This window comes from Pseudomonas sp. VMV1 (assembly GCF_056790235.1).
The window spans coordinates 1070350-1122521 of sequence record NZ_JBXGSE010000001.1 but is presented as its reverse complement, the minus strand read 5'-3'; the positions used below and the strand labels follow the sequence as shown (position 1 = coordinate 1122521).

General features: G+C 62.1%; 69 protein-coding genes, 1 tRNA gene and 2 pseudogenes (2 of these 72 only partly in view). 21 read left to right on the top strand and 51 right to left on the bottom strand.

Translation table 11 applies throughout. The features are described from left to right. From ACUCV0_RS05435 to ACUCV0_RS05425, 3 genes are all read left to right on the top strand, one after another. Positions 1 to 127, top strand: partial view of a hypothetical protein gene (locus ACUCV0_RS05435; RefSeq protein WP_059314722.1) — the 3' portion only. Its footprint begins 137 nt before the window's first position; the window shows 127 of its 264 coding nt (coding positions 138–264); its start codon lies beyond the left edge, outside the window; its stop codon occupies positions 125 to 127. A gap of 2044 nt (positions 128 to 2171) precedes the next feature. After that, positions 2172 to 2459, top strand: a complete 288-nt coding sequence (locus ACUCV0_RS05430) for a hypothetical protein (RefSeq protein ID WP_482212232.1) — start codon at positions 2172 to 2174, stop codon at positions 2457 to 2459. Positions 2460 to 3264: 805 nt separating this feature from the next. Then, positions 3265 to 4953 carry a methyl-accepting chemotaxis protein gene (locus ACUCV0_RS05425; RefSeq protein WP_482212231.1) on the top strand — a complete coding sequence of 563 codons (1689 nt, stop codon included), beginning with the start codon at positions 3265 to 3267 and terminating at the stop codon, positions 4951 to 4953. A gap of 173 nt (positions 4954 to 5126) precedes the next feature. On the opposite strand, the gene ACUCV0_RS05420 is transcribed toward ACUCV0_RS05425, so the two are convergent. The 35 genes and pseudogenes from ACUCV0_RS05420 to ACUCV0_RS05250 all read right to left on the bottom strand — a co-directional run bounded on the left by ACUCV0_RS05420 (position 5127) and on the right by ACUCV0_RS05250 (position 33996). Next, on the bottom strand, positions 5127 to 5666 hold the full coding sequence (locus ACUCV0_RS05420) for a lysis protein (protein ID WP_482212254.1): 540 nt from the start codon (positions 5664 to 5666) through the stop codon (positions 5127 to 5129). Then, complete coding sequence (locus ACUCV0_RS05415; protein WP_482212230.1) at positions 5666 to 6970, bottom strand: SGNH/GDSL hydrolase family protein; 1305 nt, start codon at positions 6968 to 6970, stop codon at positions 5666 to 5668. Before ACUCV0_RS05415 ends, ACUCV0_RS05420 begins: the two co-directional genes overlap by 1 nt. Positions 6971 to 7013: 43 nt before the next feature. Continuing rightward, positions 7014 to 7532 (bottom strand): lysozyme, encoded by a 519-nt coding sequence (locus ACUCV0_RS05410; RefSeq protein WP_482212229.1) that lies wholly within the window; start codon positions 7530 to 7532, stop codon positions 7014 to 7016. A gap of 131 nt (positions 7533 to 7663) precedes the next feature. Then, positions 7664 to 7888: a hypothetical protein gene (locus ACUCV0_RS05405; RefSeq protein WP_273807289.1), complete on the bottom strand. Its 225-nt coding sequence runs from the start codon at positions 7886 to 7888 to the stop codon at positions 7664 to 7666. Between the two features lie 60 nt (positions 7889 to 7948). Next, positions 7949 to 8635, bottom strand: a complete 687-nt coding sequence (locus ACUCV0_RS05400) for a hypothetical protein (RefSeq protein ID WP_482212228.1) — start codon at positions 8633 to 8635, stop codon at positions 7949 to 7951. Further along, a complete protein-coding gene (locus ACUCV0_RS05395) occupies positions 8635 to 8913 on the bottom strand; it encodes a hypothetical protein (protein ID WP_144958495.1) in 279 nt (92 codons plus the stop codon). The genes ACUCV0_RS05400 and ACUCV0_RS05395 overlap by 1 nt, the downstream gene beginning before the upstream one ends. Next, positions 8913 to 9380, bottom strand: a pseudogene (locus tag ACUCV0_RS05390) (phage tail tip fiber protein); the annotation flags it as partial. The gene ACUCV0_RS05395 and the pseudogene ACUCV0_RS05390, both read right to left, overlap by 1 nt. Before the next feature lie 3071 nt (positions 9381 to 12451). Then, positions 12452 to 14963, bottom strand: a pseudogene (locus tag ACUCV0_RS05385) (TipJ family phage tail tip protein); the annotation flags it as partial. Positions 14964 to 15023: 60 nt separating this feature from the next. Continuing rightward, positions 15024 to 15623 (bottom strand): tail assembly protein, encoded by a 600-nt coding sequence (locus ACUCV0_RS05380; protein WP_133861841.1) that lies wholly within the window; start codon positions 15621 to 15623, stop codon positions 15024 to 15026. A gap of 57 nt (positions 15624 to 15680) precedes the next feature. Continuing rightward, on the bottom strand, positions 15681 to 16100 hold the full coding sequence (locus ACUCV0_RS05375) for a hypothetical protein (RefSeq protein ID WP_482212227.1): 420 nt from the start codon (positions 16098 to 16100) through the stop codon (positions 15681 to 15683). 25 nt (positions 16101 to 16125) lie between these two features. Then, complete coding sequence (locus tag ACUCV0_RS05370) at positions 16126 to 16890, bottom strand: C40 family peptidase (RefSeq protein ID WP_482212226.1); 765 nt, start codon at positions 16888 to 16890, stop codon at positions 16126 to 16128. A 2-nt stretch (positions 16891 to 16892) separates the two neighbouring features. Then, positions 16893 to 17642 carry a phage minor tail protein L gene (locus ACUCV0_RS05365; RefSeq protein ID WP_482212225.1) on the bottom strand — a complete coding sequence of 250 codons (750 nt, stop codon included), beginning with the start codon at positions 17640 to 17642 and terminating at the stop codon, positions 16893 to 16895. Next, entirely contained in the window at positions 17639 to 17977 is a 339-nt protein-coding gene (locus ACUCV0_RS05360; RefSeq protein WP_058790168.1) for a phage tail protein, read from the bottom strand. The genes ACUCV0_RS05365 and ACUCV0_RS05360 overlap by 4 nt, the downstream gene beginning before the upstream one ends. Next, complete coding sequence (locus ACUCV0_RS05355; protein WP_482212224.1) at positions 17967 to 20831, bottom strand: phage tail tape measure protein; 2865 nt, start codon at positions 20829 to 20831, stop codon at positions 17967 to 17969. Before ACUCV0_RS05355 ends, ACUCV0_RS05360 begins: the two co-directional genes overlap by 11 nt. Positions 20832 to 20868: 37 nt before the next feature. Then, positions 20869 to 21162, bottom strand: a complete 294-nt coding sequence (locus ACUCV0_RS05350) for a phage tail assembly protein T (protein WP_482212223.1) — start codon at positions 21160 to 21162, stop codon at positions 20869 to 20871. Between the two features lie 14 nt (positions 21163 to 21176). Then, a complete protein-coding gene (locus tag ACUCV0_RS05345) occupies positions 21177 to 21551 on the bottom strand; it encodes a phage tail assembly chaperone family protein, TAC (protein ID WP_482212222.1) in 375 nt (124 codons plus the stop codon). A 3-nt stretch (positions 21552 to 21554) separates the two neighbouring features. Next, positions 21555 to 22070: a phage tail tube protein gene (locus ACUCV0_RS05340; protein ID WP_482212221.1), complete on the bottom strand. Its 516-nt coding sequence runs from the start codon at positions 22068 to 22070 to the stop codon at positions 21555 to 21557. Positions 22071 to 22132: 62 nt separating this feature from the next. Continuing rightward, complete coding sequence (locus ACUCV0_RS05335; RefSeq protein WP_482212220.1) at positions 22133 to 22498, bottom strand: DUF3168 domain-containing protein; 366 nt, start codon at positions 22496 to 22498, stop codon at positions 22133 to 22135. Continuing rightward, positions 22498 to 22932 carry an HK97-gp10 family putative phage morphogenesis protein gene (locus tag ACUCV0_RS05330; RefSeq protein ID WP_482212219.1) on the bottom strand — a complete coding sequence of 145 codons (435 nt, stop codon included), beginning with the start codon at positions 22930 to 22932 and terminating at the stop codon, positions 22498 to 22500. Before ACUCV0_RS05330 ends, ACUCV0_RS05335 begins: the two co-directional genes overlap by 1 nt. 2 nt (positions 22933 to 22934) lie before the next feature. Beyond that, entirely contained in the window at positions 22935 to 23273 is a 339-nt protein-coding gene (locus ACUCV0_RS05325) for a phage head closure protein (protein WP_482212218.1), read from the bottom strand. Further along, the gene (locus ACUCV0_RS05320; protein WP_482212217.1) at positions 23273 to 23749 is read right to left on the bottom strand and encodes a head-tail connector protein; all 477 of its coding nucleotides are present in this window, start codon (positions 23747 to 23749) and stop codon (positions 23273 to 23275) included. The genes ACUCV0_RS05325 and ACUCV0_RS05320 overlap by 1 nt, the downstream gene beginning before the upstream one ends. A 3-nt stretch (positions 23750 to 23752) precedes the next feature. Then, on the bottom strand, positions 23753 to 24250 hold the full coding sequence (locus ACUCV0_RS05315; protein ID WP_482212216.1) for a hypothetical protein: 498 nt from the start codon (positions 24248 to 24250) through the stop codon (positions 23753 to 23755). 42 nt (positions 24251 to 24292) lie between these two features. Continuing rightward, positions 24293 to 25495, bottom strand: a complete 1203-nt coding sequence (locus ACUCV0_RS05310) for a phage major capsid protein (RefSeq protein WP_482212253.1) — start codon at positions 25493 to 25495, stop codon at positions 24293 to 24295. 188 nt (positions 25496 to 25683) lie between these two features. After that, entirely contained in the window at positions 25684 to 26526 is an 843-nt protein-coding gene (locus ACUCV0_RS05305; RefSeq protein WP_482212215.1) for a head maturation protease, ClpP-related, read from the bottom strand. A gap of 3 nt (positions 26527 to 26529) precedes the next feature. Further along, complete coding sequence (locus ACUCV0_RS05300; protein WP_482212214.1) at positions 26530 to 27840, bottom strand: phage portal protein; 1311 nt, start codon at positions 27838 to 27840, stop codon at positions 26530 to 26532. Then, on the bottom strand, positions 27833 to 27997 hold the full coding sequence (locus ACUCV0_RS05295; RefSeq protein ID WP_166655923.1) for a hypothetical protein: 165 nt from the start codon (positions 27995 to 27997) through the stop codon (positions 27833 to 27835). Before ACUCV0_RS05295 ends, ACUCV0_RS05300 begins: the two co-directional genes overlap by 8 nt. Beyond that, a complete protein-coding gene (locus ACUCV0_RS05290; protein WP_482212213.1) occupies positions 27994 to 29727 on the bottom strand; it encodes a terminase large subunit in 1734 nt (577 codons plus the stop codon). Before ACUCV0_RS05290 ends, ACUCV0_RS05295 begins: the two co-directional genes overlap by 4 nt. Next, positions 29727 to 30212: a phage terminase small subunit P27 family gene (locus ACUCV0_RS05285; protein ID WP_482212212.1), complete on the bottom strand. Its 486-nt coding sequence runs from the start codon at positions 30210 to 30212 to the stop codon at positions 29727 to 29729. The genes ACUCV0_RS05290 and ACUCV0_RS05285 overlap by 1 nt, the downstream gene beginning before the upstream one ends. Positions 30213 to 30394: 182 nt before the next feature. Beyond that, a complete protein-coding gene (locus ACUCV0_RS05280) occupies positions 30395 to 30760 on the bottom strand; it encodes an HNH endonuclease (protein ID WP_482212211.1) in 366 nt (121 codons plus the stop codon). Then, positions 30760 to 30999: a hypothetical protein gene (locus ACUCV0_RS05275; RefSeq protein WP_482212210.1), complete on the bottom strand. Its 240-nt coding sequence runs from the start codon at positions 30997 to 30999 to the stop codon at positions 30760 to 30762. The genes ACUCV0_RS05280 and ACUCV0_RS05275 overlap by 1 nt, the downstream gene beginning before the upstream one ends. Positions 31000 to 31008: 9 nt before the next feature. Next, positions 31009 to 32619: a cellulase family glycosylhydrolase gene (locus ACUCV0_RS05270; protein WP_482212209.1), complete on the bottom strand. Its 1611-nt coding sequence runs from the start codon at positions 32617 to 32619 to the stop codon at positions 31009 to 31011. Between the two features lie 279 nt (positions 32620 to 32898). Continuing rightward, positions 32899 to 33129 (bottom strand): hypothetical protein, encoded by a 231-nt coding sequence (locus ACUCV0_RS05265; RefSeq protein WP_208690969.1) that lies wholly within the window; start codon positions 33127 to 33129, stop codon positions 32899 to 32901. Further along, a complete protein-coding gene (locus ACUCV0_RS05260) occupies positions 33126 to 33377 on the bottom strand; it encodes a hypothetical protein (RefSeq protein ID WP_133861859.1) in 252 nt (83 codons plus the stop codon). The genes ACUCV0_RS05265 and ACUCV0_RS05260 overlap by 4 nt, the downstream gene beginning before the upstream one ends. Beyond that, entirely contained in the window at positions 33374 to 33700 is a 327-nt protein-coding gene (locus ACUCV0_RS05255) for a hypothetical protein (RefSeq protein ID WP_482212208.1), read from the bottom strand. Before ACUCV0_RS05255 ends, ACUCV0_RS05260 begins: the two co-directional genes overlap by 4 nt. Beyond that, positions 33700 to 33996, bottom strand: coding sequence for a hypothetical protein (locus ACUCV0_RS05250; protein ID WP_208690967.1), 297 nt, complete (start codon positions 33994 to 33996; stop codon positions 33700 to 33702). The genes ACUCV0_RS05255 and ACUCV0_RS05250 overlap by 1 nt, the downstream gene beginning before the upstream one ends. A 95-nt stretch (positions 33997 to 34091) precedes the next feature. Here ACUCV0_RS05250 and ACUCV0_RS05245 point away from each other — a divergent pair, with 95 nt between their 5' ends. The 4 genes from ACUCV0_RS05245 to ACUCV0_RS05230 all read left to right on the top strand — a co-directional run bounded on the left by ACUCV0_RS05245 (position 34092) and on the right by ACUCV0_RS05230 (position 35320). Then, positions 34092 to 34277 (top strand): type II toxin-antitoxin system HicA family toxin, encoded by a 186-nt coding sequence (locus tag ACUCV0_RS05245; RefSeq protein WP_482212207.1) that lies wholly within the window; start codon positions 34092 to 34094, stop codon positions 34275 to 34277. A gap of 50 nt (positions 34278 to 34327) precedes the next feature. Beyond that, a complete protein-coding gene (locus ACUCV0_RS05240) occupies positions 34328 to 34747 on the top strand; it encodes a type II toxin-antitoxin system HicB family antitoxin (RefSeq protein WP_482212206.1) in 420 nt (139 codons plus the stop codon). After that, a complete protein-coding gene (locus ACUCV0_RS05235; protein ID WP_482212205.1) occupies positions 34744 to 34968 on the top strand; it encodes a helix-turn-helix domain-containing protein in 225 nt (74 codons plus the stop codon). The genes ACUCV0_RS05240 and ACUCV0_RS05235 overlap by 4 nt, the downstream gene beginning before the upstream one ends. A 67-nt stretch (positions 34969 to 35035) precedes the next feature. Further along, positions 35036 to 35320 (top strand): hypothetical protein, encoded by a 285-nt coding sequence (locus tag ACUCV0_RS05230; RefSeq protein ID WP_482212204.1) that lies wholly within the window; start codon positions 35036 to 35038, stop codon positions 35318 to 35320. Positions 35321 to 35546: 226 nt separating this feature from the next. Here ACUCV0_RS05230 and ACUCV0_RS05225 read toward each other — a convergent pair. The 15 genes from ACUCV0_RS05225 to ACUCV0_RS05155 form a co-directional block, all read right to left on the bottom strand. Beyond that, positions 35547 to 35622: transfer RNA gene (locus ACUCV0_RS05225), tRNA-Asn, on the bottom strand. Positions 35623 to 35669: 47 nt separating this feature from the next. Further along, positions 35670 to 36395 carry a polysaccharide lyase family 7 protein gene (locus ACUCV0_RS05220; protein ID WP_482212203.1) on the bottom strand — a complete coding sequence of 242 codons (726 nt, stop codon included), beginning with the start codon at positions 36393 to 36395 and terminating at the stop codon, positions 35670 to 35672. A 6-nt stretch (positions 36396 to 36401) separates the two neighbouring features. Then, a complete protein-coding gene (locus tag ACUCV0_RS05215) occupies positions 36402 to 36593 on the bottom strand; it encodes a Com family DNA-binding transcriptional regulator (RefSeq protein ID WP_145012452.1) in 192 nt (63 codons plus the stop codon). A 291-nt stretch (positions 36594 to 36884) separates the two neighbouring features. Further along, on the bottom strand, positions 36885 to 37448 hold the full coding sequence (locus tag ACUCV0_RS05210; RefSeq protein WP_482212202.1) for a hypothetical protein: 564 nt from the start codon (positions 37446 to 37448) through the stop codon (positions 36885 to 36887). 2 nt (positions 37449 to 37450) lie between these two features. Next, positions 37451 to 37753 (bottom strand): hypothetical protein, encoded by a 303-nt coding sequence (locus tag ACUCV0_RS05205; RefSeq protein ID WP_482212201.1) that lies wholly within the window; start codon positions 37751 to 37753, stop codon positions 37451 to 37453. Then, on the bottom strand, positions 37731 to 38162 hold the full coding sequence (locus ACUCV0_RS05200; RefSeq protein WP_482212200.1) for a hypothetical protein: 432 nt from the start codon (positions 38160 to 38162) through the stop codon (positions 37731 to 37733). Before ACUCV0_RS05200 ends, ACUCV0_RS05205 begins: the two co-directional genes overlap by 23 nt. Continuing rightward, positions 38159 to 38509: a RusA family crossover junction endodeoxyribonuclease gene (locus ACUCV0_RS05195; RefSeq protein ID WP_482212199.1), complete on the bottom strand. Its 351-nt coding sequence runs from the start codon at positions 38507 to 38509 to the stop codon at positions 38159 to 38161. The genes ACUCV0_RS05200 and ACUCV0_RS05195 overlap by 4 nt, the downstream gene beginning before the upstream one ends. Next, complete coding sequence (locus ACUCV0_RS05190; protein ID WP_482212198.1) at positions 38506 to 38808, bottom strand: Ref family recombination enhancement nuclease; 303 nt, start codon at positions 38806 to 38808, stop codon at positions 38506 to 38508. The genes ACUCV0_RS05195 and ACUCV0_RS05190 overlap by 4 nt, the downstream gene beginning before the upstream one ends. Next, positions 38805 to 39002, bottom strand: a complete 198-nt coding sequence (locus tag ACUCV0_RS05185; RefSeq protein WP_482212197.1) for a hypothetical protein — start codon at positions 39000 to 39002, stop codon at positions 38805 to 38807. The genes ACUCV0_RS05190 and ACUCV0_RS05185 overlap by 4 nt, the downstream gene beginning before the upstream one ends. Beyond that, entirely contained in the window at positions 38999 to 39319 is a 321-nt protein-coding gene (locus tag ACUCV0_RS05180; protein ID WP_158891916.1) for a hypothetical protein, read from the bottom strand. The genes ACUCV0_RS05185 and ACUCV0_RS05180 overlap by 4 nt, the downstream gene beginning before the upstream one ends. Next, positions 39316 to 39525, bottom strand: coding sequence for a hypothetical protein (locus ACUCV0_RS05175; RefSeq protein WP_288477117.1), 210 nt, complete (start codon positions 39523 to 39525; stop codon positions 39316 to 39318). Before ACUCV0_RS05175 ends, ACUCV0_RS05180 begins: the two co-directional genes overlap by 4 nt. Beyond that, positions 39522 to 40316, bottom strand: a complete 795-nt coding sequence (locus ACUCV0_RS05170) for a hypothetical protein (RefSeq protein ID WP_482212196.1) — start codon at positions 40314 to 40316, stop codon at positions 39522 to 39524. Before ACUCV0_RS05170 ends, ACUCV0_RS05175 begins: the two co-directional genes overlap by 4 nt. Beyond that, complete coding sequence (locus ACUCV0_RS05165) at positions 40303 to 41274, bottom strand: helix-turn-helix domain-containing protein (protein WP_482212195.1); 972 nt, start codon at positions 41272 to 41274, stop codon at positions 40303 to 40305. The genes ACUCV0_RS05170 and ACUCV0_RS05165 overlap by 14 nt, the downstream gene beginning before the upstream one ends. Next, on the bottom strand, positions 41271 to 42092 hold the full coding sequence (locus ACUCV0_RS05160; protein ID WP_482212194.1) for a phage antirepressor KilAC domain-containing protein: 822 nt from the start codon (positions 42090 to 42092) through the stop codon (positions 41271 to 41273). The genes ACUCV0_RS05165 and ACUCV0_RS05160 overlap by 4 nt, the downstream gene beginning before the upstream one ends. Before the next feature lie 148 nt (positions 42093 to 42240). After that, on the bottom strand, positions 42241 to 42456 hold the full coding sequence (locus ACUCV0_RS05155; RefSeq protein WP_482212193.1) for a YdaS family helix-turn-helix protein: 216 nt from the start codon (positions 42454 to 42456) through the stop codon (positions 42241 to 42243). A gap of 87 nt (positions 42457 to 42543) precedes the next feature. Here ACUCV0_RS05155 and ACUCV0_RS05150 point away from each other — a divergent pair, with 87 nt between their 5' ends. From ACUCV0_RS05150 to ACUCV0_RS05125, 6 genes are all read left to right on the top strand, one after another. After that, a complete protein-coding gene (locus tag ACUCV0_RS05150) occupies positions 42544 to 43371 on the top strand; it encodes an XRE family transcriptional regulator (protein WP_482212192.1) in 828 nt (275 codons plus the stop codon). Between the two features lie 667 nt (positions 43372 to 44038). Further along, entirely contained in the window at positions 44039 to 44368 is a 330-nt protein-coding gene (locus tag ACUCV0_RS05145) for a hypothetical protein (protein ID WP_482212191.1), read from the top strand. A gap of 87 nt (positions 44369 to 44455) precedes the next feature. Further along, positions 44456 to 45523 (top strand): hypothetical protein, encoded by a 1068-nt coding sequence (locus ACUCV0_RS05140; RefSeq protein ID WP_482212190.1) that lies wholly within the window; start codon positions 44456 to 44458, stop codon positions 45521 to 45523. Positions 45524 to 45920: 397 nt separating this feature from the next. Next, positions 45921 to 46553, top strand: a complete 633-nt coding sequence (locus ACUCV0_RS05135) for a hypothetical protein (protein WP_482212189.1) — start codon at positions 45921 to 45923, stop codon at positions 46551 to 46553. 827 nt (positions 46554 to 47380) lie between these two features. Further along, positions 47381 to 47602, top strand: coding sequence for a hypothetical protein (locus tag ACUCV0_RS05130; protein ID WP_482212188.1), 222 nt, complete (start codon positions 47381 to 47383; stop codon positions 47600 to 47602). A 171-nt stretch (positions 47603 to 47773) separates the two neighbouring features. After that, positions 47774 to 47995, top strand: coding sequence for a hypothetical protein (locus ACUCV0_RS05125; protein WP_482212187.1), 222 nt, complete (start codon positions 47774 to 47776; stop codon positions 47993 to 47995). Positions 47996 to 48057: 62 nt separating this feature from the next. Here ACUCV0_RS05125 and ACUCV0_RS05120 read toward each other — a convergent pair whose 3' ends face one another. Beyond that, the gene (locus tag ACUCV0_RS05120) at positions 48058 to 48381 is read right to left on the bottom strand and encodes a DUF1654 domain-containing protein (protein WP_482212186.1); all 324 of its coding nucleotides are present in this window, start codon (positions 48379 to 48381) and stop codon (positions 48058 to 48060) included. A 402-nt stretch (positions 48382 to 48783) separates the two neighbouring features. Here ACUCV0_RS05120 and ACUCV0_RS05115 point away from each other — a divergent pair, with 402 nt between their 5' ends. The 8 genes from ACUCV0_RS05115 to ACUCV0_RS05080 form a co-directional block, all read left to right on the top strand. Then, on the top strand, positions 48784 to 49008 hold the full coding sequence (locus ACUCV0_RS05115) for a LexA family protein (RefSeq protein WP_482212185.1): 225 nt from the start codon (positions 48784 to 48786) through the stop codon (positions 49006 to 49008). Further along, positions 49005 to 49226 (top strand): hypothetical protein, encoded by a 222-nt coding sequence (locus ACUCV0_RS05110; protein ID WP_482212184.1) that lies wholly within the window; start codon positions 49005 to 49007, stop codon positions 49224 to 49226. Before ACUCV0_RS05115 ends, ACUCV0_RS05110 begins: the two co-directional genes overlap by 4 nt. A gap of 47 nt (positions 49227 to 49273) precedes the next feature. Next, on the top strand, positions 49274 to 49612 hold the full coding sequence (locus ACUCV0_RS05105; protein ID WP_482212183.1) for a response regulator transcription factor: 339 nt from the start codon (positions 49274 to 49276) through the stop codon (positions 49610 to 49612). A gap of 80 nt (positions 49613 to 49692) precedes the next feature. Next, the gene (locus ACUCV0_RS05100; RefSeq protein ID WP_133861879.1) at positions 49693 to 50136 is read left to right on the top strand and encodes a TerB family tellurite resistance protein; all 444 of its coding nucleotides are present in this window, start codon (positions 49693 to 49695) and stop codon (positions 50134 to 50136) included. Between the two features lie 4 nt (positions 50137 to 50140). Continuing rightward, on the top strand, positions 50141 to 50320 hold the full coding sequence (locus ACUCV0_RS05095) for a DUF3927 family protein (RefSeq protein ID WP_482212182.1): 180 nt from the start codon (positions 50141 to 50143) through the stop codon (positions 50318 to 50320). 571 nt (positions 50321 to 50891) lie between these two features. Next, a complete protein-coding gene (locus tag ACUCV0_RS05090; protein WP_482212181.1) occupies positions 50892 to 51095 on the top strand; it encodes a hypothetical protein in 204 nt (67 codons plus the stop codon). Continuing rightward, positions 51092 to 51736 carry a hypothetical protein gene (locus ACUCV0_RS05085; protein ID WP_482212180.1) on the top strand — a complete coding sequence of 215 codons (645 nt, stop codon included), beginning with the start codon at positions 51092 to 51094 and terminating at the stop codon, positions 51734 to 51736. The genes ACUCV0_RS05090 and ACUCV0_RS05085 overlap by 4 nt, the downstream gene beginning before the upstream one ends. Continuing rightward, positions 51733 to 52172: the 5' portion of a 3'-5' exonuclease gene (locus ACUCV0_RS05080; RefSeq protein WP_482212179.1), read on the top strand. 112 nt of this gene lie beyond the right edge of the window; only the first 440 of its 552 coding nucleotides appear in the window; it begins with the start codon at positions 51733 to 51735; its stop codon lies beyond the right edge, outside the window. The genes ACUCV0_RS05085 and ACUCV0_RS05080 overlap by 4 nt, the downstream gene beginning before the upstream one ends.

The window sequence follows — 52172 nt, the reverse complement described above, 5'->3', positions numbered from 1 at the left end:
CGCCAGGGAGGTCGACAAAGGTGCTGCCCACACCGCCGACGAAGCAGATCGTACCGATAACCACCTCGACAAGGAGCGGCATCGCGAGGACAAGAAGGCGGACAAGGAATACAAGAAAACCCTGTAGTCCGCACAGGCCAGGACAAGGCCCGGGACGTCTACCGTCCCCAAGCGCTGCCCACCTACCTCGGCCGAATCCAGAGATCGATAAGCTGCCCTGGCTTCCAGTACCGCAAAACGTAGCTTCGAGTCTTTTCCCGGCAGCCACCCAGGCTACGTCCCGGTCGCCGCCCGCGCCCTCGTCATCCCGCTGAAAGACGACGCCTTTCCTATGATGCTCGGTGATAAAGGCTGCTGTTGGTTACCAAGGATCAACGGCTATCTGCACTTCTGCCATATCCAGTTGTCAGACCACCTCAATCGACGTCGACACCGTGCTAGGCAACCACCCATGAATGCGCCTGTGAAAGAACAGAAGGTGATCGACGCGATTGCCATAGGAACCTGCGTATCAGCAATTGTCTTGCTGTTGAGCTTTGCTGACGCCACAATCGCCGCTAATAGCTGGCTCCCACCGGCCAGCACCCAGACTGAAAAGGATATTTCAGTTGCGCTATCAGTTAACAAGGACAGTGACGCTCTTCGAGCCCAGGCCCCACTATCGGATAAGTAGCACCCCGTTGAGGTCCGCAGCTCTTCGCCGAGGACCGCTATCCAGCGATGAGGGCCTGCTGGCAGTCACTTTGAGCGCGATGTGCGTTGGCCTGGCTACCATCTTCGTGATCGCCATGGTCGCTTCGTGATAGGCGCTAAATGCTTCCACTTGCGGCGTCTGCTAGTGGCCGGTCAGTCGTCGACGCCTTGCAGTCGAGGCCTGTTGCCCTGACTGCTCATCCCAAGAAGCAGGCACCTTCGAGCCTTGGACAACCATGCCACTTGGCTCGCCTATCCAGCGCAGCGCCTGCGCTTCAGACTGACCACGGGACCCTGCAGGCCATGGCTGCCGGGATGATCGGAGTCAGGGGCTCTCTTCCACCCATGACAGGGCGTTGAAGTGGTTCCGCGATATTTTCGGAACACCTTCCTTTCTACCTGCCCGACGGCCCTTGAAATCCGCCTCCTCAGACAGCAAAAAGCCCCGTAGGAACGGGGCTTCGAAGATGGCGGAAGCGCAGAGATTCGAACTCTGGGACCCTTGCGAGTCGGCGGTTTTCAAGTCTGCCGGGAAATCCAGCAAAGGCGCTGCCTGCATAGCTTTTTCATTTCCGTAAGTCATACCTACCGAATACTGCTCCAGCCCAGTAACAGCGCGGCATGCCAATCTTGATACGGAAACGATTTTCTCCCCTTTCCCGGCGTTCTGCCGACCCCAAATCCCTCGCCAATCTCCCGTCATCGCTCTCACCTGATAATGTCCGCTACTGCGCTCCCCGGCTCATTTCGATTTCTGCCGAAGCATAGATTCGTGAGCGACTCCTAGCCGGCCTATACACGTCGATGAGCTATAATCACCCTTTGGTTCGAGTGCCTTTGGGGTGGTGAGCCAAGGCCCGACCAGGATCGCGGGCCTTTTCTTTTCTACCTCTATAGCGGAAGTGCCAGCCACCCTTATAGATGTCCAGCGCCGTCAGCACGCCGGCTTAGCAAGCGGCACGGTGGCACGGTGGCACTTAGCATCTTCCCTCAGGTCTATCGAGCCCCATCATGGCTAAGCAGCCGACATTGCGGAGGCCGCAGTGGCCGTTGACGATGAAGAAGTAGAAAGCCATATCATGCTCTTGAATCAGCTGAACTTGAGCATGGTAGTGGCTCACGCCAAGACCGACCCACGATTTCTAGCCCAACTCATCCACCGACTGGAAGAGCGAGGCGTAGACGACCGAACGGACGAGGAAAACTTATTACTCGAATGGGCTCGATTCACCCAGCGCACGTACGGCAAAAATGACTGACGAAGAGCTCAAACTCGCCATTTTTGTCCTGTTGGCCGCAATGGCAATAACAGCCATGGTGCTGCTCTCTGCCGTGCTAGATTTCTGGTAGCTCCACCCCTCACGGTTTCTGGCCCGTTAAACCAAATCGATAGCCAGGCTTGGGCCAAGCCCGCTTCACACTGGGCTCTTTTTGCACTCTCGCCAGCGACGGCACCTTCACCATCAGCATGTAGATCAATGCGCAAGTCCCCTCTCGCCCAAGCCCTACTCGACGCCCATCTGCGTATGACGCTGGCCGACCTCCCTTCAGACGAGCGCGATAATCAGTGCGACCTGATCGCTGATCTTATGGGCCGGGACATCGTCATCAGCAACACAGTCGAACAGCAGGACTGGCTACTGGCAAAGGCCTGGGCATCGGCCGTTGGGAGAACGAAGCGGACCCTACGCCACTCGGGGCCGCGCCGGACGGTAAACATGGAGCAGATTCGCGCCATCCTCGCGGAGGTGCCGAAAGGGGCATAGATGGGATCTTCCCGCCATGTAATTCCTCGGCTATGAGGGGTTACTGGCATGCCTCTACTGCTGCCCTCTCCCCGTGCAACCCGCTGGCTCGCCGGACGCGACACACCGAGGCCAGCGTGCATATCTGCAGCCTCATTCGCGGAATTGTCTGACGATTAATGTCAAAATGACATCTAATCCTTATTGCGCGAAGGAGGTAGGCGTGCAAAGAAAAAAGCAATTGAAGTGATCGCGATTGCGACGTGTGGCGCCTCATTCGCCTTGCTATCCGCATTCGTTATCGCAATACTCAGCGCAAATGGTTTGACCATAGAGTTCAAGCCAGAGACCGGAAAGGAGCGTTCGGTTGCGCTATCAGTTGGCAAGGACAGTGACCCTATTCAACCCTGGTGTCCACTATCAGGCGAGCAGGCCTCCGCCTCTCTCAGGGCCGTTAGAGGAGGACAGTAGCGGCAGCGAGCAACTGTTCCTTCTCTTTACGCTCAGCGTAATGTGCGTAGGACTGGGCACGGTTTTGCTCGCTGCGTTACAGGCTAGTTGACGGCCTTAGAACATCGTCACTGGCAGCTTACAGCTGCAGCTTCCAGCACTCGCTCGTAACCGACTCGCTGCCGACGCTCTGCTAGCAGCGCCCTACTTTCACCTCCTAGGCATCTTTCTTTCGCAGCTCTTCAGGTGCCCAGGACGGCTCGCTGGTGTCTCCATATTGATACAGCGCTAGACCGGCATCTAGGCGCGATTCCGAACAGTTTAGTAAGCGTCATCAGACCTGTCGGAAGGACATGCTCGAAAAGCTTGGGCAAAAATGTACTTCAGAAACGAAACGACGAGCCGAAAGCTTGAAATCCCCTTCAGCAGAGCCACGCCCATGTCGCTTCGATCCTTGTCTATAGCCAAACGATTAATGCTCGGTTACGGCGTCCTCGCTTTGCTTGTAACCAGCCTCGGAATGTTCGGTCTGCTGCAGCTTTCAGAGCTTCGAGCTCAGGGCGTCATGATTGAAACCAATGCCGTCGCTGGCATCGTTGAATCCAATAACCTCGCTTTGCAGGTGGCACGTACTCGCACCGAGGTAGTGCGTCTGCTTACTACATCCGACGCGCAAGCCTTGGCGCCAATCGAGAAAAAAATACGAGAGCTCATCGTGTCTGCGCAGGAAGGATTCGGCCGCTACGAAAAACTGGTTGATTCGGACCGCGAACGACGCGCCTTTGATAGCCTAAAACGATTACATCAGGATTATGTGAGCGATATTGATCGGGTGATCGGCTTCCTGGCTAATGGCAAGCTCAGCGAAGCACAGGCGCTAGTCCAAGCCACCATGGCCAGCATTGGGGCCAGAATGGGTGACGAAACTGAGGCCCTACTCAAGATCAACAATGAAGACATGCAGGCCACCTCGCAGGATTCTGATGCCACATACAGCGATGCACGATCTATCACTTGGACGATCATTGGCCTTGCTCTGTGTCTGACCGTGCTGCTGGCCTGGCGCCTGACGCTGAGCATGACCCGGCCCATCGCCGAGGCCGTGGCCGCCGCCCGGACCATCGCCAGCGGCGATCTGACCCAGACCTTGGATACCCGCGGTCATGACGAAGCCGCCCAGCTGCTGCAGGCCATGCAGCAGATGCAGACCAATCTGCGCGACACCCTGGGGCACCTGGGCCATTCCGCTACCCAGCTGGCCTCCGCCGCCGAGGAAATGACCGCGGTCATGCAGGAGAGCGCCCACGGCCTGCAACAGCAGAACAGCGAGATCGAGATGGCGGCCACCGCTGTCACCGAGATGAGCCAGGCGGTGGACGAAGTGGCCGGCAATGCCGCCTCCACCTCGTCCGAATCGCGCCAGGCCGCCGATACCGCGCGCCAGGGCCAGCAGCAGCTGGGCGATACCCTGGGCGCCATTGAGGTGCTGACCGAGAACGTGCTGGGTGCCAGCGAACAGGCTCGCCAGTTGGCCGAGCAGACCCGCAATATTAGCCAGGTGCTGGACGTGATCCGCTCGGTCGCCGAACAGACCAACCTGCTGGCGCTCAACGCCGCCATCGAAGCCGCGCGTGCCGGTGATGCCGGTCGCGGCTTCGCCGTGGTCGCCGACGAGGTCCGCGCCCTGGCCCATCGCACCGGCGAATCCACCCGCGAGATCGAAGGCATGATCGGCAGCATCCAGCAGGGCACCGGCCAGACCGTCGATGCGCTGCTGACCAGTGCCGACCAGGCGCGCCAGACCCGAGAGCAGGCGCAGTCGGCCAACGCCGCCCTGGCCGCTATTGCCCAGTCAGTGTCGGGCATCGACGAGCGTAACCTTGTGATCGCCAGCGCCGCCGAAGAGCAAGCCCAGGTGGCTCGCGAGGTGGACCGCAACTTGGTACGTATCCGCGATTTGTCGATGCAGACCGCTGCCGGCGCACAGCAAACCCGTAGCGCCAGTCAGCAGCTCGCCGAGCTGGCGGTGGAACTAAATAGCCAAGTGAAACGCTTTCGCCTTTAGCTTACAGCCATAGCCAAGAGGCGTGTTGCAACGGAAGGAAGCGCCAGATCGCACAGGTTGTTAGGCGTGCTGGCGCTTTAATATATCCGACGTCAGCCACATGATCTGACTAGGCGCACTTTTCGAATGTATAGCTGCAGTCTTGCTACTCAACCTAGGCTGCGCAAATCCACCTATCGCACCAGGCAGACCTCCCGGACGTATTGCTGCAACGCCCTTAAGGCTGCCTGGTCGGCGATGATGCCGGATCGGACGTCGAGAACGTTGCGTCCAGCTTCTGGAGAGAGTTCGACGGTTCCTGCATGGTCCACGCTGGCGGTGCCGGCGGCTTCGGGCAGACTGACGGGATTGGCTGGACAGTTGGCTGCGACACGCACCCCGCCGCCGCGCTCAAGCTTGCCGCGCAGCACATCATTCTCAGCTTGTGCATCCCTCAACTCCTTCGTGTGCTTGCGATCCAGCTCGGCAACCGCCTGCTGGGCTTCCTGCTGCTTAGCCAGCGCCTGCCGCACCTGCTGGGCGGCGGCGTTCGAGATCGCCGCCAGATCCGCCTGGTGGGCCGTGCGCTCCTTCGCGGTCTCGGTCTTCGCTTCCGCGATCTGCCCAGATAGGTGCCAGCCGTTCAGGGACCAGCCAATGCCGATCCCGACGGCGAGCAGGACGACAACGGCGCCAGCGATGAACCACGCCCTGTACTGCTCGACAACGCCCATCACGCCACCCTATCCAGCAACAGCTGGAAGTAAGGCTTCACCGTGTCCTTGAGCAGGTCGTGGCCGAAGTCGTTGGGGTGGACGTTGTCCCCGGTCGCGCCATCCCGGATTTGGTCCTGGCCAGCAGCGTCCCGGCCGCCGGTGATGGCAGCGGCGAAGCCTTTGATGACGATCCCGCCCGACACCCGGGGCAACCAGTTCGCGTTGTAGTCGCGGCGGGCCTGGTCGTTGGCGCCCACCGCCTTGTAGCTGGTGTTAACAGGGGTCGCCTCAGGCAGCAGAACCACAGGGCGCTGGCCCGCGGCCTGGAGCGTGGCGAACACACGACCCAGGGATCCACGCAGCCGGCGCAGAGCCGCGGCGCTGATGCCGGTACCGGCGGTGACGTCGTTCCCCGACCAGGGCGAATAGGTGACGATGGTCGGCCGCACGGCGTTGATGTGGTCGGCCAGCATCCGGCTGTAGAGGTCCGGGGCCTGGGCGTGCAGCGCAGCGTTGAAGTATTCCAGCGGGCGCTCTGGGGTCGACAGCTCGTAGACCGCTCGCTGCATGCCGCCATAGTCCCGCACGTTTCCACCCAGGCCTTCCTGGATGCTGTCCCCTAGGATCATCACCTGGTGGCCACGCGCGAGGGTCTGGTACTGGATGGCTGGCACCACCGCCTTCTCGTCGCCACCGCTCGTGTAAACGCCGTTCTGGGTGAACGCTGGCTTATTGGTGACCCCGGCCACCTCCTGGTTTGAGCAGCGGTAGACCCGGGGCCCCGACCCGCGCCAGTAGTAGAGGTTGTTGTAGGGCATCGAGGCGACCGAGTTCGCCGGGAACTCAATCCGAACCATGACCACCGGGCGCCCGGCGGCAGAGTCGGTCCGCGGGATGCCGGCCAGGAACACCGGATCGGACCAGGTGATGCTATAGCGCTCCTCACCCAGCCGGGCGGGCAGATCGACCGTTGCGTTTCCATTGAAGGTCAGGTCGATCCACTCGCCCTGCTCCGGCTGGATGAACACCTGGTAGTCAGCGGCCGGCACTGCGGCGGAGACGCCGACGCAGGCCTTGACCCCTGTCACCACTGCGATGTGCACGTTAGGGATGCCGACCCGGAAGGACAGAAAGTCCGACTCCAGCTCGATCTGCATGTTGAAGGTCGTGGTATTGGTCAGCGCCTGGGTGCGCAGGCGGCCGAACAGGTGCTTAGTCAGGACGTTGGTTCCGGTACTCATGAGCCCGGCGAAGCGGTCCCGCTCCTCCATCTGGTCGTAGACCGGCCCCATGGCATTCGGTAGGCGGCGTTGATACTGCATAGTCCCTCTCCTATGAGGTGACGCGGTTGTAGGTCTGCTCGACTTAGGCGGTAGCTCGCTTCGCCTGCTCACCCGCGGCGATGGCCACCCGGGCTGTGGAGCCCAGGAACAGGGCCTGCTCGGCAGTGCGGCGCTTGGTCAGGCCGTGCATCACCGCGCCGTCGTTCTTGTTCCAGCGGAGGAACTGCTCGGCGGCGCCGGCATAGTCCTTGGCGTTCAGCTTGCGCAGGAGCGTCGACTCGCCCAGGCCCTCGGCCTTGCCGTTCCTGTTCTCATCCAGGCCGACGTTGTAGGCGAACGAGACCAGGGCATCGAACTGGCCCTGGGTCAGGGGGACCTTGACCAGGCGCTGAACGCCGGCCTCAGTAGCCGCCAAGTCTTGGACGAAGGCGGCGTCGGCCTGCGCCTGGCTCCAGACCAGGCCTTTCTTGACCTCGCGCCCGGTATGCCCCCAGCCGATGGTCCAGGGGTGGCCGTCCTTGCTGCCGGGGTCCGGATAGGCGACCAGCCGGCAGCTTTCGAAGTGGTGCATGAGGGCGACGCCCTCGGCGGATGTCCGCATAGGTTTTCTCCAGGCATAAAAAAGCCCGCGCGGGGCGGGCTGGGCGTAGTTTCATCCTCATGAGCGTGAGGATTACGGCGAATAGACGGTGACTCGCTGGCCGATTCCTCACGCTCGTGAGGACAATGGGGTCAGGCTGAGCCGACGTCGCCGGTCTGAGCGGGAGCCGCGTCCTCGATCACCGCCGAGGTCACACGCACGCTGGCGCTGTATTTCTTCAGCAGCTGGGCGGTGCGGACCTCAATGCTTGGATTGCTGTTGAGCATCTCCTTGGCCTTGGCCTCGGCTTCTGCCTCGGTGGCGAATTCCATAGAGGCGTCGAGGTTGTAGAACTGGGCGAGTACGACATATGGCATAGCGGTGTCCTCCGGACATGAAAAAGCCCGCACGCGGCGGGCTCGATAGGATTGGGTGGATCAGTAGTTCTCGACGTCGACGACCATGATCTGGCGGTTACCGCCGTTATAGTTGATGGCTCGATCGTTACTGCTGTACGGGCGGACCATGTAGTAGATATTTCGGCTGCCGCATTTCACTGAGTTGCCATCGGTCCAGACCGTGGACGTCAGACTTTCAATGCGGGTCGTCTGCTGGGTCATCGGCTGGACGATATACGCCCAGGCTCTATTCGCCAGCACTACTGCCGGGTATTTCCCATAGTTTCGGGCCTCATCGGAGCTGGAGTTTCCGAGGAAGAAGTCCTGCACCTTGAGGTACTTCATACGGGAATCGAAGACCGGCTCCCGCGTAGCGGGATTGCGCACGATGAGCTTGCCTGCTGAAGCGAACATCATCCCGTACTTGGGCAAATCGAAAAGCCAGAAATCAACATCGAAATCGAAGGCGCCATCGGGGATCCCGTACAGCGTGTAGGTCACCTGGCCGCCGTTCACCACCGAGTGGGTGATGCACACCGGGTATGGCGCTCTCACGGCGAGAATCGGCTGGTCTGCGTTGACGGTGAAGGTCACCGTTCGGACGTAAGGGTTCGCCTGGCCCGAGGAGGCCGTGCGCACCCTTCCCGTCTGGCGCAGCGCGAGGTTGAAATAATCCGTGTCGATAGCCACGGTCTGGTTCTGGCGGCGAAGCTTGAAGCCCGGCATCAGTAGACTCCAAAGCGGATAACGGTCCCGACGGGCATGCCGCTCCAGATGATGGAGCGGCCTTCCAGGCGGACCTGATTCCCGGTGCTCTGGACACCCTGCTGGTTCTCACTGGGCGTAAAAAAATAGAAGGGGGTCCCTGAGATGGAGTCGGGGATGTCGATCCGCCCGCTGGTAGTGCCGCCGTTCACCATGTGGGAGCCGACCAGCCGGACGATGCTCTCATTCAGCTGGAAGATCACCCGGTTCTGAGCGTCTCTGTTGATGAACCCGGGCATCAGCTCAGACTCATTTCGACGAGCACGACGCCATCGGCGACCAGGAAAATGCCGTCTTGGCGCATGATCATGTACCTCCCTTGGGTCGTCTTGTTCTGGATCAGGATTTCACCCGACTTGAAGTCGGTGATCAGTAGCGGTGAGCCGTAGTTGGTCCCGGTTGACGAATAGAGCGTTTCGCCGATGATCCCCTCGCGGATATAAGCCTTGTTGATGAAGGCGGTATCGATGAAGGTCTGGCCGTTCACGACGGAGAAAAACGCCTTACCCTTCCCGTCGATGCCTGGGCCCAGCACCAGGAAGCGGTCAGAAGCGACCGCGACCGTCGACTGCAGCCCAACATTGCCGCCACCAGGTTCAATGCCGACCCCGATGCCAGCCATGTAGTAGGTGCCCTCCTGCGTCACCCCTAATTTCACCGCCCAGCTCGCGTTCACCTTCCCAGCCGTATTGGCCTGGGCCTGGCTGACCTGCTGCACGGAAGCATTGGTGTCGCCCAGCGACGTTTGCAGCGTGCTGATCGATGAAGCCTGGGAGGTCAGCGTGGCGCCCTGCTGGGTCACCTGCGCCTGGGTATCGGTCAGCGCGGTGGCCGAAGCCGCTGCAGACCGACGCCCGATGGCGATGTAGGCGATGTCCACCACCGCGGACGTGTCCTGCGAGTTCAGGAAGTCGAACCGGATGGTGGAATTGCTCATCTTGGTCGACCAGGCCGTGTTGCTGGACAGGTCGATCTCGATGTCCTGCCAGTCGGTGGTGTTCAGGTTGATGCTGAACGTCGCCGTGCGGGCCTCCGATAGCGCTCCATCCTCGTTGGCCCAGTAGATGCGGCCAGGATTGCGGGTGCTGTTGCGCCGGCGGATCCTCATCTTGATCAGGTAGTTCTGCGCGCCGTTGGTGTTGGCGAACGTCGGCAGCCGGAAGTTGGCGTAGCCGGTCAGGGTCGCGTTCTGCTGGTAGGCAGTCAGCGTTGCCCCGCTGGCGGCCTGCTCCAGATAGGCGCCACGCAACGTGTTCAGGAACTCGAAATTGACGCCCGCGGCGAACATGCCGGTGCCGGCGATCTGCGCCTGCAGGTTGGTCAGCTGGTTGGCCTGGCTGGTGATGCTTCCTTCTGCCGAGGTGACACGGGCCCCCAGGTTCGTCGTGGCCGTCGCCGCCGCGTCTGCGGTGGCCTGGGCCTGCTTGGCCGCCGTGATGTTCTCGCAGTGCCAGTCGGTGACGTACCAGGTGGCCGTCTCCGCGTTCAGCGTCTCGATCTGCAGCATGGGATTCAGGAAAGTCTGCCCAGCCGGGATCGTGTGGTCCCAGGTCACGCGGGTCCAAGTCTGCGTGACCGCAGTAGGCGGCGAGCTCTGGTAGGCGGTCCGGCCCCCGAACGGCGTGGTCGCCCTGGTCGCGTAGTGCTGGAACGGCCGGGTGCCGGTGTTGGCGCCAGCCGCTACCAAGGCACTGAACCGGTAGACGTCGCCCGCCTTCACTGGGAAGTTCGGCAGGCTGTTGATGTCCGGGAAGTTATCCCGGGCGGTGATACGGGCTGCGTAGGGGAACGGGCAGTTCGCAGGCACGCCCGCTGCGGTGGTCTGCACGATGTAGAAACCCATCGTGTTGAACGCCGGGTCGAACGTTGGGTTTGGGACCATGTTGAACGACTGCTGCACCGCCCCTTTGATGCTGCTGCTTAAGCTGGTGATCTGGCCGGCCTGCGACGTGATGCTGCTGCCTTGCTGGTTCACGGTCGTGGTCAGGCCGGACAGGGCAGTGGCGGTTGCGTCCTGCTTGTCCGCCAGGTTGCGGGTGTTGTTCTTCCAGCCGGTGGCGGTACTTCCGTTCTCAAGCTGGGCGCGGGTCATCTCGATATAGCCATCGCCATTACCGTCAGCGGCCGAGTAGGCGCGGAAGAAAACCGAGATGCGCACCGTGCCGTCCGGCATGGCGGCGGAGAAGCTAACCCGAGCGCCCGCTGCGGTAAGGGTGAAGAAGTTCGACACCGGAGCGGAAATGGCGACGCCTGATGAGTTGATCGCCTGAATGAAGATCCGCATACGGATGCCAGGAGTTCCTCGCACAAATCCGGAGCAGGTCAGTTGCTGGCCGGCCGTGGCATAAGCGCGGTATTGCGGGTTGGTCGAGAACGAAAAATACCGGGCGCTCTCGTTGATGCCCTTGAAGTCAATGCGCGCGGCTTTCTGGCTAGTGTCCAGCCAGGAGGTAACTGTCGACCAAGTGGCGTTCGTGGTGGCATCCACCACCGAACCATCGGTGTTCCACCCCAAGGGCAAGTTCGGGGTGGCAGGAGTCGGCTCGGTGAAGGCTGGGTTGTAGATCAAGTTCTCACCACCAGCATTGCCAAGGCTGCTCTGCAGATTGGTGATGCTGCTTGCCTGGCTGGTGAGGCTTCCCTCTACGTTGGTCACCCGGCCCGCTAGCTGGCTTGTGGCCGTGGCTTGCCCGGCGAGGCTGTCGATGACCGTCTTGTTGTTGTCCTTCCAGCCGGTCACGGTCGTGCCCAGTTGCAGCTGCGCGTTATCGCAATCCACGGTGACGGTGGAGAGCGTGGCGGTGCCGTAGACCCGCAGGATCAACCGGATACCGACTGTCGACGCCGGGCATTCGCCCAGGCAGGTCAGCCGCTGCGCGGTGCCATCCGCCACAACCCGAGTGCCTTCGGCGTAGTAGGCGGGGGTGCCCGCTGCATCGAAGGCGCGGAACGCCAGGAAGACCACTGCGCCAGCGGTCGCCTTCACGTACATAGACGCCGCCAGCTTCTGCGCACCGGTGACGACCTTGTTGCGGACGTCTTCGTTGTAGATGTAGGCGCCGGCCGAGGCCGACATGCTGGTCAACACCATGCGCTGAGCGAAGGTCTGGGCGTTTAGGAAGGACGCGACCTTGCTGTAGGTCTTGCCCACGTTGGCATCGCCGTCCGCATACCAGCCAGCAGCGACCACGAAACCATCTGCCCAGGTCTCGAACCCCGGGTTATAGAGCAGGTTTTCGCTGCCGCTATCGCCCAGCGCAGCATTGATGCTGGTGATCGCCGAGCCCTGGGCGGTGACGGTATTGCCCTGGCTCGTGACCTGGTTCTGCAGGGCCTGCACGGTGGTGCTTTCGGCCTTGCCGGACACCGAGGTCTTGAGCTGGGTGATGTCGTTGCTGTTGGCGGTGATCTTGCCGCCCTGGGTGCTGACGGTGTTCTCGGTGGAGGTCACCCGGGTGGCCAGGCCATCGCCTTCACGGATGATCGCTCCGGCGTCGCGCCAGTAGGCGGTCGCAGGCGGCGCGTTGCTGCCATCGGCGGCGGCCGGCACGTCCTTCTTGGCCTGGAACAGGGCGTTGTCCACCGTGACGATGGCGCCGGCCTTGTAGGCCTCGGTCTTCTTGTACTCCTGGGCGTCGGCCAGGTCGCCGATCTGATCGATCTGGTTCTGGACGGCGTCCAGCTCCTGCTGCAGCGCACTGCGGGTCTCCGCGATGCGACTGCTGACCGAGCCCGGTACCGAAGCGCTGGCGTCGATCAGATCGATGCGATCGAACAGCTCCTGGCCCAGGGCGCTATGGACGAACTCCTCGGTGATGAGCTGGTTGTACTCGGTCGCATCCGTGCTGGCGGTGCCCACGGTCCAGTTGGTCCAGGGTCCCACGTTGCCGATGCGGTCGATCAGCCGGCCGCGGAAGAACAGGCGAGCGCCGGCCGCCAGCCCATTCAGGGTGTAGGTGTTGGTCGGGAACGCGAACAGACCCATGCTCTGGGCGTTGTCTCCCTGCGCGGTGGTGGCCTGCTGGATCTCGGTATAGGCGCTATCCCCTGCCCCTTCGGCCGGGAATGCCCAGTCCAGGGTGATCTTCCAGGCGCCCGCGGTAGTTTTCAGCAGGGCGAGCGCTGGCGGTGCGCCAACCTTGCCGGTGAGCTGGGTCAGGGTGGACGTCTTCCAGACCGAGGCGATGTCCACGGCGTTGACCGCCCGCACGCGCGCCAAGTAGCCGCCGGCGTAGATGCTCGGCACGTCCACGGCCAGGCTGCCGGTGCGCTGGATGCGAACCCAGTTACCGCTGTCCTTCCGCCACTCGACGTCATAGGCAACCGCGCCGGGCACCGCCGTCCAGGAGATGGTCATGGTGGTGACGGTGATGCCCTGGTTCACGGCGTGGTAGGCCGACAGCGCCACGCTGGCCGGTGCCTCGACGGTACCGGTGGGCAGGATGCTGATCGGCCGGCTTTCCAGCTTCGCGCCGGTATCGATGGCGGCGAACTTCGACGGCTCGAACTGCAGCGCCGAAATTTCGAACACGCCCTCCTCCGGCCGGGTGACCTTCATCACACGGTACAGGGGCACAGCCAGGTCGTCGGCGTCCAAGGTCCAGACAAGCTCTGCCTGCGGCGTTTCGCTATAGGCGGTGGTCACGGCGATCTGGCGGCCCGCCACCTGGCGAATGGTCCGACCCTCGCAGGCACCGCTGGGCAGGTTAATGATCAGGCGATCGCCCACCTTCGCCCGGGTGTCGCGGTCCAGGGTAATGACAGTGCCGGCCGCCGCGCTGATGCGCCCACCGATCTCGGCGCCGGAGATGAGCTTGTCAGCCACCGGAATGACGTGGCCAGGCAGCGGAATGCGGCCATCCATGCCGACGCGGAAGGTCACTGTGCGGTCCTGGCTGTTGGTCAGCAGGATCCACTTGCCGCGGCGCTGGGCCTCGGACTCGCGCGTGCAGCCGATCGCACTGATCTCGACCGGGTTGTCGCCGTAGCGGCGCTGAAGCTTGGCATCTGAGGCGGCGGCCACGTCGGTGTCGTAGTTGTTCGCCGGGTTGTCGTAGCTCACCAGGGCGCGGGTGTAGCGGGTGCGCTCGCTCGACGAGCCATAGGTGAATTTGCCGTCGATGACATTGGCCCGGGTGAAGGCGAAATCGAAGTCGGCAGAGCGCGGGATGTCAGCCTGCACGTTCAGTTGGCCCTGGGCCCAATAGGTCATGCCGCGGTAGATGGCGGCGATGTCGCGCAGCAATTCCCAGGCACCGGCGCGGCTCTGTAGGTTCAGGTCGCACAAATAGCGCGGCTCCTGGCCGCCTTTCCCGTCCGGCACGAGCTGGTCGCAGTATTGAGCGATGCGATAGAGCTCGTACTTGTCGACCATCCAGGGCTTGATGCGCTTGCCCAGTCCGAAGCGATCATTGGTAGCGACGTCGAAGGTGATCCAGGCCGGGTTGTTGGTCCAGGCCGACTTGAAGCTGCCATCCCACACGCCCGAATAGGTGCGGTTCACCGGATCGTAGGTGCTCGGGACCTGGACCTTGCGCGCATTACACTCGACGGTCACGGCCGGAATGTTGCTGAATTGCTCGGCACTGAATTCCAGGTACAGCAGCGCGGTGTTCGGATAGCGCAGCTTGGCATCAATAACTTCGGTGATGCCCGCGATGGACATGGTGTCGGCGATGCGGTTGTTGTTCTGGTTGTCCGTGATACGGCGGACGCGAATTTGCCAGCCGCTGGTGGACTTGGGCAGATCGATCCGGCGCGAGCGCTCGTATCGGGTCGTGGTCTTGCCGTCAACCGCCTCGAGCAGCACCTGCTGATAGGCGCCGCCGTCGGTGGCCACGTCCACGGCGTACTCGATCCGGTAGCCGTTGATATTGCCCTCGCTGTCCTGCTGCTGCAGGGCCGGCCAGGCAAAACGCAGGCGCACGGCGGAGAGCTGGGTGTTGCTGATCGAACGGACCCAGGCCGTGGTGCTGCGCAGCTCCACATTTATGGTCGTCTCGTTCTCCACCGACGGCAGGCCGGGGATATAGGACTGCTCAATGGTGCCCGGCCGCCACTCCCAGGAAACCCCAGTGAAGTTGCTATTGCCCTGCGCATCGGCCAGCGGGGTGTTATCGAGGAAAATTGTCTGGCCAGAGGGCGAGCCATCAAACTCCCCCTCACCCACGGCGATGAGCATTTTCGCCTTGGCGATGCTACGCAGGCTGTCGGCAGCTTCGGTCGGCTCCTTCGGTTTGCTCTCGCCGCCCTTGCGGCCGGTGATTTCGGATGGCAATGCGGCGGTCATGCGTTACTCCAGGGCATGAAAAAGCCCGCACGCGGCGGGCTTCGGTGTTCGGGGAACAGATCAGGAGGCGTCTTCGGCGTAGATGCCGGCGCTGATGATGGCGCCGCCCCAGCGCCGACGGCCGTAGCACATCGGGACAGGATTGCCGCTGGCCGTGGTGTTCTTCGCGCTGCCGAAGGCATAGCTGGGCTGGTTTTCGGGTGCTGCGCTAGTTTTCAGGCCTTTAGGCTGAGGGCTGAGCATCTGTACGACGCCTCCCGCTACCATCCCGATGCCCGCAGCAATCAATGGAGCACCGAATGGCGTGGCCAATAGAAAAATGCCGGCGACGATCATGACCACGCCGACAATCGTCTGCAGAATGCCCCCGCGCTTGCTGCCGCGCAGCACTGGAACGATCCGTAACTCACGAGTACCTGATAGCTCGAATTTGTCAGCGCCGACGTTTTCCCGATTACGAAAGATAGCGAAGACAAGGCCGCGCCTTTCAAGCGCCAAGACTGCCTCACGAAAACCGTCGATAGTGTTCCGCAGCGCGCTGAATGCCTCTTCAGCAGTGCCCCGTTCCAAAAAGTATCGGTGAGTTCGCCCGAACAAGCGCGCCAGCGGGCCAGATAGCTTGATGATGGTCGCAGGAGTGTAGTGCGCTGCTGTGCTCAACGTTTGCTCCAGGCAAAAAAAAGGCCGCCCAGGGCGGCTCGCAACGAGGGACCGGCGTCAGTATTTGACGTACGGGTTGATGTATACGCCTTGCATATCAAGGCTGATCCGGAAGACCTTCTCTTCGCTCGGCTGAAGCTCGGCCGATAGGGTGCGCAGGGCAAGTCCAGCGCATAGGCCAGAGTTGCTTGATCCTATGCTGACGTTCCGCACGCCGGGCCTGACCCAGAAGCTAGCCTTCTCTCCAGCCCCCAGATTTGCTGCCTTCGTCCCATCGACGTAGACGCCAATATCACACCCAGACCCAACCATGCCGCTATCCCGAAGAACAGTAATTCGAGCAGTCGCATCTGGCGTCTTCGCCTGAAAAGCGAAGACCTCATCCAGTGGAGCATTGACTGCCTTTTCTACTGGGATCAGCGTTGTGGCGCACCCAGCGAGCATCAACGCCCCCATGCCTACCAGAATCGACCGCATAGCCACCTCCAGGCTGTGAAAGGGTTCACTCTAGCACCGGCGACTCGCGATGACGCAGGATCAGTCGAGCTCGCTCGTGCCAGTTGCCACCGTAGACGATGACCTCCGAGGGTCGTCCGTGCAGGTGGTGGAGCATGAACGGCCCCGGACCGAAGACCTGGGCCTGCTCACCTGGCAATGAGGGGTCGGTCCCGAGGTAGATGCCTGCGTGGTTGGGGTGAGCCGTGCGCCCGATCTGCAGCACGATCATGTCGCCGCGCTGCGGTCGGTCCACCGGGTAGAACCCCGCTGCCTCGTAGTGCTGCTCGTAGAGGCTGGCGTTCTCTGCCAGCTCCCACCAGCCATCGGCGCGGCTGTAGGCCGGAAACTCCAGCCCCCACTCCCGCCGGTACCAGTCGGCGCAGATCGCCCAGCAGTCCTGGACGCCGTGGACGAAAGCCCGACCCAGCAGCGGCACGTCTGTTTCCGGCACCAGGATTCGCAGATCCCCCTCAGGCCAGCTCAGGATGTACCAGGTCAGGCCAGAGGCGTTGCACATGGCAACATCCGCCGGCGACGGCCTGCTGCTGGCGTCCGGATGGCTGTGCACCACAGCGAGGATCTCGCCCTGGTCCTCGGCAGCAGCGTAGGCTTCCGGCGCGATGCGGAACTCCTCGCCCGGGTCGGCCGCGGTGTTCTCGCACGGCACGTACCGCTGGCGGCGCCCGTCCTTGATGACCAACCCGCAGCACTCGCGCGGGTAGACCTCGGCAGCGTGCGCCTGCACGGCCGCCAGGATGTACTTCAGCATGATCAGCTCCTGGCGATCAGGGAAACGGCTGGGAAGCCGCCGTGAGGTAGCTCGTTGCCTTCGCCGAAGCGCGGCACGCAACCGGTGCCCAGGGTGCCATCGCAGACATCCCGCGCCGGGTCGTCGGTCAGCTTGCCGTCTTCATCGCGATAAGGCCCGGTGTAGCCGCAGTTCGGTCCGCGGTAGCCGCCGGTCATGGCCCAGTGGCAGAAAGTCGTGCACTGCCGGCCCACGGCCTCACCGGTGAGATCACCTGGAGAGGCCAGCTCCCAGGCCACCGCCTCGCCGTCCTCGCTGGTCTTCTGGTCCATGTACCAGACCTCGACGACCTCCTGGGTGGGGTCGGCAGTCGGGTTTCCGGCAGGAAAGTTGCGTGCGTCCAGGTACTCGACCAGCGTCTCCCGCAGCACCAGGCGGAACTGAAGCAGGTCCTCGAAGGCCAGGCACAGCGCGGTGATCCGCCCCGAGACGTTGCCCGCCGAGAACGTTGGCCGCGGCGCCGTCCCATCGCTGGTCGCCTCGATGCCCTCCAGCTGGACAGGCCAAGCCGCGTACTCGACGTCCTTCCACCAGATCGACTTGGCCGGCAGCTGATCCGCGTTGGCGCCCGCCGCTGCAATCTCCTCGGGGGTATGCGGGATGGCATGGCCGTGGAAATACAGCACGTCTGCACCGAAGTCGCTGCCGTCCAGCTCAAATAGCCGGATCTCGGCGCCTGGCTCGAGCTGCTGAAACCGCGTCTGCAAACTCATGGGTGGAACGCCTGCTCGAAGGTGACGGTGAGGGTGTATATGTCAGCGCCGTGCGCCGCCAGGCGATGCTCGCTGGCCTTGTAGAAGCCCAACGCTCCAAGAGGCGGCGTCCACAGGAAGGAGCGGTAGCCGGCGTGGCGATCCAGGAAGTCTCGGATAGCGACGATCGTGGCCCGGCCACCCTTGAAGGTCAGCGGCCAACTCTGCGACTTGTTGTTGAGCCCGTCGCCGACCACCTGGGCATAGCCGTCGCCGAACTGAGAGGTTCGCGTTCGGTAGGTGGCTGTGCCTTCTGGATCGAGCCGTGGGCTCCAGGTGAAAGTCTCAACGGCCATTGACGAGCCTCCAGATAGATCCGCCGGTGGCGATTTGTTGCTGAACGACGCGGAGCGCGCCGTCGCTGATCATCTTGCCCAGCTGCTTGCCAGCGTCCCCGGCCTGAGATTCATCCGTCGTCGAGGTGGCGTTACCACCAGCATCCACATGCACATCGGTTTTGATCATGATCGGCGCAGCCGCGGTCGGCAGCTGGTTCTGGCTACCGCTCAACGCACGGACGCCTAGGGACCCATCCGCCGCCCGAGTAAGGGGCATGATTGCCTCAGGCCCGGCCTCGCCGAACACGCCGGCGCCCTTGGCAAAGGCGAACAGCTTCGGGGTGCTGTGCACCTGGTTGCTGTAGGCCGAAAGGCTCGGGCTGTCGTAAACACCGCCCTTGGCGTTGTAGCTGAGTCCGGCGGTATTCAGCTGCGGGTTGAAGGTAGTGGTCGAGCCGCCGACCGAAGCCGTGGTGCGCGTCGGCGCGGTCCCGCCGCCGAAGTAACTCGCGGCCACCTGGCCGGCAACGCTCAACAGTCCGCTCAGTGCCTGGCTACTGGCCGAGCGCACGGCGATCTTCGCCATGTCCGCCAGCACCGACTTGGCGAAGTCGGCGAACGACAGCTTGCCGGTCATGGCGAAGCTCACGATCGCGTCCTCCATGCTGCTGAAGGCATTGGTGAACAGGCTCTTGGTCTGCCCGGCCACATCGCGCGCGCTCGCCAAATAGTTCTGGTAGGCATCCTGGGCGCCCAGGGACCAGTCACCGCTCTGGCGATCCAGCTCCGCGTAATAGTCGCGGGACTGCTTGAGCGCCTTTTCCTGGCCGGCCCGAATCTTGTCTGCCGCTTCGTTGTACTGGTCCGACCCCAGCAGGTCCTTCGGCGTGGCCTTGTCCAACTGCTCCTGGTAGCGCTGGAACTCGCGATAGATCGACTTCTGCTGGTTCAAGCGTTCCCGGTATTGGTCGCCCAGGCCGGCGCCGTCCAGCTGGCGGCCGTACTGCTCGGCCTGGGAAGCCAGGGTGCTGGCGATCGAGGCGTCCAGTTGGGCCGCTCGCTCGGTGAGCTTCTGCAGTTCCTGCTTGTGGACGATCTCCTGCTCGATTGCTGCGTTCTTCTGCAGCTGCGCCTTGATCTGGTCCTGGCTGGCCAGCAGGCTCTGCTGGTCCGCAGTCAGCGTCTGTTTGGTCTTCAGGTCGGCGATCTGCTGTTCGAACTGCGCCAGCTTCTGCTGGGAGGCCGTCAGCTTGTCGGTGCTGGAGAGCTGCTCTTCCAGGCTGCTCTGCTGCTGGCGCAGCGCCAAAAGGGTGCGGGTCGCCTCGTCATCGCTATAGGCCTTGGCGCGCGGGGTCTTCTTCTTGTCCTTGAACTTTTCTTCGATGCCCGCCAGCGCGCCGGCATACTCGCGCTCGATAGCCGCAGCATCGGCACCGGTTACCCGCAGACGGGCAGCGCGCTCTCGATCCAGCTCAGCGATGGCATTTTTCTTCTTCGCCTCGTTGTCCAGCCCTGACAGGTACTTCTGGTGCATCGAGGTGCTGGCAGCGATGGCTGCTCGCTCATCCTCAGCGGCCAGGCCCTGGGCCCGTGCGATGGAGTCCTGAGTCGCTTTCTGCTGCTTGAGGAAGTCCAGCTGGCCCTGCAGGGCGGCACGCTGGGCGTCCTGGGCGGCCTGATCACGTGCAGCTTGCCGGCCGGTCAGCGAACTGCGCGCCGGCAGCTCGTCCAGCTGCTTCTGCGCCTTCTCGATCTGCTGCGCCAGGGTGTCCTCGCGCCCGATGTTGAGCATGGCGTCCCAGGCCTTCTTGGCGCCACTGGTGACGCTGTTCCAGGCAGATTCCAGGGAGCCGAGGTTTTCCTTGATGTTCTTGGCGCGCTCCTGCAGGGCGCCGGCATAGGTCGCCTCGGCCAGGTTGGCGGCGGCGGTCTTGTTGCCCTGTTCCTCCAGCGCGCGGATCTGGTCGTAAACCGCGGCGGTGAGGTAGTTGTATTGCTCGTTCAGCGCGGCCGAGGCCTTGGTCGGCTCGTCTGCCAGGCGCTTGAACTCGGCGAACGTCTCTGAAACGGCCTTGCCGGTAGCGGACTCCCATGCCACCGCGGCGACGGCCATGTCCTTGAACTGGTCGCTGGTGAGCGAGCCGGTGGCCACCAGCTGCGCCAGGGCATCAGCCGCGGCGCCAGTAGTACCGGTGACACCGCTGACCTCCTTGGCCAAGTCCGCCATCTGCCCGGTGCTCTTGCCTGCCAGGTTACCGGTCGAGACCAGGGACACGCGGAAAGCGTCCTGCTCGGCACTGCCCTGCTTGTAGGCCAGCGCGAGAACGGCAGCAGCCGCGGCCAGTAGCGTAAAGGGGTTGATCATGCCGGTGATGTAGCCGCCCAAGGCGCGTGCCGCCGGGCCGATACCGCCGAACATGTCCTTGAGCTGGCCGCCCTGCTGCAGCAATACGGTCAGGGGCTGCTGGCCGGCCTGAAGGCTGACCACGATGTCCGTGAACTGCGCCGGCACGCCACGCAGCGCCGCGGCCTGGGCCTTGGCGCTCATGGTGTACTTGTCGTTTGCTGAGGTCGCACCAGCGAGGCCATCCCGCATGGCGTTGAGCTTGCCCAGGTACTCGGCATAGTCGTCAGCCGGCAGGCGGTTGGCCTTGCGATGGGCGGCCAGCTGCTGCTCCATCTTGTCCAGCTCGCCCAGACGCGCCACCACCGGGTCGATCTTGCCGAGCAGCTTTTCGAGGTCATCCTGCTGCTTCTGGGCATCGGCCTTGAAGCGTTGCATCGAACGCGTGGCACGGTCCATGCCCTGCTCGAAGCCACCGGTCTTCGCGACCAGGTCAAGCGTCAAACTGCCGAGGGAGCGGGTTGCCATGTCTCAGTTCCAGGTGGTGGCCCGCCGATGCGGGCGATCAATGCCAGGTGGCCATGGCCTTCTCGATGGAAATGCCGTTCGCATCCTCCTCGGCCTGGGCCAGGGCGGACTCATAGGGCATGAAGGCCTCCATCTCCACCTCGCCGCCATGGATCCGGGTCAATACCGTGGCGAGCATGGCGAAGCCGTGCTCCAGGCGATTGCCCAGGTTCAGGCTGCCGCGCCGACGCAGGTAGACGTACCAGTCCATCGCCTCGGCGTAGGTGAGTCGGTTCTTGGCTTCGAAGATCGTGCGCCCGCCGATGCCATGCAGCACGAGCTCGTGCCACATCTCATCGACGGGGGTCAGTTTTTTGCTTCGGCCTTCCCGAGGCCGTTGACCTCATGCACGACTTTCAGCAGGGCGAAGGCCAAGTTCGGCTCGAGGTTCAGCGCGTCCTCGTAGGGGATCTGCTCATCGCCCTTCTCGCCCAGCAGCACGCATTCGCTGATCAGCTTGGCGTTGCGGCTGCGCTTGGCCAGCGCGGCCTCGTCCTCGCCGGCGGCCGGGGCATAGAGCTGCTCGACCACAGCGAACGACTGCCGCTTCACCAGCACGGTGAACTCGTCGATCATCGGCTTATTCTTGGCGTCCAGCTGACCGCGATTCCACTGGATGGTCTTCTGCACGGGCGCCGCTTCGACAAAGGCGCCGGCGGCTTTCAGGTCGTTCAGGTTCATGGATTAGGTGCTCTTACGCTGCCAGGTGGAGCCGCCGGTGCGCTGCACGGTGGCCGCGGTGCTCACCACCGAGTTGGTGGTGAAGTCGAAGGGGAAGTCCGAGACGTAGCCGTCGAAGACGAACCAGGTGCGCGTGGTGGGCAGCACGAAGTCGGTGCCGTCGGTATTGGCCGTCGGCACTGCGGTCTGGCTGCCCTTTTCGTCCTTCGGGCCATCGGAGAAGCCCACCACCCAGCGCACGGTGTTCTTGCCCGAGGCCTGGGAAAGCTCGTGCAACCGGACGTGGCTGGCCTTGGTGGCGTCGGCCTGGATGGTCATCGAGGCGCTGCCCGGGGTGCGCAGGCCCTTCTCGAAGGTGCGGTCCTGATCCTTCAGGGTGGTGGTGTCGATCTGGTCGGCCGGGTTGCCGCCGGGGTTGAAGGCGGTGACGCCCTCGATTTCCAACACGGTGTTCTTGCCGGTGCCGGTGGAAGGCGGGACCAGGGCGAAGATCTGGGTTCCTTGGGTGAGCATTGCCATTGGAGCGTCTCCTGCGGGCATGAAAAAACCCGCCGGAGCGGGTTGGATGGTGATTCGGTGGGTCAGCGGTGGACGATCCAGTCCAGGTCGAAGCTGACGCGGAAGTTCTTGGTCTCGGGGTCGCGCCCCTGGCCGTTGTAGGCGACGACATAGGCCACACCTTCGAGTGCGTCCCGCAGGGCCATAGCGGCCGCGAGGGTGCTGGCGCCGGTGGTGCCGTAGATGTCCACCTGGGTCCGGAACCCATCCACGTCGGGACGGCCGGATAGGAAGTTGTCCGGGTTGCCGCTGATGGTCTGCCAGACGGCGTAGGGCAAAACCGCGTCCGCCTCCGCTTCGCCGAAGGGGTAGACCCGCACCGGGTCGGCGCCAAATAGCGCCTTGACCTCGGCCGAGGCGGCAACGGTCTTGAACAGTGGTGGAAACATCAGACCATCTCCTTGTTCAGCTCATCGTTGAGCACGTCGACGAAGGTCTGGATGACGTCCGGCACGTTGTTGTCCAGCGCCGGCCGCATAAAGGGCTTGGCCCGGGAGTGCTCGGTACCGAACTCGACGAACTTCCAATAGGTGGGGTACGGCGATCGCTTGTCGTACCGGGCGCCGCCGATGATGCCGACGCGCATGACGATACCGCCCTCGCGCCGACCCTTGATCGTGCCCTCCCGGGTGACGATGAAATCAGCGATGTTCATCGGGGTTTCCGGGTCATCCTGCTGGTTGGCCCGGTCGATGGCCTCATCGCGAACGATCTTCATCGCCGCCCGGGCCGCTCGGCGTACCGAGGAGCGCTGGACCTTCTCGGGCAGCTTGGTCAGCCGCTCAATCGCATCGTCCACGCCCTTCAGGGTGAAGGTGATCATGCTCAGCCCTCGTTCAAGCCGCCGGACACCATCAGGGTGAGGTACTCCCGCCCGGAGCTTTTGTCCGGCAAGACGGCCTCGATGTTGTAGGTGGTGCCGAGGTGCACGGCGCGCATGGCAGCGGTCACCCCGGCCCGGTACCGGATGACGATCCGGGCCGTGACTTCGTTCTGGGTAGCCTGGCCTGCAATGAACTCGCGGCCGCTCACCGGCTCGACAGAGCACGGGATGGGCTTTTCGGTCAGGTTCGCCCAGCCACTGAGCATCTCGCCTGTATTCGGGTCCTGGTGGCGCCCATCGCGCTGCAGCATCACGCGCTGCCGGAGCTGGCCGGCGCGCATCACACACCCAGCCCGGTACGGTAGGGCTGCAGCAGGTGCCGCGAACCCATGGGTATCTCGGCGACGGTCACGCCGGTGGCCACGTCCTCGCGATTGGCGAACAGGTGGCCCAGGATCAGCAGGCAGGCGGCCTGGATGGAAGGGTTCAGGATCATCGCGCAGGCCTTCATCTCGACCTCGGCGCGGGCATCGGCGAACGCCTGGGTGGCACGATCACGCGCGCCCTGGCGGTCTTCGGGGTCAACCACCGCCAGAGCGGCAGCCACGGCCTGCTCATAGCGGATACGGGTGGAGCTGATCGCCGCCGGCACCTCGGCCACGGCGGCGTCCAGCGCAGCCTGATCAGCGTAGAACCGGCGCTGCATGAACCGGCTGGCTGAGTCCTCGGCCGCATCCAACAGGGCCTGGACCAGTTCCTGGTCCTCGGGCTCGGCCAGCAGGTGCTGCATGGCCAGCTCTATGCTGATCACGGACATCGCTTACTCCTGGGGCGGGTTGTCGTTCGGCTGGTCAGCGGGAGGCTGATCGGCAGGCGGTTGATCCGCGGGAGGCAGGTCAGCCGGCGGGGGGATGTCGGCCGGCGGGGTGTCAGCAGCAGCCGGCGAGAGCGCGGCCAGGCGCTTGGCCCGTTCGGCTTCCGCCTCCTCACGCTTGCCGATGAAGTCATCGACCCGAGCCCCCTGGGCGTCGACGATGATCCACCGCTGCCCTTTCTTCTCCAGCCGCAAGGCGGCGGAAGCGTCGGGGCCGGGCGGAACGCTCAGCGGGGTGCTGAGAATCGAAGCAGCATTGACCTGTGCAGAGGTAATGGCGGCTGGCTTTTTGTCGCCACCGACTTCACCAACGATCTCGCACAGCTTCAGCTGCTCCAGCTCCTTGGCCAGCCAGACCGGCGCGGCATAGGGCTCGTTGTCGACGTCACGGATGGTGCCGCGGTCCTCATAGGCACGCAGCGGCTTGATCAGTAGATCGGGCATGTCTCACCTCGAAGGGCCGGCAGCGCCGGCCCGTGCAGGGGGTTAGGCCGCAGCGGCAGCGAGCTTGCCGGTGACGAACGCTTCGGTCCGGTAGATGGCCAGGGCCAGGCGCTCTTCAGCGCGCAGGGTGACCATGTTGTTCTCGAAGTCCTTGTCGTTCTCGGTGGAGATCAGCACTTCGACGTCCATGCGATCGAAGATCTGAGCGCCCAACTTGAACGCGCCGGTGAGGAAGTCGTTCTGCTTCATCGCCTGGGTGGGCACCACCGGGCGGTTCCACAGACGGGCAGCGGTGCCTTCCTGCGGCTGGCCGATGATGTAGCGGCCGACGTCGTCCTTGATCAGCTCGATCAGGGCCCAGTCGATGGGGTTCAGCACGATGCCATCCGAGGGGAACTCGGCCAGCTCGGCCTGCAGCAGCGCCAGGCGCAGGCGGTCGATGCGCTGCTCACCGGTCACGGTGACACCGCCGGGCGCGGCGTACTGGGCCGCCACCGGCACCAGGCCTTGCAGGTTGGCGCCGGCGCCGCTGCCGTACAGCAGCTGAGACTCTTCAGCCAGCAGCAGGCCGTAGCGGGCACGGGCGTCGATGTAGCTCTGCAGCGCCTTGGCATCGTCCAGGATCTGGCGCGAGGCCTTGAACAGGTGAGCGATGGTGCGCACCGGCGCGTTGACCAGGGCGGTGGTGATGTCGGAGTACGGCTTGGCGCCGCCCTCGGCAACGGTTGCCGCGTTGTTGGTGAAGCCGGTCTCGCGAACGTACTCGATGGAGCCCGACTCGGTCTGGCCCGGCGCTACCAGGTCACGAATGGTGGCGCGGCGCAGGCCAGGAAGCGCGACGGTGTCCAGGCGTTCGGCCGGGGCCAGACCGCTCGCGGTGGTGGTGGTAATGGCAGCGCGCGGTACGGACACACGGCGGGAGCCGCGGAACGAAGAGTTGACGCCATCCATCTGCTCGCTGGCCACGAACAGCTCGCCGGCGGACTTGGGCGCCTCGGGGCGCTGGGTGGCGCTGTTGGCAGCGACCAGCTTCTGCTCGGCTTCGAGCACGCGGGCCTGCAGCTCGCCCTGCTTCATCAGCAGTTCGTCGACCTTGGCCGAGGTTTCCTTGGTGAGGCCTTCGTGGCGGGCGATGTCCTTTTGCGCTTGCTCGGCATGCGCCTTCAGCTGGTCACCGATGTCCTTGAGGTTGGCCTGGGTCTGCTTGTACTGCTGTTCGATGTCTTCCTCACCGATCTTGCCCATCTGGGCGTTCCAGCCGCGATAGCTGGACTGGCCGGGCTTGACCAGGGCAGTCGCGAGACCGACCACGAAGACCGAGCCGAAGATAGCCTCGGGCGTGGCGCCGAAGGTCATAGGGATGAGGGCAGCGATGGACAACACAGCCATCAGGAATGCCGGGGACAGACGAAGTTTTCTCATGGTGTGAAGCCTCATGCGGGAGTAGGGAAAGAGAGTTTCGGGAGCGGTGCCAGGTCGAGCGCGACAGCGCGGGGCTTATCGGTCGGGGCAGCGTCTTGCGTGCCCCCGCCAGCAGCGCGCGGCGTGCTGGACTTGAAACTGGCGAAGAGCTCGCGCCGTTCGCTGCGGGTCATGCCCGCCTTGGCCAGGGCCACATCCATGGCCTTGAGCGCGTTGCTCTGCTGGGTCTGTTCATCCTGGCGCTCGGTGATTTCGTCGGACGACAGCAGGCCGGTGGCGAAACCCAGCTCCAGGGCGCGCTTGCCCCGGATAAAGGTCTCGTCGTCCATCATCTCGGCGATGTCGGTGACCGGCTTGCCGCTGCCCTCGGCGTAGAGGTCGGCCATCGCAGCGTCGAACTCTTCCATGGTCCCGGCGATGTCGCGCAGGCCATGGCGGTTGCCGACGGCCAAGGTCCAGCAGTTGTGGATCATCAGGAAGGCGCTCATCGCGACTTCGCGCTTGGCGCCGGCCATGTAGATGACCGAGGCGGCCGAAGCGGCCAGGCCGAGCACCTTGGTGGTGATGGGCTGGCTGTGCTCGCGCAGGCGGTTGTAGATAGCCAGGCCTTCGAACATGTCGCCGCCAGGCGAGTTGATGTAGACGGTGACCGCTTTGTCGCCGATGGAGCGCAGGGCCGCATCGATGCGGGAGACGGTCACGCCGTCGCCGTACCAGTCCTCGCCGATCACGCCGTAGATGGTGATGGTGTCGCTGGTGGACTCCACAGCCGCCTTGATGGCCGGGTTCCATTTGTCGAGCGCGCGCGGGCTCAGCTCGCAGCGGAAGCTGCCAGCCTTGGATTTGACTTGCATGAGTTACCCCTTGGAGTTTGCCGGTTGGTCCAGCCAGTTCTGCAGAGCAGCCCTTGCGGCTTGCCCATCGTTGCCCTGACCGAGCAGATCGATCGGAGACAGGTTGGTTTGCACGGTGAGCACACCGGCGTTGCCGCCCATCCTGGGCAGGTTCTCCTTCATGCGGCACTCGTCTCGGGTCCAGATGCCGTTCTGCACCATCTGCGAATAGAGCGTGGCCCGTGCCGCGCTATCGGCGCGCAGCAGGCCCTCAATGGCGAACTCGGGATAGAGCTGCCGGCGCTGGATCGGGGTCAGGAGGCTGCGGACGATGGACTCCTCGATGCGGCGCAGGTAACTGCGCAGCGTGAAGGTGATGAACCGCAGCAGCTTCTGCTCCAGGCCGGTGCCCCAGTTGGAGGCCTTGTCGCTGTAGCCCACCAGGGTCGGGTCCACCAGGAAAAACCGGCAGATGTCCTCGGCGCTGTACTCGCGGGACTCCAGCAGTTGGGCGTCGACCGGGTTGATGCCGATGACCTGGGCCTTGACGCCCTTCTCCAGCACCGGCGACTTGCCCGCGTTCATGGCGCCGCTGATGCGCTGCACATAGTCGCGGAAGTCGTCGCGCTGCTGCTTGTTCAGCTCTCGATCCACCTCGAAGGCCACCGTCTGGTGCATGCCGTTCTTGAAGGTGGAACTGGCCACGTCCTCGGCGGACATCGCCGACCCGAAGACGTTGGCGCCGTACGCGATGGGCGAAAGGCCGATCTGCCCATCCAGCGAGAACGCCGGGATGTGCATCATGTTGCTGGTGGGAATGTCCCGCAGCTGCCCGTTCTTCTCCCGGTACCGGTAGATGATCAGCCCGTTGTCGTCGACATCCAGGTCCATGCGGCCCGGCAGCAGGAATTCCAGCGCCACGACACGGCCGCTGATGCGGACGATCTCGACGAAGGCGTTGCCCTTCAGCAGCATGGACGTGACCACGGCCTCCCAGAACTGCACTGCGGTCATGCGGCTGTTCGGTGTGGTGTTGAGGATCCAGTGCAGATCGTTGTCACCGGCAACCTCGCGGCCGCCGTCCGGCAGGCGACGGTAGAGGCCCAGCGGCAGGGTTGCGATCGTCTCGGCGACCAGCCGGACGCAGGCCCAGCAGGCCGCCAGGCGCATGGCCTTGTCGACCGTCACGTTCTTGCCATTGGAGGACGTCGTACCGACCGTCTGCGCCCAGATGTTGGCCGCGCTGCCGGACAGCGACCGGCCCACCCAATCGATGATCGAGGTCTGCGGTGCGGACACCGCGCTGCTGAGTACGGACAGGAGGGACTTAGCCACTGGTCAGCCCTCTTCGAATGAATGCCGCCGCGGCAAAGCACGAGGCAGCACCCGCGAGCAGCGCCCAGCCCAGGCCGAGCAGGATGAAAACGCCGGCCACGGCCAGGCCGAAGCCCAGCACTGCGATCAGCAGGTAGAGGATCGATGCGGTGCTCATTCGAATATGGGGTCCCGGATTGAATCCATGAATCGGTCCATGCCGCCGTCGCCGAGCGTGACCTTCGCCATCGCCCGCCCCACCGCCATGATCAGCGCCACGGCGCCGTCGATCTTGTTGTCATCGCCCTGCTTGATCGGCCGCACGACGTCGTCGTTGCCGGGCAGGTTCTTGCCCACCACGTTGCCGATACACCAGGTCATGATCGGGTTGCCGTCGTGGTGGAAGCGGCCCGACTCGATGGCGGCTTCGAGCTCCTTCATCGGGTCGGACATGTTGGTGTAGTTCTGCACGATGGTGACGGGCGTCAGGCCCTCGTCATCGAGCTGGTGGCTCAGGTTCGTGGCGCCGTGCGGGTCGATCGGGCTTTCCAGTACCGGGGCGGCCTGGTTGGCTTCCTTGGCTTCCTCGAGGATCTCGCGGTAGTCAATCTCGGCGCCGGCGGTGACCTGCAGGTCGCCGGTGTTGATCCACTTCTGGAAGCGTTCGGCCATCCGCCTGTTGTCGGTGTCGTAGGCGGTGTCTTCCGGCACCCAGAAACCTGGCGCCACGCTGTAGTAGTGGATCTTCCCGTCGATCACGCGCCAGAACAGTCGGGCCATGGAGTTCATGTCCAGCTTGCGCGCCAGGTCGAAACCCAGGATGCACTCCTGCCCCTCGAACTGTTCCAGGGTCAGCGTCTTGTCTTCACAGGCCTTCCAGTTCTCGACGTTGAAGAAGCCCGCCTTCGCGCTCACCCACAGGTTGAGGTGCTTGGTCTTGAAGGTGTTGGTGAAGCGGGCCGAGCGAATCGCCCGGGCCAGCTGGCTCTCCAGGTACTCCTGGAACACCGACACCCCCATGCAGGGGTTGGCCTTGGCCAGGTTCTTCGGGTCGGTCCAGTCGTCGCCCTCGTCGAGGGTCCAGATGTAGCCGAACAGCTCCGGATCCGGTACCGCGCCGGACAGCATCTCGATGACCTGGCGGCGCTTGTCGTAGCAGGGGCCCTCGATGTTGGCGCCGGCCGTGGTGATGATGAACATCAGCGGCTGCCGGCGGGCGCCCATGCCGGTGAGCATGGTGTCGTACTGGGCCGAGCTGTCGTGCTCGTGGAATTCGTCGATGATCGCGCAGCTGGGCGACGCACCGTCGCCCGGGTTGCCAATCAGCGGCTCGAAGCGGCTGCCCTCGGCCGGCACGTTCATGTTCGAGGCGTTCACCTCGATTCCGGCCGCCTCGATCAACATCGGCGAGCGCTTCACCATCAGCCTGGCCGGACGGAACACCTCCCAGGCCTGCTTCTCGGTGGTGGCGCCACTGTAGACCTCGCCGCCGAACTCGCCGTCCGCCACGAACATGCTGATGCCGACGCCGGCGGCGACGACGCTCTTGCCGTTCTTGCGCGGCACCTCCCAGTAGCTCTCGCGGAAGCGCCTGAAGCCGGTCTTCTTCTTGACCCACCCGAAGGTGACGGCCATGCCGAAGGCCTGCCAGGGCTCCAGGGTGATCAGCTGGCGCTTGAACGCCCATTCACCCTTGGTGTGAGGCAGCAGCTGGATCAGCTTCAGTTTCTTCTCGGCTTTGCCCGGGTCGAACTTGTAGGGGTAGCCCTTGGCGCGGCTGTCGGCCACGTCGTCGAAGTGCCGCTGGATCGCTTGGTGGATGTAGCGGCAGGCGGGCACCTTGCCCTTCAAGACGGACCGAGCCCACACCAGCGCCTTGTCGACATTGGGGGTCTTGGTCTTGGCCATCAGGAACTCAGTAGCGCCGCAAATTGGTTGGTGTCTTTCTGCTTGTTGCCACCGATCAGCCGGGTTCGGCTGGCCGGGTCCAGGCCCAGCATCGAGCCGAAGGTCACCATCTGCCGCATCGTCTCGTTGGCCGCCGTCAGGGCTGGATTCTTCATCGGCCCGCCCTGGGCGCCCTCCACGACGATGCCGTGGGTGTTGATCGATTCCTGGGCCATGCGCCAGTTGCCATAGGCCGTGCAGAAGGCCTCGACGTTGTGCAGGTCGGTGAGCGCCAGCACGTTCTCGCGCAGCAGCTCGGGAATGATCATCTTCCACATATCCGCCGCGCGGTCGTTCAACCACTCGGGCGGGTCGACGTTGGTGACGGTGGAGAACTGGGGTTCGGCCTTGTTCAAGGCCCGCTTTCCGGGGTTACCGGCGAGCTGTTTCTTGGCCGTGGGCTTCGGCTTGCGACCTCGGCCAGCGACCGCCGCTGTGCCGCCCATGGCGCGACTCCTGAATTTTTAATTTCGCGGGTGTAAAAAAACGACGGGGGGCGCGGTGTCCGTGACGACGGCCCCAGGGTTTTGACCCGCCCCATCTTGGTGCAGCACGTCACTGATGTGCTTCAACGGGGCTCTGACGTGCTACACAGGGGTTCTGGCGTGCCACATCGGCCCGAGGCGTGCTACACGGCCGGCCTGCGACCCGCAGCGGACTCCCGCAAGGTCTTCACCCGATGGCAGTCATGGTTGATCGCCGCCAGGTTGCTCAGGCTGTCCATGCCACCTTGGGCGAGCGGCACCACGTGATCCACCTCATGGGCTGGCCTGACGCGCTCCAGGCGCTTGCAGTCCTTGCACTGGCAGAGGTAGCTGTCACGCTTGAGGACCTCCTCACGCGTACGCCGCCACGGCCTGCCACCGCGGCCTGAGCCCTGCCTGGTTGCCCAGGCCTTGGCTTGGTCCGTGTGCTCATCGCAGTAGCCGCCAGCGGCACGGGTCAGCACCTGGCAGCCCTTGGCGCGGCATGGCTTGTTCGGCCGGAGCGCCATCAGAGTAGATTCCCTGCCAGGTCACGCCGGGGCGCCTGTTCGTCGGGGCCATCGGCCTGCTGCTCGGCGAGATAGTCCACCATCTCGCGGTTGCTCTCGGCCAACAGCCTGTTGCTCTCGGCCAGCTCCAGCATCGCTTGGGTCTGCCGTGCCAGGGCACCAAGCAGATGGTCGAGAGGCGTGACCGGTACCGACTGGCTGATGCCGAGCGGCTGGCCATCATTCATCAGGTTGTTCATCACGGCCTCCTAAGCCCTGGGCGCCTTCCACTCGGCCATACGCTCACTGGCGCGTGCCCTGATCAGGTCGCGGGTGGCCGCGTGGCCAGCGTCGTCAAGGTTCATCTTCTCGCCGTTCATGGCGCCATCACCGCCGGCGATCCACAGGGTGACCGGGACGCCGTTGGCCTTGGCCTCATCCAGCGCTCTGGTCAGCGCCGCACGACCAGAGTCGGTGGGCGGGATACCGGTCTCACCGACAAACCCGCGCAGGCCCTTCGCAGCGAAGTAGCTGTAGGCCGGGCGGAAGACGTTGGCCACCTGCTCGACCGGGAAGGCGTTCAGGTTGCCGCTGTTGTACTTGCCGCTGGAGTCGCCGCTGAGGTCGCCGTAGCCGTGAACCTCGGGGATCCAGTTGTTCGCCGGGTCCTTGATGCCAGCCGCGAACGAGCCGCTGACGGTTGCCCAGTTGCGCGCGGATGCCCACTGGTTGCCGCAGATGAACACCGGCTTGCTCGTCACCTTGCGGATGATCGGCAGCATGATGTTCACGTCGGCGACGACCTTGGCTTCCATCGCCGTGACCGTGAGGCTGTCCAGGGCACCGCCCGAGGCGTAGGGCTCATTGCCCAGGCCGTAGCCCAGGATCATCGGCTCATCGAAGGTCATCACCATGGATACGAGATGCTCGCCCAGGTCGGATGCGCCCCATCCGTTGGCGTCGTCGATGAACGCCAGCTCCTGGCGCCTCCATCGACCGCCCTGCCCGGCTGCTTCACCGGCCGGTAGCAGCGCACCAGTCTGCTTGCGAACGCCATCCACCAGCGCGGTCTGGTGGCGGTACATGCGCCAATAGTGGTGAGGGTCGAAGATGACCAGCGCCTCGCCGTTCGAGTCCTCGCGGATCCAGCTGAGCACGGTCTTCATCTTGGCGACAAAGGTCGGGTCGAGTTGACCGCCCTTCACCGGCAGACCGGTCGAGTCGATCAGCGTGGCGCGCTGGAGTCCATAGGGGAAACGGATCAGCCGGACGCCCAGGTCCCGCACGTAGAGGCGAACGTCTGCACGGCTCGGCCATTTGAAGTGGGTACCCGCCTCGCCCGGCAGCACCTGGTTGGCATTGGAATGCGCGGCCAGGTTGATACCGAGGAACGGGATGTTGCGCAGCACTGCGGGACCAGCGACCGGTTCGGGCTTCGGATCTGCCGGGGCCACCACTACGGGCGTCTCCGGTACCGGCTGCGGCGCTGGGGTCGGCGCGGGCTTCGCGTAGCGCTCGCGGATGACGGCAGGCTTGCCAATGACCTTGGACGAGTCGCCGATGGCCTGATCGATGGTAACGACGGCCCGCACGATATTGCCGTCCACCGTCAAGACATTCACCGCCTGGCCAGTGGCTAGCTGAATCACCACTTTTCCGGCCTCCAGAGCACGGTTCCAAGGCAGCGCCAGCTCCTTCCCTTCAGCTTCCCAGATCACAGTGGTCAGCGGCAGACTCGCGGCAGGCGTCTCTGGTACTGGATCGGGCAGCGCTGGCTGGCTCGCCGCTATTGCGGCCTCGGTCAGGGCTTTGCCTGCGGTTTGAACATCAGCAATGGCTTGCGCAAGCTTTGCGCTGGCGGCGCTTACAGCGTCGGGCATGGCGGTCTCCGGTGTGGTTGGCACCGGAATGCACAGCTCGGGCCGATGATGTGGGTTACGAAAACTAGGTGCCGGCCATGTGAAGGCCGACGAATACGCCGAACATCACCGCAGCAGCGATGACGACTACCATTCCCCACATCTGCCCGGCTGGCGGGGTGGTCCGCATGGGCGGCGGGGATGGCGGCGACCGGCGTCCGACGTACTCGACAGTCGGGGGTCGAGGCGGAGTGCGTTTTGAGGCGCCATCACAACGAGGCCAAGGCTCGTCAGGCTTGATCATTTTCCATCCCAGCCCAATTGCTTGAGGTCGCCTTCGATGCGATTGATCCGCTGGCTTATCAGGTCAAGAACCGGGCGCCGGGCAACAGCGACCATCTCATCATCCTGATAGCTGCCGTTGACGGCGACGGTAAAGCCACCCTTCTTCTCGGCGTCATCACGGACCTTCTTCAGCCTGTCTCGCTCTGCGAACAGGGCCTGAGCAGTGGCGATCTGCTGTCGGTTCACGGGTAGCCCTCCAGCGGTTCGCGGTGGCCGCCCCACTGCTCTGGCAGCGTGCAGGCCGTGACCTGAAGGCGGTATAGCTTGGCTGGGAGCTGCATCGAACCGGCATCGAAGCCAGGCGCAGCGACCCAGATGGTCTGCAGCGTGTTGCGGCACTCCCAGGTACGGGTGACGTAGCCGGAGCCGGTACCCACCAAGAAAACCACGATCAAGGCCAGAACCCAGCGAAAGACTGTGCGTGCCTGTCTCATCCGTGCGCCCTCCTCACCCGGCGCTGCAGCTGGCGACGATCGCGGCCATCCACCAGCGCGCCGATCCGGCGGAAGAAGTAGGCGCCGCAGAAGATCGTGTGACCGACCACCAGGGCGCTCGCCATGCTGTTATTGATCAGCTTCCATGGCTCCATCAGCCACAGGGTCATGTGCGCCAGCACGTACAGGGTCGAAGCCGTGACGATGAACATCACCTCGGTCCGATCGTCTTGGCGGAACCGGTTGCCGTTGACGGCGAACCAGATGCACCGGGCGATAACCAGACCGTAGGCCAGGACGGCGGCAATGGAGATCAGCAGCATCAGTTGGCTCCAGGCGGGTTGAACCGCTCTATCGCGCCCTTCACCTTTACTTCAAGCATCCCTAGCACGGGGTAGGCGCAGAACCCGAGCACCATCAGGTAGCCCGAGCGGTATTCGTTGGTCATGGGGATGAAGTAGCCCGACACCTTGCCGACGAAGAAGGCGGTCAGGAACTTGATGGCGAAGCTCTTCGCGGAGAACCGCATCTCGGTGGTCGGCGGCCAGAAATAGCTGATCACGCCACCGAAGCCACCAAGGAATCCAGGCATGCACCAGAGCAAGATGGCTTCAAGCATCTGATCCACTGGGCACACCTCAATAAAACACAAATGTATTGACACACCACATTTGTGATGTATAATGAACCCATCAACAGACAGAAGGAGAGTTGATGAAATACAACGAGTTCCGGCAATGGCTGGTAGCCCAAGGAGTAGAGATTTCGAAGTCAGCCAATGGCAGCCACTTCAAGATCTACTACAAGGGCAAGCAGACTACTTTCCCCAATCACGGCGCCAAGGAAATGGGCGAGGGACTGAGGAAAGACATCCTGAAACAGATCGGCCTCAAGGGATGAGGCCGATCCTTCCGGGACTCGAAAGCATCAACTCCTACGAGAGAGGCTCTATGCACTACGCGATTACCGTTCATGAAGAAGCGGGACACTACTGGTCCAAATGCGACGACATCCCCGAGGCCCATAGCGCTGGCGATACGCTCGAAGAGCTTGCCACCAGCGCTGTGGATGGGCTGCGTTGTGCGCTGACCATTTACGTCGACCAGCTCCGCGAGATTCCTCCAGCGTCGCCGGCAAAGCCTGGCCAGCTGCTGGTGCCACTTCCTGCACTTGTGCACGCAAAGATCGAGCTATGGAATGCCATGCGCGCGAAGGGCATGCGCAAGGCTGACCTGGTGCGCTTGTTGGGCACGAGCCAGACCGCTGTGGATCGGCTCGTAGACTTCGAGCACAGCAGCAAGCTGGAAGCGCTGGAGCAGGCCCTGGCCGCTCTTGGGCGCCGCCTGGTCGTCAGCTCGGTGGCCGCGTGACCATTCCGCACGCGGTGGTCGGTTACATGATCATTGGAGGCATGACCCCGGTGGAGGCCTGGCGCAGGCACCTGGGTCTGTCCCAGTCCGAGGTCGCGATGCGCATCGGTATCAGCCAGCCCGCCTATGCCCAGCACGAACAAGCTACGAAACCGAGCAAGGCCATTCGCGAGATGATCGCTGCGGCCCTGGGCATTACGCCAGACCTGTTGGACATCTGAATAGGTGTCACTAAAGATCTGTCGGCAAAGACCGATCTAGAAGCTATTCACTCTGAGGGTTTGGTACGTGCAAAAACAACATGAACAGTTACTGACCGCTTACCGAAAGCTGCAGGAAGCTAGTGAAGATATCAGGAGGATCTCAGCGAGATCGCCTGGTACGGCTCCGATCAATGACCAGTTGCTGACGCTCAATGACGCCATGTCGGAGCTAATAGCCGAGATAGCGTTCCTTCTGGAGCGAGGTGAGTTGGACTGGGAAGCCTTTGCAGGACGCGTCGGTGAAATACTTGGCCCCCTCAACGTAAGTCATAAAGCTTACTTAGCAGCACGCTCACCATCCGAGAAATGATGCCGGCTCTTCCCCGGCGGGCAGATATTGTCGTCCCGGTCGTTCGCGACTTCGTGGGACGCATGGGCGCTGCCACCATGCTTGGCATCTCAGGCTGGAATTGAACCAGCTCGCACCTGGCTTATAAGTCCAGGCGCTGGCGGTACGTGACACCTGGCTATCAACCAGGCCGCCGCTCGCCGCCACAGGTCATATGGCCGCTCTACCGATGAGCTTCTGAGATATATGGCTGGCACGGGAGGGTTCGAACCTCCGACCTGGCGGTTAACAGCCGCCTGCTCTACCGACTGAGTTACATGCCAAGAACGAAAAAGCCCAGCGCTAAGGCTGGGCTTGTGCTGCTAACCCATCAAGAATGGGTAGTGGTGAGCTTGTAGAACCAGGCTTCAGAAGTATCCTTGTCGCCGGTAGATGCCTCAGGAGCTACATCGTTGTAGACGCCAGCCTTGAAGTAAAACTCGGTATTTGGGTCAAGAGCCACCCACTTCGAGAGATCTCCGGAGAAGGGTCTCCGGTCACCATTTACCTCGAAATAGGCAGACAGCTGGCCCGAAGAATTGACCTTGGCGTAGTACTGGATTCGAGCACCCTTTGCTACGCCAGACATCAGCGTGCTGTTCGCCGTATCCGTCTTAGGATCAGGGTTCTCCCGGAACGATACGATCAGATTTCGAGTTCCTTTCCCGTCGTCTTCACACTTAAACTTGAGCAGCGGATTTTTGCCGTTTTCGACATGGATTTGACCGATGAAGGCGCCACCCTTGCCGTCAGAATCCGGAAGATCCTTCACTACAAGGGACGCGCCGATCGAATGAGTACCGCCAGTAGCCTTCCAGTTCTGCTCAGCACTCCCATCCGCCGTATATTCGCGCAGCTCGCTACGAGTCTTTGTAGACAGTTTGGTCGGGGTGCCGTAGACCGGCGCGATGAACTGGACATAGGCGTCAGTGATTTTGAAGTAATCGCTGACCAAAGTGGGCAGCTCGGAAGGCTTATAGGTGATCGCATTGCCAGTGTTGGTATCCACTTCGGGAGTGGTCAGGCTCCAGTGAAGATCAAAGGGTGCAGTAGCCATCTGGTGTTACCTCGTTGCTTGATGAGTAGGTTGTGCAGCTTGGGCTGCTCTCATGTCGCTCAGAGGCGATTGCTCGAGGCTCTTGGCCTTCACATGATTCAACGTCCCGCAGCGGGAACATTTGATCTGGAGCTCGGTAAACTCACCCACGCGGGCGAGTAGTCGGTTGCACTGTCCACAGCGGCAATCTTTCAACATGGTCTGCAAAGCCTCGGTCTGCTAGGCTCCGCCACGCTCGCGCGAGCAGGGGGGCCTTGGCTGGCTTGCAGGACAGCTCTGCAGGTTGGTGTCCGCCGGCGGTGCTCGTAACACCGTCGGTGGTCGCCCTCTTTTCCCTTCAGATACGCAAAAGCCCCGCTCAATGGCGGGGCTTCTGTTTTTGGAGCAGGCATAAAAAAGCCCGACTCCGTGGTCGGGCTTTTCAGTCGAATCTTATTCACGCGCAGAATCGACAAGATAGGGAAATAATCGCTCAACCGCTCATTGGCGTCAAGCAGCAGCGTGAACTAGTAGACCTTCTTCTGTTAGCACTGCCTCAGCTCGACGAAGCGCCTGCGTCACCAGCTGCTCGCAGCGCTTGCCAATGCCGCCCCGCCACCGGCGCCGGGTCTGCTCGGGGCGTGCATCCGGGTCCCAGCTGTTCATGCAGTAGAACGCCCTCGGCAGGACGATCATGTCGGTGGAGCGGCGCCCTTCTACACCGCGCAGCTCAGGGATCGCCCAGGCGGTCACGGCCTTGGAGACGAACAGGCGCGGCGCGGGGGACTCGATGCGCGGGATGATGAAGCCGATGGTGTCCACCTTGCGCGCCTTGTGGGTGCTGTATTTGGCCACGAGCACGGCCCAGTCCAGGGCGGACAACTGGCGATGCAGGCGGGCGTGCAGCAGGCAGTCCATGTCGCGCTGCTCCTGGGGGCTCAGACCGCTACCACCGCGCGCCTCCGGATAGCCGGCGTCGTAGAGCTTCTGCCAGGCCTGTTTGCTGGTGTTGTCGATGGTCTCGGCGGACAAGCATCGGACGACTGCGCTCAGGGTGTCACGGTAGTAGCTCATGGTCAGTCTCCGGTGTAGTGCGAGAAGCCGGCGCCGCGCCGGTTGTTCTCTTGGGTCGGCTGCGTCCGCTGCAGTTTTGCTATCTGGTTCCGTAGGTCTCGAATCATGCGTGCCAGCGTCAGGACCACCTCGCCTTCTGGGATGGGCGATCCATCCGAAGCCAGGACCGCGCCGGCGGCCAGGCACGCCGGGCATTCCCACTCGTAGCCCGTGACGCCAACGTAGGTTCCTGCACCGAAGCAGGCTGGGCACTGGACGGTCGGCTGCACTTGCTTCTTGAGGTCAGGCCCGTGCAGCTTGCGCATTGGCCCTCCGGTCGATCTCCTTCTGGATGTCTTCCATCTCGCCGAGGGCGTGTGACATGTCACGTTGGGCTTTCTGCTCTCCGGCCTTGTTGACGCTGGAGCGGTCCTTCCAAATGCGGCCAGCAAGGCGAGAGCCAGGGCGGCGGGCCGACTGGTAGCCGCGGCAGGCGTGCGCGTTGCTGGCGGCGTTTGTGTAGAGCGACTGCAGCACCATCTTCCGGCGACGCAGGTCGTCATCAGTCGCGTCAGCCATGCGCTGGGCGGCCAGGGCATTGATCTCGGCGATCAGCTCGCGCGCATTCTCCGGGGCGGCCTGGCGGGCTTCGTCGTGGTGACTCAGGAAAACGACCATGGAATGGCCGAGGATCTGACGGGCCAGGCCGGCCAGGTCTTGTGCCGGGTGGTTCATGCCGGGATCTCCTGAATCTCAACTGATACCGTGCCGCCGGCAGTAACCGGGCCGCGGACAATGCGCAGGTCATCGATCTGGCTGTCATCGACCCAGGCACCGCCATGGGTCAGCGCGTCGAGGAGCCCTTTAAGCATGTTGTCCAGGTCGCGCAGGCGCCGATCTGGCGGGCAGGCCGTGATGACCACCTGGAGGCGCCCTTCCCTGCGCTTCAATCTGGCCACGGCGCATAGCTGGGTCACGGCGCGGCTGTACTGGCGACCTCTCTCGCTGATCAGGGTCTTGGCACCGACGCGGCGGTAGTAGGTGTTGTTGCTGGGCGGCCAGGGCAGAACGATGCCAGTCATGCGGCACCTACTTCGGCCAGCAGGCCATGGCAGCGCTGCAGCAGCTCGTCCTGGCTGCCGTAGCGGTCCTCGAAGCGGCGCTTCCAAGGGTGGACGGCGATCAAGCCGGGCATCCCGGTTCCATCCTGGTGGTGGCCAGCGCACAGCGGCAGTACGCGCAGATGGGCGCCAGGCCGGGTGCGGCCGTCGATGTGGTGGATGCTCACGACCGGGTTCAGGCGCCCATCCAGAGGGCAGGCGATGCAGCCCAGGGCGGTGTGGAAGCGCTTCTCGGCGGCGCTGGGGCTCTTGCCCTTCATTCCGACACCTCGCCAGCAGCGCGCGGGCGCGGGGCTCGGCGCTCACGCTTAACCGGCTTGGCCAGGTCCTGCTCGCGCAGGTTGATATAGCCCTCGGTGCGCGGGACATCAGGGTGCATGCCCGAGCCGCGGCAGAAGCCTTGGTCGAAGGCCAGGCGCCTGGCGTCGTCGTATTCCTCCTGGGTGAACATCATGCCGGCACCTGCTGCGCCTTCTGGCGCTCAGGCGCAAAGTCGCCGCGCAGTGGCATGAGCCGAGTCGGACTTTTCTGGCAGAAACCGTGAATGGCCTCTCCCTCATTCGTGAAGCCAGAAAAATCACCAAGGCATACCCAGACGGCTCCTTGGTGACAGTTCCTCAGAAGGCCACACGGGAGAGTGTTAGGTACCGGGCATACATACCAGGCACCGGGTTGAACTAGCTCTACCAGCTCTACGCATTTGCCAACGTTCTCGGGATTTCCGTCAGCCACGATCAGCGCCAGGTCACCCGGCTTGAAGTTGTGATTCATGCTGCCTCCTGGGCTTCGCCCATGATCTGGTGATGCCTTTCGCAGATGGCCTTGGCTTCGTCGAAGGACGGCACGAACAGGCTGATGAACTCGCCGGAGAAACTCGGGCGGTACTCGGCCTCGGCGCCGATGAAGACCTTGCACACCTTGTAGGCGGGGATGGTGTTGCTGATGACGAGGTACTCGCCCTGGGCTTGCCACTTCATGACTTCGCTTTCCGCATCTGCTCGATGGCGGCCAGGGCCTGCGCGCGGCGCTCGTCGAGGTCTTGGGTGGCCTGGACGACCGCCTGCTGGCGGCGCTCTTCCCTCTCGCGGCGGCTCTTGGCCAGGTCGTCGCGGATGACTGCCAGGCGAGCCTGGACTTCGGCGGTGGCCGGCGCGGGGTTGCCGGTGATCAGCCCGGCAATGGCCTGGCCGTTCTTGGTGGGCGCCTCTTGACCCAGCAGCAGGCGCTGCTCGGCGGCGATAGCGGGGCTGACACGACCGAGGCGCTCTGCCTGGTCGACCGCGGCGATACGGCGCTGGGCGTCGAAGCCCACCGAGATGCTCCAGCTGACGGGAACCGCAGCGGCCCTCGCCTGCTGCACAAGGCGCTCGTAGGTGGACAAGAAGGCCATTCGGGCGCCGACCTTGTCGCCAACCTTCAGGATCGGCGCGGCGGCGGCCATCGCCTGGCGGATCTCTTCCGTCATCACGACGGTCTCGAACTCGTCCGACGAAGACAGGCCAATGCTCCAAGCTTCGTCCTTGCCCGGGCGCCCGTCGGCGGCCTGGACGCGCTCCAGGATGGCGGCCAGGGTCAGCTTGCCGGCCAACTGCCGGCGACAGGCCTTCAGTGCGGCGCCTACGGCCTCAGCCGGATAGTCGGCCAGGTCCTCGGCCATCAGCTCAGCCGCGTCGGCGGTCAGGGTCTGCCCCAGGACCTCGGCGGTGGCCACGATGGCCAGGGCCAGCCGGGCGACTTGGTCAGCGCTCAAGCGATCAGAGGAATTCATTCGCGCGGCGCTCCTCGCGGTTCAGGATGCGCTGGGCAGCCTCCTGGCCGGCGTTCAGGTTGGCTTGCTTGCGCTCCTGCTGCTGGGCAGTGGTCGCGTTCATCTGGCGGTTTGTGGCCCACTGGGTGTGGTAGGCCTCGGCGCGGGCCAGCAGGTCGCCCAGGCCATGGCAGCCGTTGATCAGGCGGGAGTCGTTGATGCCGACGAAGTAGGCCGCGACGTGGTGGGCGATGTCGGCGCCCAGGCGGTCAACCAGCTGGCCCACCTGGCCGGCGACCTTGGCGTTCCACACCGGCCATGCGGCGTAGCGCTTGCGGTAGGCCATGGCGTAGTTGGCCCAGGCTTTGAACGTCTTGCAGGTCTGGTCCTTGGGACCGGGCATGTCTTCAGGGATGGCAACACGAGGACCTTGGTCAGCGACCAGCGTCAGCACGGCGGGCTGGGACGGCATCGCCGGCCCGGGCTGCAAGCTCTCTGCCGTAATCTCTGAAGTAATCTCTGTTGTATTCTCTGTAATGTCTGCGGGATTTCCGCAGGCTTGGCTGCTGGAAACCTGCACGCTTGCCTGCGGCTTTCCTGCATCCTTGTTTGCAGGATTCCTGCAAACTGGATTGCGGGATTTCCGCATACTGGATTTCAGGGTTCCCGCATCCAAGTTTGCGACGATGGCGTCCAGGCTGACGCGGTAGAACAGGCGGCACGGAACGCCCTTCTTCATCTCCTCCAACACGCCGACCTTCACCAGCTTCTTACGGGCGCTCTCCTGCTCGGAACGGGTCATGCCGGTCTCGGCCTCCCACTCCTCCATCGTCTTGTAGAACCAGCCGTCAGCGTCGTCGGTGCGGGTGGACCAGTACACGGCCTGGGACAGCATCAGCGCGCCGGTGATACCGATTCCCAGGCCTACGAATGCGCGCTGGAAGGCGATCGGACGATCCAGCAGTTCCTGCAGCTTCACAGTGCTTCCCCTACGAGCAGGGCCAGCTTGGCGAGGCCCTTGGGGGTGATGAGCACCTGGGTGGCAGCGCGCGGTTCGCCCTGCTCGTCGGCGCGGATGGTGGTGATCTTGTGGAGGATGAAGCCGGACTGAATGCGCGGCTGGTACCCAACCCAGCGGGTGCTGCCAGGGCGCTGATAGATCCAGCGGTTCTCCTTCAGCCAGTCGAACAGGCGACGTGGCTGGACCTTCAGGTGCTTGGCGGCGTCGGTGATGCACATGGCGCCACGGGAGCCGGCGATGCGCTCTAGGGCTTCAACCTTCGGCGCGGCCTCGTCCAGGGCGGCATGCTGGCGCTCCAGCTGCTCGGCTTGATCAGCAGCAAGGCGGAGGGCAGCGGCAAAAGACTGGGGCGGCGCAACAGTCAGCGAAGGGGCGACATGGCGCTCCAGTTCGTGCAGACGTCGGATCACCTTGTGGCGCAGCGGGATGCTGTAGCCGGTGATGAGGGTCTCGGTCAGCTCGCGGCTTAATCTGAACATGGCTACATAGCCGCGGGTGTCTCTTTCCCAGCTGAAGCCGCGAGTTTGAGCATGGCTCCGATCGGCGCCATCTCCAAACAGCCTATCCATGATCGATCCCGCGTTCTCGCGGATGTACTCGGTATGCCTGTTCCGGTACTGCTCAAGAACGATCTCGTCGATCGCCTTCTCGCTGAACAACTCGATAAGCATCACGCGGATGTCTCGGATGACGTTCTTGTGCTGCTTGTCCGTCAGATCCGCGATCTCGCGGCTGCTCATGGTCAGGGTGTTGCCGGTAAGGGTCAGGTCGTTCATACTCGGATCACTCCTCGCAGAGTCGCTTCATGAAAAGCCCGGTTGCCGCCGGGCTTTTTTGTGCTTGCGATTCGCGTACTGGACGGAATCACAGCTACTACGGGTGACTGCTGGCGCAATGCCATCCCGTGGATAATGGGATCCATGGTCAGGCGGCAAACGCCGACCAAGGGAACGAGGGGCACAGCTGCTCCTTGCTGAAGGAACCGCCGGTGAGCTTCTCAGCGCGCTTGGCCACGACGGGAGACATGCCGTGCTTGCCGCGAACCCATCCAGACACAGTGCTTTGGTCGACCTCGAGGGCCGTGGCGGTCAGCTCCTGGGTGCCGAAATGCTTCACCAGGCGCAGGAAGATGTTATCCATGCTGTCCCTCCTTACGGGAATTCCCATATCCTAGATTATGGGAATACCGATTTGCAAGGATATGGGCGTGCCCGTAATACTCGGCGCATGGAATTTAAGGACCGCCTAAAGGCAGCCAGGAAGCACGCTCAGCTCAACCAGGCAGAGCTAGCGAAAGCTTCCGGCCTCACCCAGACCTCAATCTCAGATCTAGAGCGCGGAAAGTCCAAAGGGACTGCTTTCGTCGCTCAGCTGGCGCTTGCCTGTGGCGTAGACACTATGTGGCTGGCCGAGGGTAAAGGCGAAATGATTTCCGGCCTCTTGGGTGATGATGCCGCTGCCATGGGTGCCAGCTCGGCTGACATCGTGCGAGAGATGCTGCGCAAGCATGGCAAAGGCCTGTCCGAAGAGGCGCGCCAGCGCATTCAGTCGGCCGCCGAGGAGCAGTCGGAGAGCGCGCCAGTACGCGGCAACGTCATCACTGCCGATTTCTCGCGACCCGGCCTGGTCGGTGACGAGATCAAGATCCCGCACTACGACGTGCGCGCGGCCATGGGCGGCGGCCAAATTCCGGCCGACTACATCGAGCTGCTGCGCGACGTGACGGTAAGCCAGGAGCACCTGCGGCGCCTGGGCGTGGACTACGAGAGCCCTTTCCACCTGAAGATGATCACCGGGTGGGGACAGTCGATGGAGCCGACCATACAGGACAAGGATCCGCTGCTGATCGACGTCAGTATCGAGGAGTTCACCGGTGACGGCATCTACCTGTTCACCCAGGGCGAGATGCTGTTCATCAAGCGCCTGCAGCTCGAGGACGAAAAGCGCCTCAAGGTGATATCGGACAACAGGAATCACGACCCACGGTTCGTGACCAGCGACGACATCTACATCAAGGGGCGCATCCTGCTGGTCTGGAACGCGCACCGGGTCTGACAGCAAGCCAAGGAGGCTGGTATGGGGACGGAACACATCGGGCGTGACCCGTACATGGCTCTACCGATCATCGATGGACCGGTGAAGGGCCAGACATATGCATGGCCACATAGCTCGTTCCAGATGGATTCATCTCCGGGGACGCTAGGCTCGCTGCCCATGCTCACAACCTATCACTTGCGCCTGGATCCCGATCTGGGATGGGTATGGTCAGTGCAGGACCCGCACAGCTGACAATCAGCCAGCTTAGGAGAAGCTTTGGCGAGGAAGAGCGTAGCGTACGTAGGTGCCATCTTGTTCATTGCAGCGGCGGCAACTATCACCGCTGTAGCGCTGTCGTTCTATCTATTTGATTCTTGGTAATTTTATGGGCATGGATTAGTGATGCCAAGGGATATACACGAGGCACTGCACAGGGCAGCTGTAGCTGGTGCATCTCTGGCGGGGCTTTTCGCTAACGTCGTGATGCAGGTCTTCGTTTGACGATTGAGGAACGAGCGATCTTCACAAAGCTATCCACCTACGTCGCTTGCGCACTGAACGTCCTATTTTTGATAGCCACCGTGAGCCTGTGAGCTTTCACCATCTATGCTTGGTGGAGCGACTGACCTAAAGCCAGCCGGCCGGATGCCGATACCCCTGGTGATCACACAGCAAGGAAGCCTGTATGCGATACCTCCTGACCAGCTCGGTCACCCTCTTTCTCGCCGCCCCTGTCTTGGCCGAAGACACCGCCCTCGCCCAGGCCGCGAACGCAATTCGCCCGGCAGTCGAGGCCGCGACTAGCTATACCCAGAAATCCATCCTACAGACCTGGGCCGCCGGCAAAGGGCCGATGGCCGACGGTGCAAAACGAGCTCTCGCGCAGGTGGAGCGTCAAGAACGTATCGACAACCGCGGGCCCCGCCGCTCCATGCAGGAGTGCATCAAGCCGGGCAGCGTGATCGATGATGACGTGAAGGAATGCATGGAGGGGGCCCCAAGCGAAAAAAGATGAATATTCTATTATTGAGCAACCAGCACGACTAAATTTCATTTTTAAAGCATGGCCGGTGGCCCTCGACTATTCAGGAAGGAAAAGCTTTTGAACAGCAAAACTCTGGCAAGATCGCTAAAACTTAGAACTAATATTTACCACACTCGAAATATAGTCTCGAAATACGTTAAAAAGCCACCAAGGGACTGGGACGGCCTTGAAATAACAATCGAAAATGAGTGCAGAACCAACACTGACCTTCTAAATGATCTAAAAGAATACCTTATTGAGGAGATTGAAAATAACGACAAGGTGGTTTCACTTTTTAGGCCAGAGCCTGATCAAGCAGAAATATTTAAATCACTTATTTTAACACTTGAGAAAGAAAAATCCTACACCTATCCAGATGTGCTAACTGGCAGTCAGCTATCCAGCCTCTCGAATACGCACGTCATTGCTTTTGTAGGCTTGACCGGAACGAAGCACAAAGTTGTGCTTACGAGAAAGAGAACCTTCACACTAAGGAAAGTGCTAGACAAAAATTCGATGAGCTCTGACGTACAGAAAGAGCTTATTGGATACGATGAAGTGTTTGGCGTTGCCGACTACAATTGGCAGACGTTTGACGTCATCATTTATGATCAAAAGACCGGCATACTTGAAGTACGTGCTGACTGTACGCGCTCCGAAACAAGCCAGCAGAATAGCAAACAAATCGATCGATCGCTTGGCGAGGCGTCTGGCTGGGCAGGGTTTGCTTCCGCAACTTATTTCAAAAAGACATTCATCCATGGCGGACCTCTAAATCTGTTTGGCGCCATAGCACATTTTACGTTTGAGAAAGACGGCCTTATAAGCAAGCTGCATTTCATGACCCCTCAAGGATCTGTGAAGCAAGACACAATGAAGAAGGGGGAGGATTTACGATCTGAAGTCTTCCACGCAAAAGGGATGGAGGCAGTTGGCGACAACATCGTACCCTACGACATTTCTGTCATTTGGCATCATACCAATCGATTTGGAGCTGGCCAGCAGGTTGAACTTACGATCCCCAGCACACTTGCGGTAGCTCTTCTACAGTCAACCGCAACTCAAACCTATGCTATCATCAGATATTGCAGCACCACGGAAGACGCAGATCTGTTGATAGATAAACTACTGGGTGCATTAAAATGAACCTAAAGCCTGAAATTATAAGTTTGATTGAAAAAGAACTTGGAATATTCGGGCTCTTCGAATGTGCTGTTTCCGTATTAGCATTCATAGCGAAACAGCCCTATACAGACGAATTTTACATATCTACAACTGAGCTATTGAGTCGGGACATTTCCTGCAATCAAGAGCAGCTCAAACTTGTAATAAACTATTTGTCAACATCCAAAAACCCAATCATGAAGCAATCCTATTGCTTTATAGACGGTGACCGCGGATTTTGTGAACTTGACGACGAAAGCCTTATTACACTGCAAGAGACAAAAAAGCTTTACCATCCCCACTCAGGGAAAATAGTCGAAGGGCAGGACTCAAGGGTATTTCTTTTATATAAGACAAGCGTGGGAAAGGTGGCAGCACTATGACACCTGTATCTGCAATTGACGATATTACAGACACACTTCTCGCCGAGAATTACATAAACGACAATGCAGCGTCGTTCTATGTGCTGAACAGCTACGATTCTTTTATATCTATTATAGAAGCCTCAATTAATAAGGCCATCGGCCTAATGGAGGCTAATCCAAAATTCTTGCAGAAACTCAGTGAAGATGAGATAACTAATTTTTTAAGCACTAACTTAAGAATGGCGGGTATACCTGCGGACCACGACTCCATGGAAGGTGGGCATTCCGATATCGTAATAAAGAACCTTCGATATAAATGGCTGGCGGAAGCCAAGATAAAAGACACCGCCAGTTATGACTACGCATGGCTATGGAGCGGCTTCATGCAACTCACAGAACGATATGCCACCAATACAGCAAACTGCAATAGAGCAGGCTTCATCGTATATATAAAGCAAGAAAATTCGCGCCGTGTCATGGACAGATGGAAGGCGCACATGGTAAACAATAGTAGCGGATACAAGTTCGACTTTGAAAACAGCCAGTATCCTCATTCCTTTTTAAGTTCACACGAACACACCAGATTTGGCGACGCCTGTAAAGTGACGCATTTTTCGATGAGCGCGCATTTTGCACCGGTAGTTTAAGTTTCTGGGCGGTACAAAACTGCATCTCGGCCAAGGTGCGAGAAGCAATTTCGGCTAATGGCCGGTACTTAACGCATACTTTACATATCGCCCGGCTTTTGCGGGGATTTCCCTGAATGTCTAGTGGTGCCCTTCTCGCTTCGAGTCACACACCATGCAGATACTGTATGGCCCGTGCCGGCCATCCTTGTGAAGCATAGGACCTGCGCAGTTGTAGCAGCCGCCATTGAGGTCGCCGCTCTCCCATTTCCACAGCAGCCAGAATCGCCGAGCTACCCAAGCAGCGCCAGGTAAGCTTGCCAGTAGCAAGACGTTGCCGACAGCGTGGAAGACCTGAGTCATGCCCGCCAGTAACGGAGACGAGTTTCCGGGGGAAGGCAGGATCGCGTAGCCAATGAGGGGGAATATGGTCCAGGCTACAGGTACAGCGAAGAGCCGTGCCAGTCGTTCGATCGCGGTGATGTTGATGCCCATATCAGCTCCTACTACTTGATGGAAATCTGATCTTACTCTCGCCGCTGTCCACCCATCTCGCCATTCAGCGCAGTTACTTCAGCAGACGTCTGATCAGCCGATAACCGCCATGACCATTGTGGTCATTACGGAGGGTTACCATGAAGAAAGTCGTTCTGCTCGGCCTACTGCTCGCTCTGTCTGGCCCGATGTTGGCCCAAGCCTGCCCTAAAGGCACCCATCCAGTTGGCGGCACGGGCTCTCACCACAAAGGCGGTAGCTGCGTTTGAAGCCTAGCCCGGCCCAGCGCCGGGCTTTCTGTTTCTACCTGCCACGATCCTGGTCTAAGCTGAGCCTTTGCCGCGGAGGTCGCTATGGAAGATCCCCTGCTCGCCCTTCTATTTCGTCTCAACGAAAACCAAATCGCTCTCAGCTTGGCTATCGAGGAGCTGACAACCTGGGTGACAGACCGCGGCTCAGTACAGGTCGGTGACGCCGTCGAGCGGCACCTGCAGATGCTTGAGCTCAATGCCGACGCAATCGAAGATGCTCTGGCTCAGCTCATTGCAGAGCGAGCGCTGCGACCCCGCTCCTGATACCTATCTAAGCATTGCGACCCCACGGGCCTTTTTACGCCGATGCACTATGCTTACCGCTTCGGTTCGAGTGCCTTTGGGGTGATGAGCCAAGGCTCGCACAGGAGTGCGGGCCTTCTCTTTTTGTGGAGACGGCTTCGGCTATCCTCAGGCTTTGCCTAGGAGGCCGCTATGGAAGATCCACTGCTCACCCTACTCTACCGTCTTCACGAGAACCAAAATTCCCTGGCCAGCGCCGTTGAAGAGCTCGCCGGATGGGTAGTGGACCGCGGCTCCATGAACGTTGGAGATGCTGTCGAACAGCACATGCTGACTATTGAAGCGAACGCCGAGGAGATCTCCGACGCTCTTGCGCGCCTCATAGCTGAGCGGGCAGGCCGACCAAAGACCTGACTTGGAAGGCTAGACAGCAGCCCGCTACCCCGCGGGCTTTTTTGTGCCTAGTCCTTATTGTGCTACTCGCGTCGCCCACTTGCCGCGACATCCTTCTCCCAGTCGAAGGCCTCGATAGTGATGAAGTCATCGCCCTCCTCCTTCGCCGCCTCCTTGTCCTCCTCCCAACGGATGGTCACGTCCCCGTCGTCCTCAAAGGTCACCTCCAACTCTGTCGATTCCGCCAGCGCCCCGATCAGCAGATCCCACACCTCCTCAGGATCGCTATCTAGCTTGTGGATCCTGGCCTGCCGGTGCAGCTGCGCCTTGGGCGAACCGATCATGTTCGAGATACGGATCGCCAGGCGCTCTTGGGCGGACATCGTCTGGTTAACGGACTTCGACATCGTGTGACCTCCTTCACATAGATACTGTATGGATAAACAGTAGACGATGAAAAAGGGGGATTCAATGGGTCGGCCCATAAAAAAATATGGGAATACCCATTGACTCGGATTACGGGCATTCCTATATTTAGCCCATCGGCAGCGCAAGCCGCCCCGGGTAGCGATCAGGAGACCCAGGGTTTAAAGCCAACCTCTTGAGATGGGACGCCTCCCCCAAGGTGTGCAGCGTAAAGCACCGAAATGGAGAGCCACCGGCATACCAGCGTGGGTGGCTGTTGGGATCCCAGATCCCCCGAACAAGTAGTCGCCCAGCCGGCGGTGGCGCGTAACACCGGCATAGCAGTTTTCCTCGATGCGCTTCGATGAGGCGCATCCGGGAAGACAACCGAACAGGAGGCCGACATGGCCAACGATCTGACCCCGCGCCAGCTGCAGACCCTGCAGGAAGTGGAAGCCTTCCTGTCGGCCTACAACTATCCGCCAACCCGTTCAGAGCTGGCCGAGCTGATGGGCATGGCTTCGCCGAACGGCGCCCAGGGGCACCTGGAAGCGCTCCATCAGAAGGGCTACATCACGCTCACGGCAAACACGGCCCGCGGTATCCAGCTACTGAGGTGCTCGTCATGAACCAGCACTACGCCGCCTGGCTTCGCGGCCAGATTGAAGCCGCCACGCCAGCCACTCTGCACATGAACATCCTGCCGCACGTTGAAGACCTCGTGGCCATCTACCGGCGCGAGTTGCGACAAGCATCCACACCAGGCCTGAAGCTCTACTTCCAGCGCACGCTGGCCAGCTTTGAAGACCTCCTCAACCAGTACCAGTACCACGCCGTAGCGGCGTAAGGATCTACACCGTGATCGAATTCGGGCAATGGCAAGGACGCCTAGGCATGGGCCTGGCTCGCCGAGAACTGGAATGCGTGATGGGCCTAGCCAGCGGCCTGACCCACAAGCAGATCGCCCGTGACATGGCGATCGCGCCCATGACCGTCACCAAGCGGGTCAGCAGCGCAATGTTCAAGCTAGGCGTGCAACGCGCCCCGCAGCTGGTGGCCGAGGCCATGAAGCGCCAGATCATTAGCCCTCTATGCCTGGCCCTGGCCGCCCTGGTGGTTGCCCATGCCGCCCTCGACGAAGACCCGATGCGCCGCGACCGCCGCGCGCCGGAGCGCCGCACCGCCCAGGTGCGAATGATGCGTCGGGCTGAAGCCCTCGAAATCTATGCATGACCCTGGCCGGTTCGCCGGCCCTCACCGGATCGCCTTCAAGGAGGGCGATGCGTTGAGCCCTCACACACTGGAGATACCCCATGTTCGGAAAATTGTTCGGTAAGAAGGTCGGCGCCGCCAAGGTCGAGCTGAAGCGCGTCGAGAACCGGGACCTGATGCAGGCGGTGGTGGGCGGTTGCCTGCTGGTGGCCGCCGCTGACGGCGAGATTGAGAAGTCCGAAAGCGACAAGATCGAGCAGCTGCTGCGCTCGAACAAGAACCTGGAACACTTCGGCGGCGAGATCACCACCACGGTCTCCCGGTTCACCGAGCAGCTGCAGGCCGGCTTCCGCGTGGGCCGCATGAACATTATGCGCGAGATCCGCGACATCAAGAACAACGCCAGCGATGCCGAGGAGGTGTTTGTCAACATGATCACCGTCGCCGAGGCTGATGGCGAAATCGAGCCGGAAGAGCTGAAAGTGCTTGCCGAGGTGGGCCGCGAGCTGGGCCTGCGCGTTCAAGACTTCGGCATCGAGGCCTGACGCCATGCGCGGTTGGCTCAAGCACATGACCAACCGCGCTCGCCGGATTGTCGCCTTCGGGCTGGCCGGCGGCGTGGTGCTGGTCGATTCCGCAAGCCGGGTCATGTCGATGGTTGGCGACCTGGTGATCGTCGCCCTGCTGCTGGCGGTCCTGCTGGTCGGTACCGACAAGAAAGAAGAGTAAAGAACGGCAGCCGGCGGAGCGCATCACCAGCAGCCTGGTATCGGTTCTCTAGTGCATCTCGCCGAGGGCCAGGCCGTATTCCCCACGTTACGGGGACTTCATCGGAGAGGGGTTGGGGCGCGCCCGAGTGGGCTGCAGCGCTTGGAAGAGCAAAGGCCACCAATCACCTGAGCCGTCCTGTACGGCCAATACCAGAATCGAGCGGGTGGACGTAAGTAGGGGTAACGCCCTGATGTCCCGACCCCTCTCCGATGTAGGAAGACGGCGTCGCGCCAGTTAGCTCCAACAGGCACTGGCACTGCATCAATCCATTCCGCTTCGCTTGCACATCTCGCGAGGCGGTCCATTCTCAGAAGCGTAGAGGTAAGCCGGGGCGCCTACTCCCTAGCGAACCGCTGCAGCCGGCCGAGCGGTGCTTCCCAAGGCGACTCGGACCCCAGCCGGCGGAGGGCATCACCGGCAGTTCGGTATCGGACTCACCCCGAGGATCGGATCGGTCGCCCCACGTCACGGGGTATTCCCCCTCCCGCTTCACCCCCGCGCCGCTCGGCGCCATCCCGAGACCATCATAATGATCACCCTACCTATCATCGGGCGTAGCCCGGCGGCAGCGATTTCGCGTGCCCGCATGCTGGGCTTCGAGTGCTGGCCCTATCGCGCCGAGCGCCGCGCCAATGGCGCCTGGGTCCACTACTATCGCAAGGCCGACCAGAAGGTGCCAGCGCGCCGCACCGCTGAAAACCTGCTGCGCACCGAAGGGGAGCTGTCCGCATGAAAGAGCGTCCGATTCTCTTCAGCGGCGCCATGGTGCGCGACATCCTCGAAGGCCGTAAGACGGTCACGCGTCGAATAATCAAGCCCAGCATGCGAAGTGCTGACACCCAATTCGAGCTGCACCAGCAGCAGGATGGATCCTGGCGTCCCATGCACACTTTCGATGAGAGCAGCATGGATCACTTGGGCACCGAGCACCCGATTGCTTGCCCTTACGGGCAGATTGGCGACCGCCTATGGGTGCGCGAGTCATTTGCCGATCTGCAAGGCACAGGAATTGAGCACCGACCAGACCCCGCAGGACCGTTGCAGCGATATGCCTTTGCCGCTGACTCACCACCTGGGTCGGCTAGTGACGAAGCTCGGAAAGACTTCGGGATCAAATGGAAACCGAGCATTCACATGCCCCGCGCCGTCTGCCGAATCTTGCTGGAGATTACTGGATTGCGCGTCGAGCGCCTGCAGGTCATCACAACCGAGCAGCTGATAGCTGAAGGCCTCCAGACCCGTCTGCGTGAGCACGACGCGGAATGCGACCTACTGCACCAGTGGAAAGAGCTGTGGGCTTCGCTGAACGGCGAGGAGTCCTGGGATGCCAATCCCTGGGTATGGGTCGTCGAGTTCAAGAGGATTGAGGCATGAGCCGGCTAGACGTTGTGATCGACCTTGAGACCATGAGCACCCTGCCCAATGCCGCCATCGTGAGCATTGGCGCCGTGGCGGTACGGGATCGGGTGCCGGTGGGTGAGCTGTACCTTCGCGTGCAGCTCGACACTACGCTGGACGTTGGCTGCGTCATCGACGGCGACACCGTCGAGTGGTGGATGCGCCAAGACGTAGAGGCCCGCCAGGAGATCGACGGGTCCCAATCGGCCGGCAGCCTGTACCAAGCGCTAGCGGATCTTGAGCATTGGGTCACTGCGAAGGCAGCAGACGACGGCGTTGTGGTCTGGGGGAAGGGCCCGAGCTTCGAATGCACCATCCTGACGAGCGCCTATCGTGCCTTCAGGCGGGACGCGCCCTGGTACTTCCGCAACGAGCGCTGCATGCGCACGCTGCTGGACCTCTACCCGGAAGC

Coding starts and splice junctions, on each gene's coding strand:
- ACUCV0_RS05130 (WP_482212188.1), top strand. CDS start 47,381: ATGGAAGATCCCCTGCTCGCCCTTCTATTTCGTCTCAACGAAAACCAA.
- ACUCV0_RS05285 (WP_482212212.1), bottom strand. CDS start 30,212: ATGGGCGGCACAGCGGCGGTCGCTGGCCGAGGTCGCAAGCCGAAGCCC.
- ACUCV0_RS05350 (WP_482212223.1), bottom strand. CDS start 21,162: ATGTGGCACGAGCTCGTGCTGCATGGCATCGGCGGGCGCACGATCTTC.
- ACUCV0_RS05315 (WP_482212216.1), bottom strand. CDS start 24,250: ATGCCCGATCTACTGATCAAGCCGCTGCGTGCCTATGAGGACCGCGGC.
- ACUCV0_RS05245 (WP_482212207.1), top strand. CDS start 34,092: ATGAAATACAACGAGTTCCGGCAATGGCTGGTAGCCCAAGGAGTAGAG.
- ACUCV0_RS05395 (WP_144958495.1), bottom strand. CDS start 8,913: ATGCCCGGGTTCATCAACAGAGACGCTCAGAACCGGGTGATCTTCCAG.
- ACUCV0_RS05305 (WP_482212215.1), bottom strand. CDS start 26,526: ATGCAAGTCAAATCCAAGGCTGGCAGCTTCCGCTGCGAGCTGAGCCCG.
- ACUCV0_RS05290 (WP_482212213.1), bottom strand. CDS start 29,727: ATGGCCAAGACCAAGACCCCCAATGTCGACAAGGCGCTGGTGTGGGCT.
- ACUCV0_RS05100 (WP_133861879.1), top strand. CDS start 49,693: ATGTTCGGAAAATTGTTCGGTAAGAAGGTCGGCGCCGCCAAGGTCGAG.
- ACUCV0_RS05365 (WP_482212225.1), bottom strand. CDS start 17,642: ATGAGTTTGCAGACGCGGTTTCAGCAGCTCGAGCCAGGCGCCGAGATC.
- ACUCV0_RS05275 (WP_482212210.1), bottom strand. CDS start 30,999: ATGAACAACCTGATGAATGATGGCCAGCCGCTCGGCATCAGCCAGTCG.
- ACUCV0_RS05105 (WP_482212183.1), top strand. CDS start 49,274: ATGGGCCTGGCTCGCCGAGAACTGGAATGCGTGATGGGCCTAGCCAGC.
- ACUCV0_RS05360 (WP_058790168.1), bottom strand. CDS start 17,977: ATGGCCGTTGAGACTTTCACCTGGAGCCCACGGCTCGATCCAGAAGGC.
- ACUCV0_RS05255 (WP_482212208.1), bottom strand. CDS start 33,700: ATGCTGCTGATCTCCATTGCCGCCGTCCTGGCCTACGGTCTGGTTATC.
- ACUCV0_RS05180 (WP_158891916.1), bottom strand. CDS start 39,319: ATGAATCACAACTTCAAGCCGGGTGACCTGGCGCTGATCGTGGCTGAC.
- ACUCV0_RS05260 (WP_133861859.1), bottom strand. CDS start 33,377: ATGAGACAGGCACGCACAGTCTTTCGCTGGGTTCTGGCCTTGATCGTG.
- ACUCV0_RS05160 (WP_482212194.1), bottom strand. CDS start 42,092: ATGAACGACCTGACCCTTACCGGCAACACCCTGACCATGAGCAGCCGC.
- ACUCV0_RS05115 (WP_482212185.1), top strand. CDS start 48,784: ATGGCCAACGATCTGACCCCGCGCCAGCTGCAGACCCTGCAGGAAGTG.
- ACUCV0_RS05095 (WP_482212182.1), top strand. CDS start 50,141: ATGCGCGGTTGGCTCAAGCACATGACCAACCGCGCTCGCCGGATTGTC.
- ACUCV0_RS05370 (WP_482212226.1), bottom strand. CDS start 16,890: ATGCTGAAGTACATCCTGGCGGCCGTGCAGGCGCACGCTGCCGAGGTC.
- ACUCV0_RS05195 (WP_482212199.1), bottom strand. CDS start 38,509: ATGACTGGCATCGTTCTGCCCTGGCCGCCCAGCAACAACACCTACTAC.
- ACUCV0_RS05200 (WP_482212200.1), bottom strand. CDS start 38,162: ATGAACCACCCGGCACAAGACCTGGCCGGCCTGGCCCGTCAGATCCTC.
- ACUCV0_RS05345 (WP_482212222.1), bottom strand. CDS start 21,551: ATGAACCTGAACGACCTGAAAGCCGCCGGCGCCTTTGTCGAAGCGGCG.
- ACUCV0_RS05400 (WP_482212228.1), bottom strand. CDS start 8,635: ATGCCGGGCTTCAAGCTTCGCCGCCAGAACCAGACCGTGGCTATCGAC.
- ACUCV0_RS05215 (WP_145012452.1), bottom strand. CDS start 36,593: ATGTTGAAAGATTGCCGCTGTGGACAGTGCAACCGACTACTCGCCCGC.
- ACUCV0_RS05210 (WP_482212202.1), bottom strand. CDS start 37,448: ATGAGCTACTACCGTGACACCCTGAGCGCAGTCGTCCGATGCTTGTCC.
- ACUCV0_RS05280 (WP_482212211.1), bottom strand. CDS start 30,760: ATGGCGCTCCGGCCGAACAAGCCATGCCGCGCCAAGGGCTGCCAGGTG.
- ACUCV0_RS05120 (WP_482212186.1), bottom strand. CDS start 48,381: ATGTCGAAGTCCGTTAACCAGACGATGTCCGCCCAAGAGCGCCTGGCG.
- ACUCV0_RS05340 (WP_482212221.1), bottom strand. CDS start 22,070: ATGGCAATGCTCACCCAAGGAACCCAGATCTTCGCCCTGGTCCCGCCT.
- ACUCV0_RS05355 (WP_482212224.1), bottom strand. CDS start 20,831: ATGGCAACCCGCTCCCTCGGCAGTTTGACGCTTGACCTGGTCGCGAAG.
- ACUCV0_RS05150 (WP_482212192.1), top strand. CDS start 42,544: ATGGAATTTAAGGACCGCCTAAAGGCAGCCAGGAAGCACGCTCAGCTC.
- ACUCV0_RS05090 (WP_482212181.1), top strand. CDS start 50,892: ATGATCACCCTACCTATCATCGGGCGTAGCCCGGCGGCAGCGATTTCG.
- ACUCV0_RS05410 (WP_482212229.1), bottom strand. CDS start 7,532: ATGCGGACATCCGCCGAGGGCGTCGCCCTCATGCACCACTTCGAAAGC.
- ACUCV0_RS05415 (WP_482212230.1), bottom strand. CDS start 6,970: ATGCAGTATCAACGCCGCCTACCGAATGCCATGGGGCCGGTCTACGAC.
- ACUCV0_RS05310 (WP_482212253.1), bottom strand. CDS start 25,495: ATGGGCAAGATCGGTGAGGAAGACATCGAACAGCAGTACAAGCAGACC.
- ACUCV0_RS05330 (WP_482212219.1), bottom strand. CDS start 22,932: ATGATCACCTTCACCCTGAAGGGCGTGGACGATGCGATTGAGCGGCTG.
- ACUCV0_RS05170 (WP_482212196.1), bottom strand. CDS start 40,316: ATGAATTCCTCTGATCGCTTGAGCGCTGACCAAGTCGCCCGGCTGGCC.
- ACUCV0_RS05325 (WP_482212218.1), bottom strand. CDS start 23,273: ATGCGCGCCGGCCAGCTCCGGCAGCGCGTGATGCTGCAGCGCGATGGG.
- ACUCV0_RS05430 (WP_482212232.1), top strand. CDS start 2,172: ATGCGCAAGTCCCCTCTCGCCCAAGCCCTACTCGACGCCCATCTGCGT.
- ACUCV0_RS05375 (WP_482212227.1), bottom strand. CDS start 16,100: ATGCGGTCGATTCTGGTAGGCATGGGGGCGTTGATGCTCGCTGGGTGC.
- ACUCV0_RS05085 (WP_482212180.1), top strand. CDS start 51,092: ATGAAAGAGCGTCCGATTCTCTTCAGCGGCGCCATGGTGCGCGACATC.
- ACUCV0_RS05125 (WP_482212187.1), top strand. CDS start 47,774: ATGGAAGATCCACTGCTCACCCTACTCTACCGTCTTCACGAGAACCAA.
- ACUCV0_RS05295 (WP_166655923.1), bottom strand. CDS start 27,997: ATGAGCACCGCATCGATCCTCTACCTGCTGATCGCAGTGCTGGGCTTC.
- ACUCV0_RS05425 (WP_482212231.1), top strand. CDS start 3,265: ATGTACTTCAGAAACGAAACGACGAGCCGAAAGCTTGAAATCCCCTTC.
- ACUCV0_RS05135 (WP_482212189.1), top strand. CDS start 45,921: ATGACACCTGTATCTGCAATTGACGATATTACAGACACACTTCTCGCC.
- ACUCV0_RS05205 (WP_482212201.1), bottom strand. CDS start 37,753: ATGCGCAAGCTGCACGGGCCTGACCTCAAGAAGCAAGTGCAGCCGACC.
- ACUCV0_RS05240 (WP_482212206.1), top strand. CDS start 34,328: ATGCACTACGCGATTACCGTTCATGAAGAAGCGGGACACTACTGGTCC.
- ACUCV0_RS05320 (WP_482212217.1), bottom strand. CDS start 23,749: ATGTCCGTGATCAGCATAGAGCTGGCCATGCAGCACCTGCTGGCCGAG.
- ACUCV0_RS05220 (WP_482212203.1), bottom strand. CDS start 36,395: ATGGCTACTGCACCCTTTGATCTTCACTGGAGCCTGACCACTCCCGAA.
- ACUCV0_RS05185 (WP_482212197.1), bottom strand. CDS start 39,002: ATGATGTTCACCCAGGAGGAATACGACGACGCCAGGCGCCTGGCCTTC.
- ACUCV0_RS05335 (WP_482212220.1), bottom strand. CDS start 22,498: ATGTTTCCACCACTGTTCAAGACCGTTGCCGCCTCGGCCGAGGTCAAG.
- ACUCV0_RS05250 (WP_208690967.1), bottom strand. CDS start 33,996: ATGCTTGAAGCCATCTTGCTCTGGTGCATGCCTGGATTCCTTGGTGGC.
- ACUCV0_RS05190 (WP_482212198.1), bottom strand. CDS start 38,808: ATGAAGGGCAAGAGCCCCAGCGCCGCCGAGAAGCGCTTCCACACCGCC.
- ACUCV0_RS05405 (WP_273807289.1), bottom strand. CDS start 7,888: ATGCCATATGTCGTACTCGCCCAGTTCTACAACCTCGACGCCTCTATG.
- ACUCV0_RS05155 (WP_482212193.1), bottom strand. CDS start 42,456: ATGGATAACATCTTCCTGCGCCTGGTGAAGCATTTCGGCACCCAGGAG.
- ACUCV0_RS05420 (WP_482212254.1), bottom strand. CDS start 5,666: ATGGGCGTTGTCGAGCAGTACAGGGCGTGGTTCATCGCTGGCGCCGTT.
- ACUCV0_RS05145 (WP_482212191.1), top strand. CDS start 44,039: ATGCGATACCTCCTGACCAGCTCGGTCACCCTCTTTCTCGCCGCCCCT.
- ACUCV0_RS05110 (WP_482212184.1), top strand. CDS start 49,005: ATGAACCAGCACTACGCCGCCTGGCTTCGCGGCCAGATTGAAGCCGCC.
- ACUCV0_RS05175 (WP_288477117.1), bottom strand. CDS start 39,525: ATGAAGTGGCAAGCCCAGGGCGAGTACCTCGTCATCAGCAACACCATC.
- ACUCV0_RS05270 (WP_482212209.1), bottom strand. CDS start 32,619: ATGCCCGACGCTGTAAGCGCCGCCAGCGCAAAGCTTGCGCAAGCCATT.